Origin of the sequence: Delftia sp. PE138, from assembly GCF_018320755.1 — a bacterium.
GTDB classification, from domain to species: domain Bacteria; phylum Pseudomonadota; class Gammaproteobacteria; order Burkholderiales; family Burkholderiaceae_C; genus Comamonas; species Comamonas tsuruhatensis.
The window spans coordinates 1-46,337 of the sequence record NZ_JABEPN010000016.1; the positions used below are offsets into that span (position 1 = coordinate 1).

The window sequence follows — 46,337 nt, forward strand, 5'->3', positions numbered from 1 at the left end:
ACCAGCAGCGTTCCAGTCGCGCAGGCGGCGCCAGCAAGTCATGCCGCTGCCGTACCCAAGGGATTGGGGAAGGTCTTCCCACGGAATGCCTGTTTGCAACACAAACAGGATGCCGTTGAGGGCGGCTTCATCGCTGACTGCGAGCTTGCGCGCACCGCCTTTGGAGGAAGGTACGAAGGCTGGGATGAGAGGTTGTAGCTGTCGCCACAGTTCTTTGCTTACGGGTCGTCGTGCCATGAGGGCAGCGAGCATAACGCTCTGCGGGGGGCTTCTGACCAAGTGGTGTTAGCCGCTCTAAGCGTTTGCGTGCTGTAGGCATCGAGAAGGGAGCATTGGCCACTGATGCAGCCTCATGAGAGTTCCTGGTGCGTTGAATCCGAAGCGACGGATGACTTCGACTGTGCAGACCTATGAGTAGTCCATAAGTTGCCCGGTTGATTTCACTCAATGAGCGTTCTGGCACGATAGCTAGATCGCAGTAGCAGCCGCTGATCAAGTCCGTTGTCAGGGGTGGATTCAACCGGTCAACGCAATACACTCATCAAACATCTCTGCAGGTGTTCTAAACGCCAGCGTCTTCCTGCGACGTTGGGTCAACTGCCTTTCAATCGCATCCAGTTCTTCCTGCGATTAGCCCGACAGGCCCAGGCCTTTGTGAAGATACTGCCTGAGTAAGCCGTTCATGTTCTCGTTGGTGCCCCGTCGCCATGGATGGTGGTGGTCGCAGAAGTAGATCTGGATGTCGGTTGCCAACGTGAAGCGCTTGTGACCAGCCATTTCCGTACCGCGATCCCTAGCAGGGGGACGGTGGAGCTCATGCCATGTGCTGTGCCAGGTGGCCAAGGTGATGCAGACCACACTGCGCCGTGGGTCGTATCGATGGGGAGGAGTTTGTGGCCGTTTTCCTGCATGCCGATGCCATCGGCGTGATGGCGCTGGCAGAGAGCTTTTGTGCGCCGCGATTGAAGCCGGCCCATGACGCCCGCCTTGTGCCGGTAGCGATAGCGGCGGAAAAATCTTTGACATAATCGCCGCCGCTTTGTATCTAAAAGTTTAGCAAAAGGAAAATATGCTCAAGCCGGTATGGTTGTCAGTTGCATTGCTGTCGGCGGTATGTATGGTGTCAGCTTGCGGTGGCGGAGGTGGCTCGGGAGACAGCCAGCCAGGCGGCAATCCGGGCACGGGGCTACCGGGAACCGGAACTCCGGGGACCGGGAATCCAGGGACGGGCAATCCGGGCACGGGTAACCCTGGAACAGGCGGCGGTACGGATGGCGGGGTCGGCAATTCCTGGCTGACTTTCAGCCCGGCATCGATTTCCCATACGGTGAGCGAGCGCAGTTTTTCCGAGGCCATTTCCGTGGTGGCCACGTCCAGCAAGACCATTGCCGAACCGGTCAATGTGGCTATCGTGGATACCGAGGGCGTGGTCGATCCGCAGATGACCGAGGTGATCCAGCTGGAAGCCACCCGCTATGAGGCGAGGTTGTCGGTATTGCCGACACTCAAGCCGGGCAAGTATCGCGGTGCGTTCACGGTCAAGCTCTGCCTGGACGATCCCCAGACCTGCCAGAGGCCCTATCCTGGTTCGCCGTGGCTGGTGCCGTACGAGATCGAAGTCACACCCTGGCAGAAGCCGCGCGCCGAGCACAAGCTGCTGGTCTCGGAGGTGGGTGTGGCACTGAGCGCCATGCCAGGCTTTTCGCGCCTGAGCCATTCGCTGCGCGTGTCCGACAATCTGGGTCAGGCGAGCCGCTGGCAGGCTCGTTCCGACCAGGCCTGGCTGAGCGTGACCGCGTCCGGCTCGGCCGGGCAAGAGCTGCAGATCCAGGCCGACCCTGCGGCGCTGGTCACGAATGCCATCAGCTATGCCACGGTCACCGTCAGCTCCACCGATGCGGGCGTGGCCGCCGCCCAGCCCGTGGTCGTGGCCCTGTGGAAGGGGGGGGAGGCATCGCGCCTGCTGGCCAGCGGCCATGGTGTGACCACGCCTTATCTGCAGTTGCTGGCCGACCCGATCCGGCCCCATGTCTATGCCCACAACGGCTATGGCACGGTGGACGTGTTCAACGTGTACACGGGCGCGCGCGTGGGGGCGCTGTCCGCGCCGGGCGCCAGGCTGAGCAAAATGCTGGCCTCTCCCGACGGTGCCTACCTGTATGTCTGGGACTTGCCGGGCCGGCAAATCCTTGTGTTCGATGTGCGCGCCGGCCAACTGACCGCGACTTGGCCGCTGACGCCGCTCAAAGCGGGCGAGTTCCTGGAGCAAGAGATCGATCTGGCCTATGCACGCCCGAATGGTACGGGCCTGGTGGTGTCGACCACGGGGCAGATTTTTCGGGCCTCGGATGGCAAGCAACTGGCTGGCGCGGTCGCCGAGCCTGGACGCTGGTGGCCATACTTCAGCGCCCAGCTGCAATCCAGCTATCTCGCGGTTTCGCCCGACGGCATGCGCGTTTTCTCCACGGATTCGCGCAGAAAATCGCCCAATACGCCGTTTTACTGGGATATGGACTACAGCGAGGAAAATGGCGGCAGCTTGTCGCTGTCCCGGCCGTTTACCGCGCCCTTGTCGCAGCAGCGCCTGGATCAGGCGGTGGGCCTTGTGGTGTCGCGTGATGGCAAGCAGGTGCTCATGCCAGAGTCCAACGGCATTTCCGCCTGGAGCACGCAAGATCTGTCACGGTTGGGAGCATTGCCACGACGCCAGGGGACAGGCGCGACCCTGGTCCTGGCCGCGGACGGCCGCATGGTCATCGACAGTGGCGACAACGGTCAATTCGACCTACTTGCGGCCGACGGCCAGTTGATTAGAAGCATGGCGCCCTTCTTGCCCGTGGCGGGCAGCAAGCCGGACGAGTCGACCATCATCCGCTCCTGGTCGCCCCGGCTGGCGGTGTCCTCGGACGGCGCTGTCGTGATCCAACGGGCCTACCATCAGGTGGGCCGGGAAACCACCTTCCTGCTGACCTTCATGCCCATCGCTCCCTGAGGCACAACGGTCCAGCCGGACTGCAACGGCCCCCGCTCTGCCCCGGCTGCAAGCCCAGGCCAAGAGCGCGGGCCTGCCTTTGAATTGCAGCATCAGCCATGGATGGCTTTGATGTGAACCAGCAATGCACCGTCACTGAGGTGGTGTCTTTGCTCGCTGCTGGCTGCTCGCACAAAGTGCTCGTGACCCGCTGATGCTTACATCCAGCAGCCGGCAATGCACCGAGATGGGTCACACCCTTCGATGCCCGCAAAGTCAGGTGCTGCCAGCGGGACGCTCATACGGGTGGTCAGCGCATCGACGCGAGCAAGCCGAACTGCTTGTGATTGGGATACAGCACATCGAACTTGGCCTGCGACTCATCCGACAGATTCACCATGATGACGCCGATGGCGAGCGTGCCCAGCACGGCGCCAGCACGTAGCCAATGCAGCCAGCGCATGGCTGCGGAGTACCGGTTCGGAGCGGTTGTCTTGGTGTTTATGAGATTGCGGGGGAGGGGCGAGTTGGAAGGAAGCGCTTGGCATACACCGATGCCCGCAGCCCGCCGACTTTCACGAGCCGATGATGACGGCGGCGCTACCGTGGGCGCAGGGACCCAGCGCAGGTCGCACAGTTTAGGCCCCCGGTGCGTGCGCACATGAAACCGTGTCATCGTGGCCAAGGCCATTGGCAATTCGTTCGCCGAGCCGCAGGGAGATACCTTTTCGGCTGGCTGGAACCTCAACCCTGACTGCGGACGGAAGAGCTATGCCTGTAGAGCCGCTGCCACGCTGTCCGGCCACCTCTTCACCGAACAGGCGGCGCTGCGCAGTGCGTTCGGGCAGGTCGAGCTGCACCGCGTCGTCCCGAGCGCTGGAGTCCGAGAAAGACACGAAACGGTCGTGACCTGGCGGCTCCACTGTTCTGGTCACGTCAGGCCGTGACTTCCGCGAGCAAGGTTTCGGCAGCAAGCTTGCCGAGCGCATTGCCAGCCAGCGGGCTGTCGCCCGTGATGAGTTGCCGGTCCCGGTGCACGGCGCCCGAGATGCCATCGTTCACGATCTCGATTCCCAAGGCCTTGAGCCTTTCGCCGAACTTCCAGGTCAGGTGACCCGGCATGTAGCCGATGTCGGGAGTCTGCGCGTCGAGCGCGTCGGGGAAGGCACATATCTTGTAGCCCCGGTAGATGTCGCTATCGCCAATCGCGAGGAATGCGGCAGGGCCGTGGCACAGGGAGATGACGAACCGGTTGTTGGCGGCCGCCCATTCCAGCACCGCCCCCACGTCACGGCTGTCGGGCAGGCCGATCAGTGCGCCATGCCCGCCAGGCACGAAGATGGCTGCATATTGCTCCAGGCCCTGCGCAAGCACAGACGACTGGCGCAGCGGCTGCTTGAACTGCGGGTGGTACTTGTCGAAGAAGCCCTTGACCGTCTCGTCTTCGGATGGCATGGCCCAGAACTCGAACTTGACGGGGTTTCCCGAAACCGTTGCCACGTCGAAGGCGAAGCCTGCCTTGTCGAGGTGGTACATGGGCAGCAAGGTTTCGACGGGATGGTTGCCGGTGGAAAAGAAGTTGCCGTTGTCGGTCAGCAGGTAGCGCTCGTCCGCGCCGATCATCAGGATCTTCTTGCTCCCTTGATAGGTTGTCGCGTAATGGGCATCCCGCAGGTCGGACTTGGGCGACGTGAACTGACTGAGCGAGTAGCGGGATGGAAAGAACGCATTGAACTCGGCCGGGTCAGGTTGAGGTTGCTTGTCCTGGGTAGCTTGTTCAGCCATGGGGTACCTCTCGGGTAGGTTGCGGAAGGTCCAACGATGCTGCGGCAAAAATCCTGTGGCAGTGAGGCATTTCCGTCAATGCAGTGCAGACAAAGTTGACGATCCGCTTGCATCTGTTCGATGTCCCCGACAGAGTCCATGTCGTTCATCGTCGCAAGACTCGGAGCCAAGCCTTTCTGACCGGCATGGCCTGTGCGGCCGATGCGGTGAACGTGCACTTCAGGGCTTCGGATTGCTCGATGCAATTTGCTCCGTAGCCAGTTGCTTTTGCTGCATGAATGGCGCTTGCAGGCAATGGCAGGTTCGGGCTCGTTGCGCATCAGTTCACAGAGCACAACCAGCCTGAATCTGGCGGCCAGCAGTCGGCTGGCGACCCGTTGCTGTCGCTCAGTTTCAGTTTGCGGGAGTCGGCTTTCGAGCCATCGTCGCTGATTGCGGACAGATTCCGTTGCCAACTGAGAAGCCAGAAGCGCTCGCCTTAAACCCCATCATTCGGCGCGGCGAGATGCCAGGTTGGCATGAATCCACGACGACACGTCCGTTACCGGAATGGAGCGGCGTTGGTTGAACGTGCCGCTCTTGGCCCACGACATGCCGCGCCCCTGGGCAAAGGCTGCACGGTACTTGCTCATCATGTTTTGCGGGTCGCGCGCCAGCTCATCCAGCAGGTACTGCTCGGTCCATACCGACCGGGTGAAAGAGCGGCCAAGGCCCGCCTCCAGCTTGTCCGCCACCTCGCCGTAAGTCACGGTGTCGCCTGCCAGATACACAATCTCGTTGCGGATGCGCGGTTGGGCGAACACCACTTCGGCCGTCAGCGCGCCGATGTCGTCGGGAGTGGTCAACGTCACTGCAGTATCAAGGCTTCCCAGGGCGTGGACCGCATGGTTGTGCAGGTCGACGACGCCGAACTCGGGCTCGAACAGGTAGCTCATGAACATGCCGGTGGAGATGATGACCCACTCCGTCTGATTCTGGCTGCGCAGCAGCTCACGTACGTCGAGCTGTGCGTCGAAGATGTCCTGCGGGCCGCCCCGGCCGATCACGTCGAAGTCGACCCCGAACTGCCAGGGGAAGTACCGGGGAATGCCTGACTGCAGCGCGGCCCGCGCCAGCTTCATCGGTGTGTTGATGCCGGCTGCATAGCCTGCGCACCCGATCACGGTGTCATAGCGCGCGAAAACCACGGCAAGCTCATCGATGGAGCTTTTCACCAGGTCGCCCAGGACGATCTCGATGCCGAGGCTACGAATCTCCGCGATATCCCGCTGCTTGGCAGGCTCGGAGGATTCCACGGCGCTGGCGCGCAGCAGCACGCTGATCTTGGTACCGGCCGCGCTCTTGGCACGACGTGCGAGGTTGCGAAGCACCGGCAGGCCGAGTTCGCCGGCACCGAGGACGAGGATGCTTCGAGACGTCGCGCTAGGGTCTAATTGGTTCATCGTGTGGACAGGAGATTGAGAGAGTTCTGGCAGTCTAGCCACGCACCGAAGATGATGTAAGAAGGCACACGCGTGATACCGAGAGCAAACCACAGTGAACCGAGACGAAATTCTTCAATACGCGCAGAACGTTTGCGATGGCCTGCGAGACGATGACGATGGGGTGCGACGCGAGGTGCTTGCGCATGCCGGAAACCGCTGGTCGCTTGGCATTCTTCATACGCTGGGGGTGTATGGCAGGCTGCGCCACGCGGAGATTGGCAGGCGTATGCACGGCGTCACCCAGCGCATGCTGACGCTGACACTGCGGCAGTTGGAGCGTGATGGCTTAGTGCTGCGCCATGACTTCGAAGAGGTGCCGCCCAGGGTGGAATACGAGCTGTCGGAAAACGGCATGGAGTTGCTCCTGCGCTTGGTGCCGCTGTGGACGTGGATCGTCGAGAATGCAGACCACTTTCGGGAAGCTAGGCAAACGTTTGACACTCTTCACTGCGATGCCGACTCATAGGCTGCTGCGGTGTTGACTAATAAAGCGGTCAGCCAAGCAGTCATTGCCAACAGCAGCTTCTGGCCGTTTGCCATCGTCTGAAAAGAGCAGCCTGCCTTGACGACATCAATACGCAGGCAGCGATCCCTTGTCGCTTAATCCTGCCAACATGCCGTCATAGGGGCTGCCGTTTGTTCGCCCTGCCGCCCAGCCACCAACCCCAATACAGCTTTTTTCTCCTGCGCCCGACCGCCGCGAGCAAGCGTGCTCCACGCCAGGATCACTTCAGCAAGATCATCGTCCTCGCAGTAAAGGTAGGCAGTCGGCACTCCGAGGATTTGCGCAATCCGGTGAGACTTTTCCACGGGTGGCCGCCATCGTCGTGTCCAAGCCGAAGACAACCATCCCAGCTTGCCTTCCGTTCTACGAATTCCGTAGAGACGCCCCTCGCCGATTCAACGAGCATCGCAGGATGCCTCATCATCCCGATCCTTCAACGGCTGCTTCTGCCGCGCCTCGGCTCGACGACCTCGCCATCGACGCCGTTCTGCACATGGGCGCCGCGCTGGATGTGCTGGACCTGCACGCTCGCCACAAGGTCACGGCCATCAATTGCGTGTGCCGCGATCTGCTGCGCATCTACTACGTGAAGGCCGATCAGGCGCAGTCGCTGGAGCCGCAGGACAAGGAATTGCTGGGCCTGCTGCACGACACGGCGGTGAACCTGGGCTATGCCATCGAGGTGGTGGACCATCTGAATGGCGACGAGGCCGACGACCCCATCCTCTATGCCGTGAGCTATCTGCTCAAGGCGGCCAAGCGGTTTGCGGATGAGGGCGTGGCGGCGGGATTGGCGTGCGGGGCTTGCGTTTGAAATAAGTGGTTGCTAAAGTGTCGCCATGCCCGAGAACGACATTTTCAAGGCCCTGGCCGACCCTACGCGCCGCTCCATCTTCGAGAAGCTGGCCGCTGGCAGCATGCATGCCAGCGCGCTGCGCGAGGGGATGGATATCAGCCAGTCGGCCATGTCCCAGCATCTGGCCGTGCTGCGCAATGCGGGGCTGGTGAGCGAGCAGCGGCAGGGGCGCTTCATGCATTACGAGGTCGATCCCGAAGGGCTGGCGCAGATTGCGGGCTGGCTGGCGAAGTACCGCGCCTACTGGCCGCAGCGCGTGGGTGCACTCAAGGGCCTGCTCAAGGACATGGACCAATGAACAAGATGAGCGATATGGACACCGACGATGCGGCCCGCGAGCTGGTGCAGGAGTACGCGCTGGACGCTCCGCCCGAGAAGGTCTGGCGCGCCCTGAGCATTCCCGAGCTGCGCGCGCACTGGCTGCCGGGCACCGAGCATGCCGAGCCTTTGCGGCAGGTGCCGCAGCAGGAACTGCGCCTGCGGCTGCGCGAGGCGGAGCCTCCCTTTCTTGAAAGCACGGTGGACCTGCAGATCAGCCCCGGCGCCGATGGCGGCACGCTGCTGCGCATCGTCCATGTGCTGACCGATGCGCGAGTACAGCCGGCCAGGGAGGCGGCCAACGACGGCGGCTTCCTGATGTACGCGACCTGAAACCCTGCCCGGGCAACGGGGCATGCGGCGCAGGGCCGCAGCCCTTTCTTTTTCACCACCACACACAGGAGTTCGCCCATGCGCGAATCGATGATGCTCGTCCCCATGGTTGTCGAACAGTCGGCGCGCGGAGAGCGGTCCTTCGACATCTACTCGCGCCTGCTGCGCGACCGCGTGATCTTTCTCAACGGCGAGGTCAACGACGCGGTCTCTGCCCTGGTCTGCGCGCAACTGCTGTTCCTGGAGGCGGAGAACCCGGACAAGCCCATTCACCTCTACATCAACTCGCCGGGCGGGGTGATCACCAGCGGGCTGGCCATGTACGACACCATGCAGTTCATCAAGTCACCCGTGCACACGCTGTGCATGGGCACGGCGCGCTCCATGGGCTCCTTCCTGCTCATGGCCGGCGAGCCCGGCCACCGCATGGCCCTGCCCAACGCCAGCCTGCACGTGCACCAGCCGCTGGGCGGCGTGCAGGGCCAGGCCTCCGACATCCGCATCCATGCCGAGGAAATGCTGCGCACCAAGGACCGCGTGACACGCCTGTACGCCCAGCACTGCGGCCGCAGCTACGAAGAGGTGGAACGCGACCTGGACCGCGACCGCTTCATGACCGCAGAAGAAGCCCGCGAATGGGGCCTGATAGACAAGGTCCTGGACCGGCGCACGGCAACCCCCTGAGCCGCCGCGCCAGCGAGCGGCTGCCTTTCTCCCCACTCCCGTATGTCCGCGCCTGCGGCGTGGCGGTTGCGGGGTTGCAAGCCTGCCGAAGGACAGGCTTGCTTCGTCATCTGACTCGCCGTGATGTTTGAACGTAGCGCGCAGCGCGAAGTGAGTTTCACGGCGAACCCCGCAACCGCCACGACGCAGGTTGCCCCGTAGCGAAGCGAAGGGGTCGCAGACATTCGGGTCGTCTTTCTTTGGCCTACCTTTCTTTGACGAATCAAAGAAAGGTAGGTCGGCCGCCGGGCCGAGACCCGGCCTCGAACGAAAACCACCCGGCAGGGGCAAAGACGGACCCTGGCCCACGCCAGAAGGCTAACCCCGCCCCCTCATCACCCCCGCCAACAACGGCATCCCCGTCCTCCGAGTGAACTCCTCATAACTGATGGGCGCACTCATCCGCGTATCCGGGCTATTGGCCTGCCAGTGCGCCCAGGCACGCCCCGTGCTCGCGTCGTAGACCAGCTTGAAGATATGGCTGGGCACATGGACCTTGCCCGGCCCGATGGTCAGGGGCTGGCCGTCGAACACCGGGCCGGTGAAGACGTAGACATCGCCCTTGGCGCGCTGGGCATAGCGGCGCGTGTCCTGCTCGACCTTGCTCCAGACGCCGCCGTTGTGGGTCTGGTCCTGGGGAACCATGTTGGCCAGGCTGAAGCTCTGGGCCATGGCCTCGGGCGAGTACATGTCGCCGGCCGGCGCCATGTGGCCGCGCGAGTAGCCGGAGCGGCGGTAGTCGTCCAGTTCGGCACGCTCGGCGCGGGGCAGGCGGGCATCGGCATAGAACTTGTCGCTGCGCTTGAGGCCCTGGCCCTGCTCCAGCAACTGGCGGTTCAGGCGCTCCACCACGAAGACGGGCGTCTTGGTCTGTCCGCTGTGCAGCACGGCGAAGGCGCTGAAGCACAGCTCGCGCTGAAGGGGCTGGACCTGCAGGGCAGGGGGCTCGCCACCGGGGAAGAAATCGCGGCAGTGCGAAAAGCCCGTGGCCAGGCTGCCGGCAGGCGGGCTGCCACCACCGGAGGCCGTGCCCGAACCTGTCTCCGGCTGCTTGCGCAGGTGCTCCAGCCCGGGGATGGGCAGGGTGGACAGCAGGGGCGGCTCGGGCAGCTTGGGATGCCAGTTCGGGTCCAGGCTGCAGCTGGCGATCTGGAAGGTGCCCGCTGCCGCGACCACGGCGGCGATCACGGAGCGCCACAGTCCGCTGCGGCCGCTGCGGCCGGAGGCTTTCTTCTTGGAGGCGGGGGAGGAACTGCGCTTGCGCGCGGAAGGCTTCTTGTTCTTGACTGTCATTCGGGGGCGGCAGGCGCTGGCCGCAGGGAGGCAAGTCCGCAATGGCGCGGGTTCTGGTTCGGGTCCTAGGAATTCTCCTATGTTTCCAGGCCCCCAAATGTGTCCAGGTGCTCCGAAAGCGAGCCGTGCGCTGCCGGTCCTCAGGCCTTGGGCTGGAGACGGGCCGTCCGGTGTTCGGACGGCGCGCCGAACCAGCACAGCGCCAGCGCCAGCACCGCGATGCCGCCCAGCGAAAGAAAGGCCGCATCAAAGCCGAAGCGCTGCGCGATCCAGCCCGCCAGTGCCGGGCTGGCGGCCGCGCCCAGGCCCTGCAGCGTCATCACGGCGCCCAGGCCCGCGTTGACGTGGCCGGTGCCGCGCAGCGTCTGCGCGACCAGGCCCGGCAGGGCAACGCCCAGCAGCCCGGCGCCCACGCCGTCCAGCACCTGCACGGGGATCAGCGCCCAGTCGGAGCCCCAGGTGGCGGCGACCAGGCCGCGCAGCGGCAGCGACAGCAGGGCCGCCTTGACCAGCAGCCAGTAGCCGCTGCGCTGGGCGTGGCGCCCGGCGAGCAGGGCCATGGGGATCATGACCAGTTGCGCCACGATGATGGTCAGCGCCGTGAAGCCGCTGGGGTTGGCATGGCCGCGCGCCACGGCGGCCTGGCCCAGCAGCGGCAGCATGGCGGCATTGCCCAGGTGGAACAGCAGCATGGCCACGGCCAGCACCCGCAGCGCCGGCGTGCCCGTGAGCACGTGTATCAGGCCGGGTGCGCAAGGCCCGGCCTGCTCTGGGGGCGGCGTGTCTTGCGGGGTTTCATCCAGCCGCATCAGCGCCAGGCAGGCCAGCGAGGCGCAGCCCATCAGGGCCATGAGCACGAAGACGGAAGGCAGTCCCCAGCGCAGGCCCATGGCCCCCGCCAGTGCGGCCGTGGCCACGTTGCCGGCGTGGTTCCAGGCTTCGTTGATGCCCAGTTGCCGGGGCAGGTCCGTATGGCCGGTGATCTGCAGCGTGATGCCCAGCAGGCAGGGGGCGATCAAGGCCGCGACCACGCCGGTGATGACCTGCGATGCCGCCGTCACGGCCAGCGACGGTGCGATCCAGATGGCCAGGTTGCCCGCCAGCAGCAGGGCGATGGCCGCTGCCAGCAGCCTGCGCTTGCGGCGCGAGGCATCGACCAGCGCGCCCAGCGGCGTGGTGGCCAGCATGCCCGTGATGCCGCCCAGGGCCATGACGTAGCCGATGTCGTCCAGCCGCCAGCCCTGGGCGAGCAGGAAGACGCCCAGGAAGGGGCCCAGGCCGCGTCGCGCACATCGGCCAGGAAGAAGTGGAGCCCCGGCAGCCAGCGCCGCGCATGGTGGTGCGTGCGGTGCATGGCGGCTTCCTTCAGCGCAAAGGGCCCTTGAACACGAAGAAGGCGCCCAGGCAGATGAAGCCGAAGCCTACCAGGTGGTTGAGGGTGAGCTTCTCGCCCAGGTAGAGCACGGAGAAGACGGCGAACACCACCAGCGTGATCACCTCCTGGATGGTCTTGAGCTCGGCCGCGCTGTAGACCTCATGGCCGAGCCGGTTGGCAGGCACGGCGAAGCAGTACTCGGCCAGCGCGATCAGCCAGCTCACCAGGATGACGAGGTACAGCGGCCGGTTCTCGAACTTCAGGTGCCCGTACCAGGCGAAGGTCATGAAGACGTTGGAGATCAGCAGCAGCAGGACGGGGGCGATCTTGGGGGACATGGCGGGCTCGGTGAAAGCGGGAGAGCAGGGCAGCAGGGAAGCAGGAAACCAGGAAGGGGCAGGAACCCGCCCGGCCCCGGTGGCCGGGCGGTGGCGTCAGCGCGCGCGGTCGTACAGCGGCTGCAGGTCCGACAGGCTCGCACCCATGCTGATGGCCTCCAGCGAGGTGCCGTGCGCGTTGCGCGTGCCCAGGCCCGAGGCGGCAAGAAGCTGGCCCTGCTGCAACGGCTGCTGCAGCGCATGGGGGGCAAAGCGCACGATGGCGCCGTCGGACAGGATGACGCCGTTGGCATCGCCGCGCGGGCCGGTGAGAACGGCCTCGATGCGGCCCTGGGCCTGCTGCGTCTGCAGTCCGGCCATGCGCAGGTGCGGGGGCATGGGGCGGGCGCGGCCGGGCTCCGGTGGCTGGTCATACACGGTCTGGCCGGTGGCGGTGTTCACGATGGCGTCGGCCTTGACCGCACCACCGGCTTCGCTGCGGCCGATGATGCGCACCGTGTCGCCCACCTTCACGGCGGTCGTCAGCGCATCGGCCATGTGGGGTGGGAACCGGACCACCGTGCCATCGGTCAGGCGCAACCCGTCCACTTCCCCGTAAGGGTTGGTGAGCAGCCGGGCGACTGGGCTCTCGAGCACGGCCTGCGCGTGCGGCATGGCCGCGTGGGGCGCGCCAGGGCCGTGGGCAGGCAGGGGCGGGGCGGCATGCGCGTTCAGTGCGCTGGCACCCAGCCACAGGGCGGCGGAAGAAAGGGTGAGACGGGTCATGATGGCTCCTGGGTTGGCGATGGACATGCACAGTCCAATGCAAGCGCCATGCCATCCGGAAACCTCATGAAATCAAGGGCTTGCGGTCGCTGATGCGGGCCATGTGTCCGAGATGGCGACAGGGGGTGTCACCCATTCGGACACCGCAGGCGGCGCCTGTGCCCGCTGCTGCCTCAACCCAGGCCGAACTCCGCCAGCTTGCGGTACAGCTGCTGGCGCGACAGTCCCAGGCGGCGTGCGGCCTCGGCACGGTTGCCCGTGGCGGCGGCCAGTGCACGCGTGACCATTTCACGTTCCAGCTGGGCGACGGCGGGGGCCAGCGGCCCGTTCCAGTCGATGGCGGGGCCGTTCGCCGCCGCAGGCTGCAGGCCGATGTGCTCGGGCCCGATGACCGGCCCGGGGCACAGCAGGGCCGCGCGCTCCATGGCGTTGCGCAGCTCGCGCACGTTGCCGGGCCAGTCGTGCGCCAGCAGCAGGCGCGCGGCGTCGGCCCCCAGGCGCTTGGGCGAGGCGCCGCCGCCTTGGCGCAGGAAATGCTCGGCCAGCAGCAGCACGTCGCCCAGGCGCTCGCGCAGCGGCGGCAGGTGCACGGGCACGACCTGGAGCCGGTACCAGAGATCCTCGCGAAAGCGCCCCTGCCTGACGGCGTCCGGCAGGTCGCGGTGCGTGGCCGCGATGATGCGCACGTTCACGGGCAGCGCCCGGCTGGCGCCCACGGGCGTGATCTCGCGCTCCTGCAGCGCCCGGAGGATCTTGGCCTGCGTGGGCAGCGGCATGTCGCCCACTTCATCGAGGAACAGCGTGCCGCCCTGCGCCTCGCGAAAGCGCCCGGCGCGGTCGCTGGCGGCGCCCGTGAAGGCGCCCTTCACATGGCCGAAGAGTTCGCTTTCCATCAGGTCTGCCGGAATGGCGGCGCAGTTGACGGCCACGAAGGGGCGTTCCGCCCGGGCGCTGTTGCGGTGCAGGGCGCGTGCCACCAGTTCCTTGCCCGTGCCGGTCTCGCCCAGCACCAGCACGGTGGCGTCGCTGTCCGCCGCCAGGCCGATGCGCTTGAAGACCTGCCGCATGGCCTCGCTGCCGCTGACCAGTTCACCATCGTCATGCATCTGCGGCTGGCCGGCTTGGCCGTCCCCGCAGTCCTGGGCCGGCCCTGCGCCTTGCAGCGCGCGGTCCAGGGCCTCAACCAGGGCGGTGCGGGCGATGGGTTTGGTCAGGTGGTCGAAGGCGCCCAGGCGCATGGCCTCGATGGTGTTGCCGCCGCTGGCGTAGGCCGTGAGCATGATGCAGGGCGCCCGCGAGAGGCCGCGGGCCTTGCGCAGGAAGGCCAGGCCGTCCTCGCCCGGCATGCGCAGGTCCACGATGGCCGCATCCACGGACCCGGCCTGCAGGATCTGCAGCCCCGCCGCCACGGTCGGGGCCTGGCTGACCCCATGGCCCAGGTCGCCCAGCATCTCGGCCAGGCTTTCACGGAAGGCCGTGTCGTCGTCCACGATCAGGATGCGGGCCATGGAAATTCCATTTCTATGCGGGTGCCTTGTGCAGTCTTGCCTTGTGCAGTCTTGGCCAGGGCGATCCGGCCGCCGTGGGCCTGGACGATTTCGCGCACCAGCGCCAATCCCAGCCCGGTGCCGCCGGGGCGTGCGGTGGTGAAGGGCTCGAACAGCGTGTCGCGCAGTTCGGCCGCGATGCCGGTGCCGTCATCGGCAATCCACAGCCGCAGGCAGCCTTTGGCGTCCCGGTCCGCGCCCAGTTCCACGCGGCCGCCGTCCGCCGTGTGCGCCAGGGCGTTGAGCAGCAGATTGTCCAGCGCGCGGGCCATCTGTGCGGGGTCCAGCAGCGGGCGGCGCCCTTCCCGCAGGTCCCGGGCAAGGCCGGCGGACACCGCCGTTGCCAGCTGCACGCCGCTGGCCTGGGCCATTTCTGCATGGGCCTGGAGCCTTTCGTCCAGCAGCTGCTGCAGGTCCACGGGCTCCGGGTGCACGCGGAAGGGCTGGGTCAAGGCCAGCAGGCTCGATACCAGGTCTTCCAGGCGCGCGGTCTGTGCCAGCACGGCCTCCAGGGCGCCCTGGCTGCGGGCCTGCCGCAGTGGCTCGGGCGCGGCCAGGGCGTTCTCGGCCTTCATGCGCATGGTGCCCAGCGGGTTGCGGATCTCGTGCGCCAGGCCGGCCGAAAGCCGGCCCAGGGTGGCCAGCCGTTCGGCGCCGAGCAGTTGCTGCTCCATCTGTGCCGACTGCCGCTGCCAGCGCCGCAGCATTCTGCCCAGCCACAGGCCCGAGACCAGGACCATGCCCAGCAGCAGGCTGACGGCAAGGATGAGGGGGTTGACCACGTCGGCGCTGATCAGGGGGACGCGCATCAGCGTCCAGGCCACCAGGGCGGGCGCATCGGCCTGGGCCGGGCAGGCGGCAAAGACCACCGCCTCGCGCAGGCCGGGGCGCAGGTCGGTCACCAGCCCGGCGCTGTCCCTTGCGCGCTGGGCGGTGGAGGCGATGCGCTCCATCTCCGCACTGGGCGCATCGCGCTTGATGCCCGAGCCGTCATAGGTGGGAAAGGCATAGGCCACCACGCCGGGGCCCTCGCGCCAGAAGCCGCCTTCCATGCCGGGGCGGTCGCGCAGCGCCAGGTCCAGCACGGCCTGCGCGGCGGACCGGGCCTGTGCGCTGGGCGTGTCCGCCATCAGCCCCGCCAGTCCCATGCGCGCGGCCCCGGCCTGCAGCGCGCTGCAGCTGACGCCTGCGGCGTCGCGGGCGCGGGCAATCTGCGGTTCGGTGCCCTGCCGGGTCAACAGCAACAGCAGCCATGCCAGCACCAGGGCGACGGCCGAGATGGTGAGCCAGAGGATCACCAGATCCCGTTGGATGGACTTTTGCGGGGACAGGGCCGGCTCCTGAAGTGATGCGCTGGAACATACACCGAAAGGGGGGCCGCGCCTGGCAACCAGGGCAGCTTCGTCCTGCGCAGCCGCCGTGAAAGTAACGCCGTGGCGTGCCGGCGTTACGTGACATCGCCCGTAACGCTGCGGGGTGACACGGTGGCGGCTGCGCCTGAGTTACCAAATAAATCAATAGGTTACAGATGGATTTGCGTTGGATGAAGACGTCCAGGCCCATGGCACGCTTGTTGCAACAGGATGCAAAAAGCTTGTCGCAGTGTCTGGAAAACCGTGTGCTGCGCCGGCCGCCCCATTGATCGCTGTCTTTCGGAGGAGAAACCATGGCCGCTGTCTCGTTGTCGTTTGCAGGCATGCCCCTGCCGCGACTGCGCGCCTACCCGGAAAGGGCGCGCAGCAAGCCGTTGAACGTACCCGCGTCGTTTGCGTCTGCCGCCGTGCCGCGCACCGCTGCGCGCGAGGCGGGCGACGGAAGCCCCCATGCGCAGGTGGCGCAGGCGGCGCCGGTGGCGCTGCTCACGCGGGTGAGCGAGGGCGTGCGCATCGTGCGGCGCAGCGATGTGATCGTGGCGCAGGCCGGCGCCTTGCTGCAGCAGGGCGACCGGGTCATCGTGCCGCAGCAGGGCAGCGCGCAGGCGGTGTTCCAGGAGCAGGACGGGCAGGCGCTGCTGGGCAGCTTTGCCGGCGGAACGGATGCCACGCTGGCGTATTTCAGCCGCAAGGCGGATGCCTGCTCGGTGGTCTTTGACCTGGTGGCCGGCCATGTGGACCTGGCGCTGTCGGCCGTGGATGCCGGCATGCTCGGCGGCGGGCCGGCCGGCCGGGGGCGCAGGGCGATCGGATTTCACTGCTATTCACAACCCATTGCAGGCCGTTGAACGAAGGCGCTCACCATGCACGACATCATCGAACCCTCGCACAGCGACATGCCTCTGGATCTGGCCATCTGGCTGCCGCCCCTGCAGGCCTGGCGCAGCGTCTATGGCAACGGTTTCTGCGACGAGGCCATGCAGGCCTGCATGGACCGGCTCAAGGGCCTGGGCATCGATGCCCAATCGCTGGAGCGCGCGGGCGATACGCTGCTGGTTCGCGGGTTCGACCCCCGCACGCTGGCCGACACGGTGCTGCCCGGCCATCATGCCCGGCATGGCTGGATGCATGCGCTGGAGTCCGCCCTGGTGAGCGAGCCCGTGGTGCACGGCTCGCGCCAGGCCTATCTGCGGGCCGAGGTGCAGGCTCTGGGCTGCGTCTCCTTCGCGGGGCTGCATGAGATACGCGGCAAGGGCCACGCCACGGCGGGCGGCCAGGACATGGCGGTGCGCAGAATGCCCGCCAGGCTCATCAAGGGCTACCAGGCCGACATGCAGCTGGCGGGCCGTCTGCTGGACGATCTGCGGCTGGGCCATCTGGCGCTGGCATTCCAGCCCGTGACGCTGCTGGAGCCCGGGGGCATGGCAGGGGGAGGCAGTGGGACCGGCACGGGCCGCACGCTCTACCACGAGTGCCTGCTGCGCCGCAGCGTGTTCTCTGCCTACGACAACTATGCCGTGCCCCATGCCATCGAGGCGCTGGAGCGGCTGGGCCTGGCCGCGCGGCTGGACCGCAGCGTGCTGTGGTCGGTGATAGGGGCGCTGGAGATGAAGACCGGCCACAGCCTGGGCTGCAATCTGTCGGCCGCCTCGTTCTGCGACGAGGCCTGGTGGGAAGGCGTGTTCGACTATCTGGAGGAGCGGCCCGAGATCGCCCAGCGCCTGGTGCTGGAGATCACCGAGACCGGTGTCTTCCCCTGCGAGAAGGCCGCGCTGGGCCTGGTGCGGCACCTGCAGATCCTGGGCGTGCGCGTGGCGCTGGACGATATCGTTCCCCGGCGCGGCGGCCTGGACATCCTGGGCAAGCTGCGCGCCAACATCGTCAAGATCGACAAGTCCGTGCTGGACCAGAGCCTGCAGGCCCGGCCGTCGGCCCGGATGCTGCAGGGCCTGATCAGCCTGTGCGCCGACCGCGGCGCCTGCGTGATCGTGGAAGGCGTGGAGTCCGCCCAGGGCATGGAGGCCGTGGCGCTTGCGGGGGCGCATGGCGTGCAGGGGTTTTTCATAGCCCGGCCATCGCTGCATGGGCTGCTCGACCAGGTGGTGTGCGTTGCCGATGTGCTGGAGGTGCTGCAGGCGTCCGAGGCGCAGGAGGGCGACGCGCTGGACATGGCACTGAGCATGGCCCTGAGCTGGAGTGGCATGGACCGTGTGACGGCTCTTTCGGCTGCCGACGGCGGGACTGGCGGGGCCGTCGGCACTGTCGGGGCTGTCGGGGCCCCTGCATCGGCGCTGTCCGCCGCCTAGGCGCGCAAGGGCCCGCACCTGAACGCAGGCCGAGCCCGGCCCGCGCTGCACCTTACTCCAGCATCAGCGGGCTCGCCCTGCGCCGCGCCATGGCCAGGCGGAACAGGTCCATGAAGCGCGGTGCCACGTTGGAGATGTGAAAGCGCTTGCCCGTCTCGCGCGCGGCCCGGCTGTAGCGCTGGCGCCGGGCCGGGTCGTCGCGCAGCTGGCGGATGGCGCCGATCCAGGCGTCGTCGCTGTCGGGCAGCAGCAGGCCGTTGACGTCGTTTTGCACCAGCTCCGGCACAAAGCCCCAGTTCGATCCGATCACGCAGCCGCCGCGCGCCAGGATCTCCATCAATCCCCAGTTGGCCACGCCGTAGCGCAGCGGGTAGAGGAACAGGTCCACCGAGGCCAGGGTGCGCGCGAACTCGTCGTACGGCAGCTTGCCCGGGAACTCCACCACCTGTGCGGCCGGGTGGATCTGCAGCAGATGGTCGCGGAAACTGGCCACCTTGCCCTGGTAGCGGCGCTCCACCCATTGCTGTTCGTAACCATAGGTCACGGCCGTGGGGTCGCCCAGGGCGATGAAGCGCATCTGCTGGCCATCGCCCTCGCGCACCAGGCGGTCGACCAGGCGCATGAAGGTCTCGAAGCCCTTGGAGCTGGACAGGTCGCGCGATGAGAAGGCCACGGTGAAGCGCGCGTCCTGGCGCGGCACCGGCTCGGCCTGCTCGTCAGGGGCCTGGATGTCGAAGCCCTCGAACTGCACGGCCACGCGCTCCTGCAGCAGCGGCGGGAACAGCGAGCGCGCATGGGCGCTGGGCGCGATGGTCAGGTCGCTGCACAGCACCTGGTGGTAGTGCAGCATTTCCATGTTGCGGTCGGCCAGGCGCTGGGACAGGTCGGGCGGGTAGTCGGGCTCGTTGCCGTGCACGCGGTAGCTGGGGAATTCGATGTAGCTGACGATGGCGGCATCGATCTCGCCGTACAGCAGGTTGGGCGCGGCCCACAGCGAGTGGGCGACCACCACGTCGATGCGCTTGCCCTTTTCCTTCTCGAAGGCCTGCAGGCCCTGCAGCAGGCCGCGGCCTATGCGCGCCGAGCGCTCCACCTTGCTGGAGTAGTAGTAGCTTTGCGGGCCGACGATGTCGCCATCGGGCCGGAACGACAGCAGGTGGTCGCACTGGCTGGCGTAGTTCTCGGCATGGCCAGGCATGGTCATGAACCAGCTGTCGGCCGCGCCGCTGGCGCGAAGGTGGCTGCACAGCAGGCTGTACTGGCTGGGGTAGACGGCGCTGACGAAGATGATGACCGGCTTGTCCTGCATGTTCGTGGAAGTCTCCATGGCGTGGGGGGATGGGATGTGTCGGAGGGCGTGCTCAGCCCGGCACGGGCACTTCGGGCTCGCCGTCGCTGATCTGGTACTTGCGCATCTTTTCCCAGAGCACCTTGCGGCTGATGCCCAGGTGCTGGGCCGTGTTCTGGCGCTTCCAGTCATTGGTGTTGAGCGCCGCGATGATGCGGTTGCGCTCGTCCATGTCCCAGTTGCTGCGGTCGGCCAGCAGGGGCTCGGCGGCGCCGGCGTCCGGCGGGAAGGTGGTGGCCGACAGGGCCTGGGCGTGCTGCAGGATGCGCTGCGTGGCGCCGTCGGCGTTCCAGTCGCGCGTCTGGCGGGCGGCCACGCCGATGCGCTCGGCCAGGTTGCGCAGCTCGCGCACATTGCCGGGGAAGTACATCTGGGCCACGGCGTCGAGGATGAAGAAGGGCGGCTCGCCCAGCTCCTTCATCGTGGCCTCGCCCACCACCTTGTGCAGGATGGCGTGGAAGATGGCCAGCTTGTCGGCCTCGCCGCGCTCCTCCAGGCTGGGGATCTGCAGCTCGATCACGGCCAGGCGGAAGAACAGGTCGGCGCGAAAGCGTCCCTCGCGCACCAGCCCGCGCAGCGGCTTGTTGGTGGCCGCCACCAGCCGGAAATCCAGCCGCACGGCGGCGGCCGACCCCAGCCGCGTGATGGCGCGCTCTTCCAGCACGCGCAGCAGCTTGACCTGCTGGTACAGCGGCAGGTCCGCGATCTCGTCCAGGAACAGCGTGCCGCCGTTGGCCTGCTCCAGATAGCCCTTGTGGGCATTGACCGCGCCCGTGAACGAGCCCTTGGCGTGGCCGAAGAACAGGGACTCGAACAGCCCGTCCGGGATGGCGCCGCAGTTGACCACCACGAAGGGGCCCTGGCCGTAGCGGTTGTTGCGCTCGTGCAGCCGCTCGGCAATGCGCTCCTTGCCCACGCCGGTCTCGCCGATGATGAGCACGCTGTGCTCGCAGTCGGCAAAGGTGTCCACGTCGCGCAGCAGGCGCTGCATGCAGTCGGCCACGGCGATGATGTCCTCCGAGCGCTGCACCTGGCGCTGGTTGCTCTGCATGCGCCGCAGTATGCGCACCAGCATGGCCCGCAGCTCGGCCCCCGTGAAGTCGAAGGGCAGCACATGCGAGTACTCCATGGCATAGGTGCCGGCGTTGGCGTCGCGCTGCTTGGCGCTGACCCACAGCACGGGCATGCCGAAGGTGCCCTCCACGCCCTGGCGCGTGAAGCGCGCGCCCTCCAGCACCGAGACGCTGACCACGGCGATCGCATTGCCCAGCTCGCTGGTGTCGGCGGGCAGGGTCAGCCCGTCGGCGCGCACCACGTCCACGCCCAGGTTGAGCACGCAGCGCTCCACCCGCTCGGCGATGTCGGCCTGGCCTTCCCAGACATAGATGACGAGCTCGTCCAGATTCACGTTGCATTCCCTCGTTGTCGATTCATGGATTGGATGGCCTGTGCAGTTCAAAAAACCAGTTGCGCCGTGTCGCAGCCGATGGACAGGGCCTTGATGTCGGTGCGGCCCACCTCCAGGCCCAGCGTGTCCTTGAGCACCGTGGTCAGCAGCCCGCCCACGCCGTTGAGGATGGGCTTGAGCACGCCGGTGATCACCGGCTTGAGCAGGGTGCACAGGGCGCCGGTGCAGGTGAGGTTGTTGTCGCGGTTGAGCAGGGACTGGATCTCGGGGCTGTTGGCGTTGATCGCGTACAGGTACTGCGGGTGCGAGGTCAGCAGCTTGGTCACGTTGTGCTTGACGCAGCCGTTCCAGTTGAGCAGCGAGCTGAGCAGGCCCGCGCAGCTCTGGTAGCCGTTGTCGTAGGTGGAGATGCCCAGCACATCCAGCAGGCCGCCGGGCACGCTGGTGTAGGAGTTGAGGGCGGCCGAGAACGTGCCGCTGGGCCAGCTGGAGGAGGGACAGGCGAACAGGAAGCAGGATGTGGCGATGGCGTTGTTGAATGTGAAGTTGGAGGTGAGCAGCTTTGGCATGTAGTCCGGGTCGCCGGGCACACCGCGCCCGTTGAGCAGCAGGTTGGTCACGCTGGTCACGTTGTACAGGCCGTTGACCTTGGCGGCATCCAGGTAGGACTCCAGCAGCCGCGTGGTGATGTCGGTGGGCGTGGTGCCTGGCGGCTGCAGCAGGCCGCTGAGCAGGTTGAGCAGGCCCGTGACGATGTTGTCGACCGTGTCGCCCAGCGCCAGCTGGTTCACCTGCGTGGAGCGGTTGGTCTTGGACCAGTTGGGGTCGGCCGGATCTTCGTAGCCCGGCTCCATGCCCAGGCCCGTGGTGGAGTCGGTGTACTCCAGGGCCGGCACCCACAGCTTGCCGGTCAGCACGGGCAGGTGCAGCAGGGTGATGAGCTGCTCGTCCTGCAGGCCCTTCTCGCAGCTTTGCTTGTTGGCCGGGTCCATCTTGCCCACGCAGGCGTTGAGGATGGAGGACTTGACCGACAGGTCCATGGTCTGCGGGCTGGCGCTGCACTGCAGCGCCGTCAGCGTGCCCGTGGCGTTGGTGATGTCCACGGCAATGGGCAGCTTGACCTGGGTGCCCAGGATGTCCTTGACCAGCCATTTGATCGCGCCGCCCAGCAACTGGTCCGTGTCCACGTTCAGGTTCAGCCGGATCTGCGCGCTGTAGCCCTGCGTGCCGACGGGGCCCACGGCAATGGTGGGCGGCTGCACGATGGTCAGCTGGGCCTTGATGAGGCCGGCCACATCGAGCTGGTTGGCCTGCAGCGCATGGCCGTTGGCACCGATGGCGATGGCGGTCTTGAGCACGTCGCCGATGCCCAGCTGCACGTCCATGGCCGCGTTCAGCGGATCGGTGCGGCCGGCGCCCAGGAAGGCGAACAGGCCCTTCTGGTCATCCAGGCTGCCCAGCGGGATCTTGATGGTGCTCAGGCCCGCGTTGATGATCTGGGTCTTGAGCGCGTTGAGCTGCACGGCCAGCGCGTTGTCGGTGATGGCGCTGATGGAGGCATCGATCACGTTCAGCAGGGTGACGCTGGCGATGTTGGCCAGGCCCTCGGGCGACAGCGCGCGCAGCTGCTCTATGCCCAGGTTCACGCCCAGGGCCTTGAGCAGGCCGGCCGGGCTGATCTTGGCGTCGGCCAGGCCCTTGGAGTCCAGCAGGGTCAGCATGCCCACGTCCAGCCCCACCAGGCCCAGCAGCCCGCCCAGCGGCGTGTCCTTGTTGAAGCGCAGCAGCTGCGAGCCCACCTGGAAGGACGCCACCGAGTCGTTGCGCATGGCAATGGCCTCGGCCACCACGAGGCGGCTCCAGGTGCCGGGAAAGATGGTGGGCGAGGTGCCGCCCACCGTGACGCGCGCCGCGTTGAGCGGGCCGGAGGCGGCGTCGAAGAAGCGGCCGCCGCTGGACTGCCTGGCCGGGTCCGCCGGGTTCCAGTTGCCGCAGCTGACCAGGGTCTGGGCGCTGCTGCGGGTCAGGGGAACCGGCCAGTTGGCCGTGATGCTGTCCTCGCCCGCAGTCACGCAGGCGGCGCGGTTGCTGCGCTCGGCATTGATGGTCTGGGCGGCCTGGGTGGCTGCCAGATCGGCAATGCGCTGCAGGTCGCGCTTGGCGTAGTACATATAGCCCAGGTCCACGATGCCGAGCAGCAGGAACAGCACCGAGCCCAGCAGGGCGAACTGCACGAGCAGGCTGCCGCCTTGCCGGCGCCCTGGCCGGCGCGTGTGGGGGCGTCGTACGGATGCGGGGAGGTGGGTGAGCATGCTCTGGTCCTCCTGTCTTAGCTGCCGGGGGCGAGCCTGATCAGGCTGCGGGCCTCCAGGCGCGTGGGTTCGCCCAGGGTCTGGCTGCCCACCTGCAGGCCCTGGCCCAGCACGGGGGGAAGCATGTACACCACGCTCAGCGTGGCCTGGGAACTGGTCCAGTCGATCTGCACCTGGGTGGGCGCCGTGCCGGGCGGAATGCCGCTGGCCGTCAGGCTCTGGTTCACCACGTCGGTGGTGGCCTGCAGGATGTTGGCGCGCTCGGCCGGCTTGGCCGGATTGAAGCCAGCCATCCCGCCGAAGGCCAGATGCTGGACCATGCGCGCGCCGTCGCCCGTGGCGCGCGCCACCGACTGCTGGGCCTGCAGCACGCGCCAGTACACGAACATGCCCATCAGCAGCATCACCATCACCCCGGCGATCAACGCGAACTCCACCGCCGCCACGCCGCGCTGCCGCCTGCGCAGCCCTGCCGCGAAGGTATCGCCGGTGTCCTGCATGAACTCGGCCGATGCAGCAGGGCGTGCCCCACGCACGGCATGCCCCAACCCAGGGACACCGAGGAAGGGCCTAAGCCGGCCGCGCCGCCCCGCCCCGAGGGTGTCGCCGGTTGCCCGGATGCCCCCCTCCCGCGAAGCGAGAGAGGGGGAAGGCGCGAAGCGACTCAGGGGGAGCTTCATAGCCCCCCCCTGTCCACCATGATGCTGGCGCTGGCGGTCAGCGTCGTCGGCATGACCAGGCCGAAGCCCGGCAGGGCGGGTGCTATCGGGCTGGTTCCATAAGGGATGGTGAAGCCCACGCGCACCATGCAGCGTTCGGCCACCAGCACGCCGCAGGTCAGCGTGGCCGAGCACAGCTCGCTGTTTTGCAGCCTGCAGATGCGCACGTCGATGCTGCCTGCCGTGGGCCTCAGGTCGGCCGGCAGCCAGTCCAGCCGCTGCTGCACCAGGCTGCGGGCTGCGTCCAGGCGGGCGCTGCGGCTGGTCTGGTAGCGCAGCGTGGCCCGCGCGGCGTCCTCGGCGGCGGCCTGCATGGATTCGCGCACCAGGAACGCCAGCCCGTAGCTGATGCAGGCGTACAGCAGGGCGAAGAACACCGGGAAGATGATGGCCCACTCCAGCGCGTACACCCCCCGCTGCCGCAGGCTGGCAGGCCGGTGGGGGTGGTGAGCGCGGAGTGGGCGCCGGATCATGGTCGTTCCTCAAGCTGCTGGCCGGGGCGGGCTCAGTTCTTGCCGCCGGCTTCGACGCCGGTCTTGTACAGGGCGGGGATTTCCGTCTCGAAGCTCTTGAGGTAGCGCGCATAGCTGCGCCGCGCCTGCTCGCCGTCGATGGGGCGGGCACGCTGGCCCGGCTGGCTGTGCTGCATTCCCAGCAGCCGCAGGGTGCCGCCGCCGATGTCGATCTCGCGCCGGGGCACGTACATCACGGTTCCATCGGGGTTGGTGTAGAGCGTGTAGCCGGCCAGGATGGAGTCGGTGGAGGGCTCGGCGAACACATGGGGCCGTGCATCCACCTGCTCGGGCGGGCTCTGCACTTCGCCAAAGGCCTGGGCGTGTGCCGGGGCCGTATGGGTCAGGGCCAGTGTCAGGGCCAGTGTCAGGGCCAGGCCGGCAGCCGGCAGCCAGGGCGCCAGCGCTGCGGCGGCTGCGCGGCGGGGCAAATGCATGCGGTGTGTGTCTGGCATGTCGTGGTCCTCAAAGTGGCGAGGCCGGTGCTGCGCCAGCGGCGCCGGACGGCTCGGACAGAAGAATGCGCCGGGTGATGCCGGCCGGCAGGGCGCTCGCGTCGGTGGCGGGCCTGGGCACGGGCTCCACGCCCCGCGCCTGCCGGGTCCCGGGCGCGGGCGCTGCGGACAGTTGGCCGCCGCGCAGGCGCACCGCCTCGTTCACGCTGGCCAGCTGGGACTGCAGGGTCTGCAGCGAGGTCTGGTCGATCATGGGCAGGGCGCCCTTGGCCTGGGGCTGCGCCAGCTGGCGCAGCAGCTGGGAGGCCTGGGTCTCGTTGCCGCTGGCCAGCCAGAACAGCGCCATGTTCAGCTGCACCCGCGCGTTGGCCGGGGCCAGCTGCGAGGCCTGCATGATGGGCATCTGCGCGGCGGCCAGTTGGCCGTCGAGCATGTGGGCGTAGGCCAGGTCGCTGAGCACGTTGGCGTCTATGGGATTGAGCTGGCGCGCCTTCTCCAGCTGTTCCACGGCCTGGCCATACTCGCCCTGGCTTGCGTGCAGCAGGCCCAGGCCGCGCCGCGCGCGTGCCGTGGTGGCGCCCTGCAGCAGCGCCTGGTAGGCCTGCCGGGCCTGCTCGGCCTGGCCGGTGTTGCGCAGCGCGTCGGCCCGCATCAGGCGCGATTCCGGTTGCGTGCCGTATTGCTGCTCGAAGGCCTCGGTATGCGCCAGCGATGCATACCACTGGCCGGCCTGCTGCATCTGCGTGATCAGGTCCAGATAGGTCTGGGCGTTGTCGACCTGGGTGGCCTGCTGGGCGTTTTGCAGCTGCTGCTGTGCCTGGGCTGCGGTCTCCTGCTGCGAAGAGGTGGCGCCGTAGCCTTGCGGCCCTTTGCCGGCGCAGCCGGCCAGGGCCAGGGCCATGGCCAGGGGGGCCAGGGCTGTCCGCGCTGTCAGTGCTGTCAGCGCTGGCGTCCGCCCGGCGGGGGTGCCTTTGTGGTGTTTCATGCCTAGCGTCCTCCCATGGTGGTCAATGCCCTGATCACGGCCAGGAAACCGGGGCCCGCCGTGATGACCAGCAGGGCGGGCAAAAGCGTGAGGACCATGACGCCCGTCATCTTGACGGTGATGGAACCTATCTTTTCCTTGAAGCTGGCCTGGCGCTTTTCGCGCAGCCGGATGCTGAATTCCTTGAGCGGCTCCTGCACGGCGCCGCCATGCTTGTCCACCTGCACCAGCAGGTTGACGATGGCGCTCATGTCGTCGTCCGCGCTCATGTTGACCATGCGCTGGAAGGACTGCTCGCGCGTGCGGCCGGTGTTGTAGAGCTGGTTGGCCAGGGCCAGCTCGCCGCTGATGACGCGCAGCACGCCCTTGAACTCCGAGGCCAGGATCTGCAGGCTCTGGTCCACGCTCAGGCCCACGCCCTGCAGCAGTCTCAGCAGGTCCACGAACAGCGGCAGTTCCTCGACCACCTGCTCGCGCCGGCCCTTGGCCCGCGAGCGCAGAAACCACTTGGGAAGCATGAGCCCCAGGCTCACTCCCACAAAGCCGTAGACCAGCGCAGCGTTCTCGCCGGGGCGCAGCACACCCAGCGCCAGCAGGGGCAGGACCACGCACAGCACCATGCGGCTGGCCACATAGGCCATGCTGCCGTTGCGCGTGCCCACGCCAGCCTGGTCCAGCAGCTTGCGGTCCTCATCGGCCAGCAGGGCCTTGGCCACGCCCCATTGCAGCCAGGCCGGTGGCGGCAGGTTGGCCGCCACCGCCTGCGGGGAATCGGACGAACGCACGTTGATGGACAGCGGGTTGAGCAGTTGCGCGTCGTTGGCCTGCATGGCGCTCTTCGTGGCCGCCTTCGTGGTCGATGCCGAGTCGCGCGCCTGCAGGATCCTGGCGACCTGGCTGGAGGCGCGTGCCGAGCGCCACAGCCTCCACACCAGGGTGGACGCCCACAGCACCAATCCCAGGGCGCCCAGGCCGATGCTGGCGATCCACAGTTGCTGCGTGTTCATGCGTGGCTCCTTGCGCAGACGGGTGGGCGGGCGTGTGCTTGTGCCTGTGCTGTCATGGGTTCACCTCAGCTTGGCCAGCCGGTACAGGAGAAAGGCGCCCAGGGCTTCCAGGGCGGCGGCGACCAGGACCATGGTCTGGCCGCTGTCGTCGTTCCACATGCGCATGAAATAGCCCCGGTTGATCACCATGATCAGCGTCCCCACCACCAGGGGCAGCAGGGCCAGCACCCAGGCCGACATGCGGATCTCGGAGGACAGCGCATGCAGTTCGCGCTCGGCGGACTGGCGGTCGCGGATGTAGGCCGACACGCGCTCGAGCACCAGGTCGGCGCGGCCGCCATAGCGCACGCTCATGCGGAACACGGCGGCCAGCAGGCCGAATTCGGGCAGGCGCCAGTTGCGCTCGAGCTGGCCCATGGCCTGCCCCAGATCGGGCGAGGCACTGAGCATGGCCGCCGCCTGCTGCAGGGCATCGCCCAGCGGATCGGGGACGTTGTTCAGCGCCATCTGGAAGGCCGCATGGGGCGAGTTGCCGATGGAGATCAGGCGGACCATGTTGTCCAGGAAGCCGGGCAGCTGCTGCAGCAGCCTTTCGCGGCGCTTGGCCTGCCGCCGCCAGATGCCCAGGCCCAGAAGCACGGCATAGAGCACAGCCACCACCAGCCCTGCCGCCGCTCCTGCCTGGCTGGCAGCCAGCAGGGCCAGGACCAGGCCGGTGATGGCGAACAGGGCCAGGGTGTTGGATGAGATGCCCCAGGACTGGATGCCCAGGCGCTGGTTCAGCCATTGCACCGCGGCGGGCGCCGGCGCAGGCTGCGGCGCGGCGGGCTTGTAGACAGGCTCGGCCATGGCAAGCGCGGGCGCAATCGCCTCCCTGTGGCCTTCGACGCTGCGCTGCAGGTGCAGCTTGATCGACTGCTCATGCTCCTTGCGGCGCCCGCGCATGATCACCCACAGCGCCAGTGCCAGCAGCAGGCAGGCCAGCGCGCCAAGGATGAGGATCACGGGTGCCAGGCCTGTCATCGCACGCCTCCGCTGCCGGCCTGCTGCTGCGAGCGCCACCAGCTCAGCAGCTTGGGCGAGTGGGGCGAGATGCCCAGCGAGACCCAGTGGTCGATCTCCTGCCCGTCAGGGCCCACCTGGGGCTCGTAGCGGTACAGCTCCTGCATGGAGATCATGTTGTCCGTCATGCCCGTGACCTCGGTCAGCGACAGCAGGCGCCGGCGGCCGTTGGACAGGCGTCCGATCTGCACGATGAAGTCCACGGCATTGGCGATCTGGCGGCGCAGGCTGACCTCGCTGCCCTGGAAGCCCGCAAAGCCTGCCAGCATCTCGGCCCGGTACAGGCATTCGCGCGGCGAGCTGGCGTGGATGGTGCCCATGGAGCCGTCATGGCCGGTGTTCATGGCCTGCAGCAGCTCCAGCACTTCGCCGCCGCGCACTTCGCCGACGATGATGCGGTCGGGCCGCATGCGCAGGCTGTTGCGCAGCAGGTCGCGGATGCTGACGTGGCCCGAGCCGTCGAAGCCGCCGGGGCGGCTTTCCAGCCGCACCACATGGTTGTGGTTGAGGGCCAGTTCGGCCGTGTCCTCGATGGAGACGATGCGCTCGCTGGAGGGGATGAAGCTGGCCAGCGCGTTGAGCAGCGAGGTCTTGCCCGAGCTGGTGCCGCCGCTGACCAGGATGTTGCAGCGCGCCTGCACGGCCATCTCCAGGATGCGGCAGATGTCGTGGTTGAAGGTGCCCAGCTGCACCAGCTCGGAAGGCGTCAGCGGGTCCTTGCGGAACTTGCGGATGGAGACCGAGGGGCCGTCGATGGACAGCGGCTCGATGATGACGTTGATGCGCCCGCCATCGGGCAGGCGGGCATCGACCATGGGGCTGGATTCATCGAGACGCCGGCCCAGCGGCGCCAGGATGCGGCGCACGATGCGCAGCACATGCTCGTCGTCCTTGAAGTGCAGGGTCTCGCGCTGCAGCACGCCGCCGCGCGAGACGTAGATGTTGCCATGGCCGTTGATGAGGATGTCCTCGACCCGGGGGTCCTCCAGCAGCGGCTGCAGCGGTCCCAGTCCCGTGAGTTCGCGCGTGAGGGCGCGCGCCACCTGCAGCGCCTCCTGCTCGTTGACGGGCACGGAGTGCAGGCGGATGAAGCTGTCCAGCTCCATCAGCACGAACTGCGCGATGGCAGCCTGCGACCAGCGGCCGAACTCGGCGCCCAGCTCCTCGATGCGGCTGAGCAAATGCTCGTGCGTGCGGTTCTTCAGGTCGAGGAACAGCGCGCTTTGCTCGAACTCGCTGGCCTGTGCGTCCGCCAGATGGGAATAAGCCGTGGTCGTCATGGTGCGTTCAGCTTCTTGTTCGGTGGAAGAAACGGTTCAGTCCGCGGGCGGGCGCGGCCTGATCGCCCGCATGGGCCTGGTGGTGGGTGGTGATCAGCAAGGTGGCGAGCTTGTCCACGGCCTGCACATAGGGCTCCCGCTGCAGGCGGCTGGGCAGCAGCTGGCCCTGGTTGACGGCCTGGGCCAGCTCCCGGCGGCGCTCGGGGATGGTGGCCAGCAGCGGCAGCTGCAGCTGCCTGGCGATCTGCTGGGCCTCCAGTTCGAGCTGGCTGTCGTGCCGGCTGACGATGAGGTGCATGCGTTCGCGCTCGATCTTTTGCTCGTCCAGCTGCCGCAGCAGTTCGGTGGTGGAGACCACGCTGGCCACGCTCTGGTCGCAGACCACCCAGACCTGGCTGGCGCGCAGCGCCACGCGCATGGCCAGGTGGGTGGGGACGACGGCGCCCAGGTCGGCAATCACGTGGCGGAAGTACTGGCGCAGGCGCAGCAGCAGGGCATCGACGTCGGCATACGAGACATCGCGCAGGCGGCTGGACTGGCGCGGCAGCGTGAGCATGCGCAGGCCGCTTTCGTGGCGTGACAGGCCGGTGGAGGCCAGGCGCCGGTCGAAGCGGCGCAGGTTGTTGACGGCCTCGATGAAGTCGAAGTCGCTTTGCGTTCCCATGTACAGGGAGCAGTCGCCGCTGGGATTGCCCAGGTCGATGAGCAGGCCGTCCAGCGTTTCGTTGCTGATTTCGCTGGCGCTGATTTCCTTGCCCTCGATCCGGCCGTGCAGGCGCTTTTGCAGATACCAGGCCAGGTGCGAGACCAGCAGGCTGCTGCCCAGGCCCGCGCGTGCGGACAGGATGGCCGTCAGCGGCGCGCTGGGCGCGCTGGACTGCGGTGCCGGCATGCGCTTGATCAGCTCGCGCACGGTCTGCAGCGCGGTCTGCACGGGCGCGTCCACGTCCAGGAAATCCTGCACGCCGGCACGCAGGGCGGCCAGCATGCACTGCGGGTACTTGGTGCGGCCCACGGCCACGCAGGGCAGGTGGGGGTGGGAGATGTGCAGTTGGGAGGCCAGATGGGCGGCCTCGTCGGTGGACAGCGGGTCGAAATGCACAAAGATGGCATGCGGCATGAAGCGCTGTACCTGCTCCGTGATGTTGTCCTGGAAGCGCGCCACGTGCAGCCGTGTGCCGTCCAGCATGCGCTGCATCCAGGACTGGGCCAGCGCGCTTTCGGGCGTGCCGGCATGGATGAACAGCAGCTCCATCTCCAGCACATCGTCGAGCGGCTGTGGCGGCTGGCGCAGCGCGGCAGTCGATGCAGCGGCGGACGCCGCTGCGGCATGGGGCGGCGCCATCCTGTCCGGTGGCGCCTTGTCCAGCAGCGCCTTGTCCAGCAGCGCTTTTTCCTGGGCCATCGCGTCGGTGGCGGGCTGCAGCTTGCCGGCCAGCGAGGTCGAGGAACGCAGACCCAGCAATGTCTCCAGCGAGGTGGGTGAGCCGATGGCCGGCGAGCCTGTGGCGTCCACAGGCGAATCGGTTGCGGTGGGCTTGCTTGTCATGTCGTCAGTACGAGAAACCGGGTACGGCGGTGTCTTGGTTCATTCCGCCGGCGAGGTAGGGCAGCCAGACCTTGCCGGCGTTGCGCTGCTCGGAGCGCGCGCCCGGCAGCAGGGCTTCGAGGTTGGTGCTGGCGGGCAGCGGGTGGACCAGGCGCGGGGTGACGATGATCACCAGCTCGGTCTCTTCCTGCGTGTAGTTGAGGTTCTTGAAGAACGTGCCCAGGATGGGCAGGTCGCCCAGCACGGGCACCTTGCTGACGTTGGAGGTGGTGGCGCGGCTGACCAGCCCGCCGATGACGAAGCTCTCGCCATCGGCCAGCTCCACCGAGGTGTCCGCGCGGCGCGTGCGGATGGCGGGCACGGTGACGCCGCTGATGGTCACGCCGCTGTTGAAGTCCAGGTCGCTGGCCTCGGGCGAGACCTTCAGGGCGATGCGCTCGTCCGACAGGATGGTGGGCGTCAGCTGCAGCTTGATGCCGAATTCCTTGTACTGGATGGCAATGTTGCCGTCGCGCGCAGGCACGGGAATCGGCAGCTCGCCGCCGGCCAGGAAGCTGGCGTTCTGGCCGGTCTGTGCCAGCAGGGTCGGCCGGGCCAGCACGCGGGCCATGCCGTTGCCCTCGAGGATGCTCAGCTGCGTGACGATGCCGGCGCCACTGAAGGCCTTGCCGAAGGTCATCACCAGGCTCATGGCGCTGGCAATGGCCGAGGAGGTGTTGTTGGACACGCTGCCCGATCCCGTGTTGCCCGAGCCCGTACCGCCCGACCCGGTATTGCCCGTTCCCGTGCCCGTGCCGTTGGTATTGGTGCTGATGCTGCCGACCACGCCGGGGCTGAAGCTGCCGAAGCTGAAGCCCTGGTTGTTGCGCCCGCCGCTGTAGATATTGACGCCTACGCGCTTCATGGCGGATTTCTTGAACTCCACCACCTGCACGTCCACCTGCACGGTGTTGCTCCTGACATCGATCTGCGCGTTGTCCACCAGCGGCGTCTGGGCGGGCGCGCCCAGGCGCAGTTCGGCCACGGCCTGGGCATGCTCGGGGACCGAGGCCAGCCGCTTTTCCAGCAGCAGGTGCTGGCCTCTGACCTGAACCTCCCAGCGCTGGGGAACGCCGCCCTTGCGGGGCCACACCACCAAGCTGGTGCTGCCCTGGGCCTTGGGCGTGAGCAGCAGCTCGGTTCCGCCGGAGCCGGAGCCGGAGCCGGCACTGGCGCCGGAGCCCGGCGTGGCGCGCAGCAGTTTCACATCCAGCACATTGGGGTCGCCCACGGCGATGCGGACCGGGGCGTCGGCCAGCGCCATCAGGTGCTGGCGCCCGGCCACCAGCTGCAGGGATTCGCCAGGAAGCATGTCGCCGGCACCAGGGTTGGCCATGCCCTGGCCGGCAGCGGTGTCCGCTGGGGCAGACACCGCTGGCGTCAAGGCCAGCAAGGCCAGCAAGGCCATGCTGCCGCACAGCGTCCAGACCGCCCTCTGCAGCGGCGTGGCCCCGGCCGTCGAGATGTTCTTGCACTTCATGGCATCTCCCTCTTGTTGTGTGTTGTCAGTAGTTCACCATCTGCACGGCCGCTCCGTTGTGCAGCTCCACCGTGCGTTCGCGCGGGGCCCGCTGCGGCTGCGGCCGCACGGCGGGCGCGAGGGCCGTCATGGGCTGCGCGGCCGGCTTGCGGATGTTCCTGGCGTCGGCGCCGGTGGCCAGGTCCTGCATGCGCAGGCCGGCGAAGGCGCGGTCTGCACCCTCCAGCGTCTGGTCCTTCCTGAGGCGGCCGGCCACCGGCTGCAGCGCGCCGGGCAGGGCGGCGAAGAGCTTGGGATCGGGCACGGACAGGTCGTCGGGGTTGCGCAGGGCCAGGGTGAGCTGGCCGAATTTCTCGGCCAGCGTGAGGCGCTCCACATCGTCCAGCGGCACGGCCAGCACGGCCGATTGCACGTTCTCCGGGCGCTGGCCTGCCTGATCGCCGGCGCTGGCGCGGCGCAGCGGCGAGCCTGACGACTCCTTGTCCTGCTGTGCCTGGCGCTGGGCCGCCGACAGGGGCGGGCGCTCGACGCTGCCGGCGCCATAGGCCAGCACGCGGCTGCGCGCCAGCAGCAGCCGGGTCTGCGCGTCCACGGGCGCCTGGTCGGACTTGCCGTCCAGCGTGAAGTAGACATCCACAAAATCACCGGGGCGCACATGGTGGCCTGCGGCCATCTGCTCCCGGATGGCAATCGCAACGGCCCGCTGGCCCGGCTCCAGTTGCAGCGCCAGGCCGCTGAGCAGTTGCTGCTCGAACAGCGGGGTGCCCGGTGTGAGCGGCATCAGCGTGGTGCGGCCCAGCACGTCGTCGGTTGCGGCAAAGCTGCCCGGCACGGGGGCAGGCAGCTGGGCCAGCTTCACATCGTCGCTGCCGATGCGCTGGCCTGCGGCAATGGCCTGGGCCACGACCACGACGGCGTGCAGCTGGGCCGGTTCGGGGGCCGGCTGCGACGAGGCCGCGGGGGCGGGGGCAGCCACGGGGCGTGCGGGCTGGCTGCCCAGCATCCAGGCAAGGCCCGCAAGCACGATGGCAAGCCCAACCAGCAGTCCGGCAAGAATCTTGGTGAGGTTCATGGCTGGGACTCCTGGTGCAAGTGCGTTGCGACGGTGTTCAGGGCCGGGGGCTGCCCTGGCGCTTTCCTGCCATGGCGGAGAAGCTCCTCCAGGGCAGGAAAGCGTCCAGGCAGCGCACGGCCATGGCGTGTGGCGGAGCCGGTCCATGGACGGCGTGGAGGCAGGCAGGTGACAGGCATGGGCATCTCCGGTTCAGACAAGTGGCTGGCTGTGGCGCCAGGCCAGGGCGATGGCCGCAATGGCCATGTAGCCGGCATAGGGGATGGAGCGCTGGGGCTGGCGCGGTCCATCGGTGGCGCCTGCGGGCCGGGGCGTCGCGCCAAGGGGCGCCAGGCGGGCAGTCCAGGACAGGGCCGCGCTGGACAGGGGCAGCCGTGCCTGCAGCCACAGCCCGGTGGGGCTGTCCCGAAGGTGGCGCAGCGACAGAACCAGTACACCGTGCAGGCCGGCCAGCAGGCTGCCGCCGGTCCAGATCAGCAGCAGGTCGAAGCCCCACCCGAACCACAGTCCCGCGACCGCGCCGAACTTGACGTCGCCCGCTCCCATCCAGCGCAGTGCATAGAAAGGAAGCAGTACGGCAAACCCCGCCAGCATGCCGGCCAGCGCGTTCCAGGCCGAGACCTGGAACGGCTGGGCCCCACTGGCCAGTGCGCCAGCGCCTGTGGCCAGGCCGAGCAGCACCATCCAGTTGCGCACGCGGCGGATGCGCAGATCCATGGCCGCAATCGTTGCGAGCCATGTGATGCAGACGCATAGCCATAGCGAGGTCGGCTCCATCTTCAGGGCGCAAGACCTGTGAGCTTGGTGGCCAACCGGTTGAACAGTCCGTTCAGATCGGTGCCCAGCGCGGTGGCGCCCACGACGATGCCCACGGCAATCAGCCCGGCAATCAGTCCGTACTCGATGGCGGTGGCGCCTTCCTCGTCTTTCCAGAAGTTCTTGATCGTTTCGGTCATGTCATGGTCCTTTCGGTTTGCAAGTTGCCTCGGGGCCGGTGGCCGGCATGGCGATCGCGCATCGGGCCGCCCCCTTGCGGGCCCACTCGGATCGCGCCGGAGCCGGCGCTCAGGGCGTGAAGCCGGTGAGCTTGGTGGCGATCCGTGTGAACAGGCCGTTCAGATTGGTGCCCAGCGCAGTGGCGCCCACCACGATCCCCACGGCGATGAGGCCGGCGATCAAGCCGTACTCGATGGCGGTGGCGCCTTCCTCGTCTTTCCAGAAGTTCTTGATGATGTCGGTCATGGCATCGTCCTTTCGGTTGCAAAAGCCCATCGTTGTCGATGGCAGCGGCTGGCGATGGGCCCAAGCCGGCCGCTGCACGGGAACCCCTGCTTCCCACTTCACCACTGCTGTCGCGCGGCGGTGGTTTGAAAAGCGTCTGAAATGGGGCGCAACTGCTGCTCAAGGCGCAGCTGGATTCGTTGGGGCATGGCGCTGGCGGACAGGGTGGCCACGGCAGCGTCCATGAGGTCGGGGCGGGTGCGCGAGGGGGCCTGGCCGGGAGCCATGCCGGGCACCGTGCCGGGCGAGGGGTCCGGCGTGCCGCCACCTGCTGGAATGGGTTTTTGCGTGCTGAACAGCGCGTTCAGCCATTGGTCGGGCGGGTCCTGCGGCAGCAGGCGGCCGGTGGTGCGCGCCAGGCGCAGTTCGTTGATGCGCTGGTCGTAGATGGCGTCGGCCTCGTCCAGCAGCAGGCGCTGCATGTCCAGCTGGGCGTCCAGCACCTGGGCCAGGCTGCCGCGGCCGACTTCGAGCAGGCGCCGGCGGCCCTCGAAGGCGGCGCGCGCCTCGCGCACGGCGTCGGCCAGCTGGCTTTCGCGCTGGCGGCCGGACTGGGTGCGGCCCCAGGCGGCGGAGGCGGTCTCGCGCACCTGGCGGCGCACGGTTTCCTGTTGCGCTTCCTGGGCCTGCAGTTCGTTGATGGCCTTGAGGATGCGGTCGCGCAGCTCGAAGCCGTTGCCGAAGTTCCAGCTCAGCTCCACGCCGTAGCGCGTGCCCTCGGCATAGAGCACGCCGCTGGGGTCGCGCGTGTGGGCCACCACGGCGGCCAGGGTGGGAAAGCGCTGGGATTTGCTGCGGTCGACTTCGGCGCGGGCCTTCTCGATCTGCTGCTGCATTTCCTGCAGCTCGGGGCTGACGGCTTCGGACGCCTGCAGGGCCGAGTCTTCGCTGGCCGGCATCCATTGCTCGGGCACATTGAGCTGGGGCAGCCAGCCGGCCTGGGGCGTGAAGCCGAAGTAGCGCGTGAAGCGGGCCAGCGCATCCATGCGCTGCGACTCCAGCGCATGCTGCTGGGCCAGGGCGCCGGCCTGGCGCGAGGCGGCCTGGCGCAGGTCGTTGCGGCCCACGGCGCCCAGTTCGGCGCGGCGCTCCTCGATGCGCGCGAGCTGGCCGATGATGCGTGCCGACTCGGCCGCCACGCGCGCCTTGTCCTCGAAGCGGTGCAGCTCCAGCAGGGCGGTCAGTGCCTCCAGCAGCACGTTCTGGCGCGTGCCGTAGAGCACGCTGCCCTGGGCCGCCTCCTGCGATTCGGCCGAGCGGATGCCCGCGCCGATGGCTCCGCCATCGAGCAGGGCCATGCGCACTTCGGCATTGACGGCGGTGTACGACTCGCGGCCCCGGCGGAGCTTGGCATCGCCCGTGTTGGTGCCCACCTTGAAGGTGGGCCAGCGCGCGCCGCGCGCGGTGTTCACGTCATGCCCGGCCGATTCCAGCGCGGCGCGCGCCTTGCGCACGTCGGGGTATTCGTCGAGCAGGGCGTAGAGGGCATCGAGCAGGCGGCGCTGCCCGCTGTCGCTGGCCAGGGTGCCGGGCGTGAGCTGCTGGGCCAGGCGCAGGACCACGGCGTCGGGTACCGGGACGGATGCGGGTTCGGGTGAAGGTGCGTGAGCGTGAGCGTGAGCGGAGTCCGCCGTGCCCGCCGCAGCCGTGGTGGCCAGGTCCGGTTCCTCGGCCGCCATGGGCGCGGCCTCAGCCTGCAGCGCCTGCAGGGCCGATACGCAGCAGGCAGCGGCCAGCAGCTGGCGCAGCCGGGCGTGCCAGCCTGTGGTGGGAGTGGACGGGCGGCCTTGCATCAGGGCTCCCGGAAGGCTTCGCTCTGGATGCGCAGCACGGGCCGCAGCAAGTACCAGATAAAGGGTTCGTGGCCCAGCAACAGGTCGAGCTCGGCCTGCATGCCGGTGGTGATGCGGTTGTCGGTGCGGCCCACCCAGGGCTGCTCCAGGCTGGCCTGGATGCGGAAGTACGAGGGCGAGTCGGCCAGGTTGGGGTCGCGGTCGGCATCGGCGGCCACCAGGGTGACCTGGCCGGGCACCGAGCCGTAGCGCAGGAAATCGTAGGCCGAGATCTTCACCCGGGTGGGCTGGCCGGTGCGCACGTAGCCACGGTCGGCGGGGCTCAGGCGTGCTTCGACGATGACCTCGTCCTTGTCGGGCACGACTTCGAGGATGGGCTCGCCGGGCTTGACCACCCAGCCTGCACCCGAGCTGCGCAGTCCCTTGACGAAGCCGCTGGTGGGCGCCAGCACGGCGGTGCGCGTGCGCTGGGTCCGGGCGCGCACCAGGTCTTCGTTGAGGCTGGCCAGCTCGCGTTCGGTCTGGGCCAGTTCGTCGGAGGCGCGGCGGCGGAAGGCGCCCTGGGTCTCCTGCAGCTTGGCCTGGGCCTGCTCGATCTTGGCGCGGTTGCTGAACAGCGTCTGGCGCGATGCCGCCAGCTCGGCGCGGACCTGCTCCAGCGCCCGCTGCTTGTCCAGCACTTCCAGCTGGCCGATCAACTGTTCGGCGGCGAGCTGCCCGGCAATGGAGGCTTCCTGCTGGTGCAGGCGCAGATTGGTCTCCAGCCCCTCGATGCGGGCCTGGACCTGGGCGACGTCGCCGCGTGCCTGCTGCAGCTGGGCCTGGGCCGCGGCAATGCTGCCCTGGTGTTCCAGCGCGCGGGCCGAGAAGGCGCCCAGCTCGGCCTGGACCACCTGCGGGTCCAGGTCGGCCGGGAAACTGGTGCGCTGCAGCGGCCTGCCCTGGCTTTCCGCGCCCAGCCGTACCTTGACCGCCTGGGCCGTGGCCATGCGCGCCGTGAGCTGTTCGAGGTTGAGGCTGTTGCCGCCCAGGTCGATCTCCAGCAGGGGCTGGCCCTGGGTCACGGCCTGGCCTTCGCGCACATGGACGGCGGTGACGATGCCGCCTTCCAGATGCTGCACGGTCTGCACGCGGTCGGAGGGGATGACCTGGCCGCTGGCCACCACCACGTTCTCCACGGGATAGAACAGGCCGGTGATCACCAGCGCGGTGACCGGGATGGCGAGCAGCCACTTGCCGCGCGCCAGGCCTGCCCAGCGCGATACGGGGGGCGTTGCGGGTGGCGTTGCGCCAGATGCATCCGCGCCGGCCCCGGCCGGCCCGGCCTCGAGCGGGCGGGATGGCTGGTGCGACTGGCGCAGCACCAGGGGCAGATCGTCGTAGCGGCCGGCTCTCATGAGGCAAGCTCCGGCGCCACGGCGGGCTGGTCGGGGTGCGGGGCCTTGTCGGCGGGTGCGGGGGCCGCTGCGGGCACGGCGGCCTCGCGTGCCGTGCCGAACAGCTGGGGCAGCAGTTGCTGGGGCGAGCCATGCTCGATGCCGCCATCGCCGCGCACATGGTAGAGGTGCTGGGCCATGGAGGCCACGCGCAGCGAGTGCGTGACGACGATGACCGTGTGCTTGAGCGCAATCTGCCGCAGTGTCTGCAGCAGGGCGGTTTCGCTCTCGAAATCCAGGTCGTTGCTGGGCTCGTCCAGGATCAGCACGGAGGGGTTGCGCAGGAACAGCTGGGCCAGGGCCAGCTTGCGCAGCTCGCCCGCCGACAGGCCCGCGCCGCCTTCGCCCAGCACCGTCTGGTAGCCCTGGGGCAGGCGGCTGATGAAGCCATGCGCGCCCGAGATCTGGCAGGCGGTGACGATCTTGTGGTCGTCGGCATCGGGATTGACCATGCGCAGCCCGTCCACGATGGGGCCGCTGAACCAGTACACCTGCTGGGCCAGGCAGCCTATCCAGCGGCCCAGCTCGGCGCGCGGGAACTGGGCCATGTCGTATTCATCGATGAAGATGCGGCCCTGCGTGGGCTGGTAGAGCCCTGCCAGCAGCTTGGCCAGGGTGGACTTGCCGGCGCCGTTGCGCCCCACGATGGCGTGCAGCCCGCCGGGGCCGATCTCCAGCGACGCCTGCTCCAGCGCCACATGGCCGCCCGGGTAGTGGAAGCTGGCCTGGTCCAGGCGCAGCCGGCCCTGGGGACGCGGCAGGTCCACGGTCTCGGCCGTGATTTCGACGGGCTCCTCCAGCACGGACTGCAGGCGGCGTGCGGCCTCGTTGGCCTGGGCCAGCGAGCGCCAGTTGCTGGCCAGCTGCGAGATGGGGCCCAGCGCCTTGCCCGACAGCAGGTTCACGGCCATCAGGCTGCCGATGCTCATCCACTGCGCATTGATGGCAATGGCACCCACGGTGATCACCGCGATGGAGAACAGCGTCAGCAGCACGGTGCTGGCTTCGCGCGCGTTTTCCATCTCGCCGTTCTTGCCGAAGCTCTCGGCCAGCCAGCGGTCATAGCCGTTTTGCCAGTTCTGGCGCGCGGCGGCGTCGTAGCCCAGCACCTTCAGCGTGGCGCGGGCGTTGCAGACTTCGGCCGTGCCCCGGTCCAGCATGCGGGCCTGGGCGATTTCCTCCACGCGGCCGCTGCGCACCTCGTCGGCCCACCACCATGCCAGCACGCCCATGATGAGCATGGCCACCAGGATCACCGGCAGCACGGGCCAGGCAATGATGCCGATGACCACCAGGGCCAGCAGGGCCATGGGCAGGTCCAGCAGCGAGGTCGCCAGGCCCCCGGACATGCCCGAGCGCATGGCGCTCACGTCGCGGAACAGCTGCAGCCACTGGCTGGAAGAGCGCTGCTCCAGCGCGGCCAGCGGGTGGCGCAGCATGGAATGCATCAGCGCCTGGGAGACATCGCGGTCGATCATGGCGCCGGCTTCGCGCAGGGCGCGGGCGCGCCGGCGGCGCAGCCACCATTCCAGGCCCAGGAAGCACAGCACGCCGGCCACCATGGCCGTGAGCGTGGCCGTGCCGCCGCGTGCAATGACGCGGTTGTAGACCTGCAGCAGGAAGATGGATGGCAACAGGCCCAGCACACTGATGGGCAGGGACAGCCACGCGGCACGGCGCAGCTGGTGAGCGGCCCGGTCGAAGGACTCGGCGATGGCAGTTGCAAAAGCCCCCACCGTCTCCGTTCCCGACGGCATCGCCGTGGCCTTGGCCAACTGGCGGGGAAGAAGGTATCGGATCATGTTCTGATGGGCTTAGTAAACGTCTTTACAAAATGTAAAGGCGCTCGTTTCCCAAATACTGTAGCGAGTTATATACAGTCCTCTATAAGTTTTATTCAATCAATAATGCATGTTCATTTGATTTTGATGTGGATCAAAGCGGATGGCGGGGCTGGATGCTATTAGGTGGGCCCCGTGTCCACTGAAACTGTCTCGTATGGCATCTGCGGCCAGGGCCAGATTGGTAGTGGCGCGGCCTGCCAACAAAACCGTGTCGCCTTTATGGGTTGTGCGAAGAAGTGAACAGATCAATTGATTGAGATCGTCATACCAATTGACGTGCAGAAGATCTGCCAGGGCCGCCGCCAGCTGCCGCAGCGGCTCGCCGTACAGCAGCACGCGCCGGGCCTGGGCCGCGCGCACCAGCGGCTCCAGCGCCAGCTGTGCAGTGTCCATGCTGACCTGGCCCGGCTGTATGCCGGCCAGCACGATCAGCCTGCGGCTGACATGGGGGGCGTGCTCCTGCAGCTGGGAAAAAGCAGCATGCATGGACAGTAAGTGGTTGCTCAGGCTGTGGTCCAGCAGGCAGATCCCACTGGGCAGCAGCTGCGGCTGGCCGGCGCCGATCAGCGGCCGCCAGTGCGCGAGCGAGGCCTGGACCTGGGCAGGCGCATAGCCCAGCGCATGCATGGCGGCCAGCGCGGCCTGAGCATTGCGGGCCATGTGGTGGCCATCCGATTGCAGGGAAATCCCGAGGCGCCGGTTGTCTATGCTTATTTGCAGATTTCCATTGTGAAACCCCATTTCACGGACCTGCGCATTGGAATGCGGACCGAAGGTGATGAGACGCATTCCCATGCGTTGGGCATTCTCAATAATGCACGGGTTTTCACCTATGTCTTGTTCGATCACCAATGCACTGCCTTTGTGCATGTGCTGCATGGCTTCCACGACTTCCTGCAGCGCCTCGTATTTGCGGCAGGCGGACAGACCGGCCGGTCCGCACTGCTCGGAATCACCAGTACTGGGGATGTCATTAATTGAAAGATTAGTAATAACCAGAATGTCCGGATCAATCAGCGGCAGATCTCCACGCAGTGCCTGCAATGGCAGCTCCAGCAGGGCGCAGGGCGCTGCCTCGCTCCAGTTGATCATCTGCAGCGCCGTGCCCTGGGACAGCAGGGCGTCGCCCCGTGCATCGCCGCCGTCCTGCAGGCATTGGCGCAGCATGCCCAGGGTGGATGTCTTGCCCACGCAGCCGCTGACCGCGATCACGGGCGCCTGGATGCGGCGCCGGGCGGCCTGCGCCAGGCTGCGCAACCCTTCCTGTATGTCGGGCACATGCAGCACGGGCACGCCATGGTGCAGCAGGCCCTGCGGGCTGCTGCTGATCAGGGCCGAGGCCCGCAGCGTGGGCAGCGCGGCGGCCTGCACGCCCAGGGCCATGCCGGCACGCCGCACCAGCACGGCGGCGCCGGGCTGATGGTGCAGGCGGCTGGCGTCCAGCCCCGCGCAGCAGGTGCCGGCACCTCTGCCTTGCGCTGACGGGGCATCCAGCCAGCGTCCGTTCATCAGCTCGGCCAGTGCAGGGCCTTCCCAGGACATGGACGGGTACAGGGTCCCGGCCGCGGGCGAGAAAGCCGGCCGGCCCGCGGCCTCGCCGTCGCGCGCCCCCGGCAAGCAGGCCCTGGCAGGGCTGCCGTCCGCATCCGGGCCATTGCCGGCCTGCGCAGGCACGGCCTCGCCTTCGCCTTCGCCTTCGGTTTCGTGCTCCGGTTCGGTTTCGGCCACTGCGTGGCTGGCAGCCGAGCGCAGTGCCTGGGCCAGCGCGTCCAGCAGCTCCAGGCCGGCCAGGCTGGATGCCAGCAGCCAGGCGATTTCGCGCGGGGACTGCAGCACCTGGCGCAGGCTGGCGTCGGCAAAGGCGGCATGGCGGCGCCGGGCGGGCGGCAGGTACAGCGCCTGTTCCGGCCAGATGGCGCGCTGGGCCAGGGCCTGCAGATGGCGCTGCAGGCCGATTTGCCACTGGCGCAGCAGGTCCGTGGGCTGTGGCTCCAGGCCAGCGTCGAGCTGCAGGCTTTCGACCAGTGCAATGCCTATCCAGCGAGCGCAGGGGTCGTCGGCCTGCCCGCCAGGGCGGTCATCGGGGCTGCCGGGCATGCGCAGCAGCGGCGGCAGCGCGGCCTGCAGGAAGGCGGCGGGCAGGACGGCCGTCTCGGGCAGGGCGCTGCGCGCCGCACGCAGCGTGGGGCTGTCGCTGGTGGGCGGGCGGGAGCTGGCATAGGCATGCATGGCCAGTTCGGCCCAGCTCAGCAGGGGCTGGCCGCTGCGGGATGCATCGGCGTGGGCAGCAGCCTCGGCCTTGGTGGCGCTGGCCGACGCGGCCGCGGTGGACAGCAGGCTTTCCGCCAGCGGGTCCATCAGCGCCGGAATGCGGGCGCGGGCCTGGCTGTCGGCCCCCGGCCCCAGCACAAAACTGTTGCGCAGGTGGCGGGCCAGCACCAGCATGGCCAGCGCGCCGGACAGGCAGTCGCCGGGCAGCGGCTGCAGCCGCTGCTCCACGTGGCCCATGGCCAGCGCAATGGCCTGCGCCAGTGCGGCGCTGCCCGCATGGCGCTGGGCCTGCAGCAGGGCGTAGGTCACGCCCAGGTGGTCGCACACGTCTTCGCAACCGGGCCAGCTCCCTTCCTTGCCCTGTTGCGCCAGCAGCTGCTGGACCGCGGCGTGCACGGGCACGAGGTGTGGCCACAGGCGCTGCTGCGGCGGGTCGGTTCGCGGCACGGCCAAGGCGGGATGCTCACCGCTGATGTACATGCCGCGCAGGTGCAGCAGCAGGCAGGGGGGATGCAGGGGGCGTGGGAGGGGGGGCTCATCGTCGGGTGCGCCGGCAGCCCCACCCTGGGGCGGATCGGGCAGCAAGGGGTGCAGCAACTGCGCGCGCTCCAGGCTGGCATCGGCCAGGGCAAGGGAGCGCAGGGGCATCTCGGTCCAGGCACGGCAATCGGGCAGGGGACTGTCCGCCTCCAGGGGTGTGATGTCCTGGACCCAGTCGATGCGCAGATCGACCTCATCGCGCTTGCGGGCCCAGGCCCACTGGCGCACGCGGGTCGCCCCCTCGCGCCAGGCGGCCTCCAGCGTGGTGGCGCGTACATGGAAGACGGAGGCGGCCTTGTTCTCGGCCGCCACCGTGAAGAAAAGAATGCAGCCGGGGTAGGGCTCGGGCAGCAACACCATGTGCCGTGCCAGGTACTCCAGGCCATTTGCCAATTGCTGCGACAACATGCTCTCGGCCTCGGTCAAGGTCAGTGGGAGGCTGCGCTTCCCGTGGGGACGGGACGCCGGGCTGCGGTGCGCTGACCGCGTACGGATCTGTTCTTTCATGGCGGCCCGGCGGCAGGCGAGTGCGGAGCGCGGCGGCTCAGCGGTAGTCGAATTCCACGCGCCGGTTGCGCTGGTGGGCGTCTTCGCTCGTGCCTTCGTCGGCCAGCCGCTCCTTGCCGTAGCTGACGGACTCCACGCGGGCCGGATTCACGCCCAGCAGCTGCAGGCTGTTGCGCACCGCGTCGGCACGTTTTTGGCCGAGCGCCAGGTTGTATTCGATGCCGCCGCGCCTGTCCGTATGGCCGCGCAGCATCACCGAGCGGCCGGGATTGCTGCGCAGCCACTGCGCATGGCTTTCCACGATGGCCCGGTCGCTGCTGCGGATGGTGTAGGCGTCAAAGTCGAAGTAGACGATGTGGGCGACATTGGCGGGACCGCGCTGGTCGGCCTGGCTCGTGGCCACCACGGGTGCGACGCCGGAGCTGGCCGGCGCAGGCGCCGGGGCCTTGCCGAAGGCGTAGTGGTGTTCGGAACGCTGCGTGCTGGTGGTGGCGGTGGAACCGCAGGCGGCCAGGCCTGCGGCCAGCAGCACGATGGTGCACAGCCTGAGAGTGTGTGACATGGAAAATCTCCTGGGACGTGCGCCGCCACCGCGAGGCGGCGGCGCAGGGAAGGAATGCGGCGCCCGCAGGCGCCGCTGCAGCTCACAGCAGGGCGTTGTGGTGCAACTGCTGCGTCAACACGCTGGCTGCTGCATCGGCCGTGCTGCTGGCATGGCTGCTGATGGAGGTGGCAATCGGATCCAGCTCGGCCGCAGAGGCCGTTGCCGCTTGAGAAGTGCCGCCCAGAAGGCCTCCGAGCAGTCCGCCACCGGACGATCCCCCCAGCAGCCCGCCCAGCAGGCCGCCGCCACTGCTGCCGCCACCCAGCAGTCCGCTGACGATGCCGTTGTCGCCGACGACCGTGTTGACCACACCGCTGACGATGCCGTTGTCGCCGGCCACGGTGTCGAGCACGCCGCTGACGATGCCGTTGTCGCCGGCCACCGTGTCCAGCACGCCGCTGACGACGCCGTTGTCACCGGCCACGGTCTCCAGCAGGCCGCCGACCAGGCCGGTGTCGCCCGTGAGGCCACCCAGCAGGCCACCGTCGCCGCCGAGCAGGCCGCCAACGATGCCGTTGTCGCCGGCCACGGTCTCCAGCAGGCCGCCGACCAGGCCGGTGTCGCCCGTGAGGCCGCCCAGCAGGCCACCGTCGCCGCCGAGCAGGCCGCCAACGACGCCGTTGTCACAGGCCACGGTCTCCAGCAGGCCGCCGACCAGGCCGGTGCCGCCCGTGAGGCCACCCAGCAGGCCACCGTCGCCGCCGAGCAGGCCGCCAACGATGCCGTTGTCGCCGGCCACGGTCTCCAGCAGGCCGCCGACCAGGCCGGTGTCGCCCGTGAGGCCGCTCAGCAGGCCACCGTCGCCGCCGACCACGCCGCCAACCACGCCGCCCAGTAGGCCGTCGCCTCCCGTCAGACCGGCCAGCACGCCGTTGACGGTGCCGATCACCGGCTGCAGTGCCTGGCCCGGGACCTGCGTGAGGCCGTTGGCCAGGTCCGTCACCACACCCAGCGGACCGCCGTTGACCTGGGTCACGCCTTCCACCAGACCCGTGACCACGGACAGGGCGCCGGTGCCGGGGTCGATCAGCGCATCCAGTACCTGGCCCACAGGCGCTCCGGCCGTGCCGCCGAGCAGGTCGCCAACGGTGTTCTGCACCGTGGTGACAAGGCCGTCGCCGCTGCCTGTGCCGCCGCCCGGAACCAGGCCGCCCAGCAGGCCGCCGACCAGGCCGTCTTCGCCAAGCACGCCACCCAGCAGGCCGCCGTCACCGCCGAGCAGGCCGCCGACCAGGCCGTCGTCGCCAAGGACGCCACCCAGCAGGCCACTGTCACCGCCCAGCAGGCCGCTGACCAGCTCGCCGATGCCGCCTTCACCCAGGCCGCTGCCCAGGCCGGCAATCAGGCCGTTGAGGGTTCCGATCACGGGCTGCAGTGCCTGGCCATCGACCTGGGTCAGGCCATTGACCAGTTCGGTCAGCACGCCCAGGGGGCCGCCGTCCACGCTGGTCAGGCCTTCCAGCAGGCCGGTGACGACCGAGGCCGTTCCATCGGTGGGATTGGCCAGCGCGTCCAGCAGTTGGCCCACAGGGGCTGCGACGGTGCCGCCGAGCAGGCCGTCCACCACGTCCTGGACCGTGGTGACCAGGCCGTCACCGCTGCCGCCTCCCGTGCCGCCCGGGATCAGGCCGCCCAGCAGGCCGTCGACCAGTTCACCGATGCCGCCTTCACCCAGGCCGCTGCCCAGGCCGGCAATCAGGCCGTTGAGGGTGCCGATCACCGGCTGCAGGGCCTGGCCGTCCACCTGGGTCAGGCCGTTGACCAGTTCGGTCAGCACGCCCAGGGGGCCGCCTTCCACGCTGGTCAGGCCTTCCAGCAGGCCGGTGACGACCGAGGCCGTTCCATCGGTGGGATTGGCCAGCGCGTCCAGCAGTTGGCCCACAGGGGCTGCGACGGTGCCGCCGAGCAGGCCGTCCACCACGTCCTGGACCGTGGTGACCAGGCCTTCTCCCGTGCCGCCACCCGTGCCGCCGCCGGGCACCAATCCACCCAGCAGGCTGCCGACCAGTCCGCCGAGCCCATCTTCGCCCAGGCCGTTGCCCAGGCCGGCAATCAGCTCGTTGAGCGTGCCGATCACCGGGGCCAGGCCTTCGCCGTCCACCTGGGTGAGGCCGTTGACCAGTTCGGTCAGCACACCCAGGGGGCCGCCCTCGACATTGGTCAGGTTCTCCAGCGCGCCGGTCACGGTGGACAGCAGTCCGTCCGTGGGGTTGGCCAGGGCATCCAGCAACTGGCCCACAGGCGCTGCCACCGTGCCGCCCAGCAGGCCGTCCACGACGTCCTGCACGGACGTGACCACCCCGCTGTCAGGCGTGCCGGGCGGGTTGCCCGTTCCGCCGCCCACCAGGCCGCCCAGCAGGCCACCCACGCCGGCGAGCAGGCCGCCCAGCGCACCGTCTTCGTCGAGCAGGCCGCCGAGCACGTTGTCCACTACCGTGCCGATGGAGCCGCCGGAGCCCGCTTCATCCAGGCCCTTGAGCAGCTCATTGAGCGTGCTGATCAGGGGCTCCAGGCCCTGGTTCTGGATGTTGACCAGGCCGTCCACCAGCTCGGTGAGCACGCCCAGCGGCCCGCCATTGGTGCTGGTCAGGCTCTCCAGCAGGCCTGTCACCCCGGACAGCGTGCCGCTGCCGGGATTGACCAGCGTATCGATCAGGTTGCCCACCGGGCCGGCGACCGTGCCACCGGACAGCGCACCCACCACGTCCTGCACGGAGGTGATCAGGCCGTGGCCGTCCGTGGGATCCGTCGGATTGGTGGGGTCCGTGGGATTGGTCGGATTGGTCGGGTTCGTCGGGTCCGTGGGATTGGTGGGGTTGGTCGGGTTGGTGGGATCCGTGGGGTTGGTCGGATTGGTGGGG

General features: G+C 68.2%; 39 protein-coding genes and 3 pseudogenes. 9 read left to right on the forward strand and 33 right to left on the reverse strand.

What is annotated here, in order from left to right; all coding sequences use genetic code 11:
• Both HFGMBDPB_RS28830 and HFGMBDPB_RS29865 read right to left on the reverse strand, forming a co-directional pair.
• Window positions 1-237, reverse strand: a 237-nt coding sequence (locus HFGMBDPB_RS28830) for a transposase (RefSeq protein WP_249343495.1), incomplete at its 3' end; no start/stop codon positions are given.
• 279 nt (window positions 238-516) lie between these two features.
• Window positions 517-816, reverse strand: a pseudogene (locus HFGMBDPB_RS29865) (IS30 family transposase); the annotation flags it as partial.
• Window positions 817-866: 50 nt separating this feature from the next.
• On the opposite strand from HFGMBDPB_RS29865, the gene HFGMBDPB_RS28835 reads away from it, so the two are divergent.
• Together HFGMBDPB_RS28835 and HFGMBDPB_RS28840 are read left to right on the forward strand one after the other, a co-directional pair.
• Window positions 867-1,028: a hypothetical protein gene (locus HFGMBDPB_RS28835; RefSeq protein WP_212646756.1), complete on the forward strand. Its 162-nt coding sequence runs from the start codon at window positions 867-869 to the stop codon at window positions 1,026-1,028.
• A gap of 41 nt (window positions 1,029-1,069) precedes the next feature.
• Window positions 1,070-2,992, forward strand: coding sequence for a hypothetical protein (locus HFGMBDPB_RS28840; RefSeq protein WP_212646757.1), 1,923 nt, complete (start codon window positions 1,070-1,072; stop codon window positions 2,990-2,992).
• A 289-nt stretch (window positions 2,993-3,281) separates the two neighbouring features.
• Here HFGMBDPB_RS28840 and HFGMBDPB_RS28845 read toward each other — a convergent pair whose 3' ends face one another.
• The 3 genes from HFGMBDPB_RS28845 to HFGMBDPB_RS28855 form a co-directional block, all read right to left on the reverse strand.
• Window positions 3,282-3,434: a hypothetical protein gene (locus HFGMBDPB_RS28845; protein ID WP_212646758.1), complete on the reverse strand. Its 153-nt coding sequence runs from the start codon at window positions 3,432-3,434 to the stop codon at window positions 3,282-3,284.
• A 473-nt stretch (window positions 3,435-3,907) separates the two neighbouring features.
• Window positions 3,908-4,756: a glyoxalase III HchA gene (gene hchA, locus HFGMBDPB_RS28850; protein ID WP_212646759.1), complete on the reverse strand. Its 849-nt coding sequence runs from the start codon at window positions 4,754-4,756 to the stop codon at window positions 3,908-3,910.
• Window positions 4,757-5,244: 488 nt separating this feature from the next.
• Window positions 5,245-6,198, reverse strand: a complete 954-nt coding sequence (locus tag HFGMBDPB_RS28855) for an aromatic alcohol reductase (protein WP_212646760.1) — start codon at window positions 6,196-6,198, stop codon at window positions 5,245-5,247.
• A gap of 94 nt (window positions 6,199-6,292) precedes the next feature.
• Here HFGMBDPB_RS28855 and HFGMBDPB_RS28860 point away from each other — a divergent pair, with 94 nt between their 5' ends.
• From HFGMBDPB_RS28860 to HFGMBDPB_RS28880, 5 genes are all read left to right on the forward strand, one after another.
• On the forward strand, window positions 6,293-6,706 hold the full coding sequence (locus HFGMBDPB_RS28860; protein ID WP_349305399.1) for a winged helix-turn-helix transcriptional regulator: 414 nt from the start codon (window positions 6,293-6,295) through the stop codon (window positions 6,704-6,706).
• 451 nt (window positions 6,707-7,157) lie between these two features.
• Window positions 7,158-7,559, forward strand: coding sequence for a hypothetical protein (locus tag HFGMBDPB_RS28865; protein ID WP_203399853.1), 402 nt, complete (start codon window positions 7,158-7,160; stop codon window positions 7,557-7,559).
• 25 nt (window positions 7,560-7,584) lie between these two features.
• On the forward strand, window positions 7,585-7,899 hold the full coding sequence (locus HFGMBDPB_RS28870) for an ArsR/SmtB family transcription factor (protein ID WP_212646761.1): 315 nt from the start codon (window positions 7,585-7,587) through the stop codon (window positions 7,897-7,899).
• On the forward strand, window positions 7,896-8,252 hold the full coding sequence (locus tag HFGMBDPB_RS28875; protein ID WP_046240534.1) for an SRPBCC family protein: 357 nt from the start codon (window positions 7,896-7,898) through the stop codon (window positions 8,250-8,252). Before HFGMBDPB_RS28870 ends, HFGMBDPB_RS28875 begins: the two co-directional genes overlap by 4 nt.
• 78 nt (window positions 8,253-8,330) lie before the next feature.
• On the forward strand, window positions 8,331-8,936 hold the full coding sequence (locus tag HFGMBDPB_RS28880; RefSeq protein WP_012203975.1) for an ATP-dependent Clp protease proteolytic subunit: 606 nt from the start codon (window positions 8,331-8,333) through the stop codon (window positions 8,934-8,936).
• A 357-nt stretch (window positions 8,937-9,293) separates the two neighbouring features.
• Here HFGMBDPB_RS28880 and HFGMBDPB_RS28885 read toward each other — a convergent pair whose 3' ends face one another.
• The 6 genes and pseudogenes from HFGMBDPB_RS28885 to HFGMBDPB_RS28910 form a co-directional block, all read right to left on the reverse strand.
• Complete coding sequence (locus HFGMBDPB_RS28885; protein WP_074921685.1) at window positions 9,294-10,268, reverse strand: DNA/RNA non-specific endonuclease; 975 nt, start codon at window positions 10,266-10,268, stop codon at window positions 9,294-9,296.
• A 140-nt stretch (window positions 10,269-10,408) separates the two neighbouring features.
• Window positions 10,409-11,622: pseudogene (locus HFGMBDPB_RS28890) on the reverse strand (MFS transporter).
• A gap of 11 nt (window positions 11,623-11,633) precedes the next feature.
• Complete coding sequence (locus HFGMBDPB_RS28895) at window positions 11,634-11,981, reverse strand: DMT family protein (protein ID WP_012203978.1); 348 nt, start codon at window positions 11,979-11,981, stop codon at window positions 11,634-11,636.
• Window positions 11,982-12,077: 96 nt separating this feature from the next.
• The gene (locus HFGMBDPB_RS28900; RefSeq protein WP_016450337.1) at window positions 12,078-12,746 is read right to left on the reverse strand and encodes a hypothetical protein; all 669 of its coding nucleotides are present in this window, start codon (window positions 12,744-12,746) and stop codon (window positions 12,078-12,080) included.
• A gap of 173 nt (window positions 12,747-12,919) precedes the next feature.
• Window positions 12,920-14,254 carry a sigma-54-dependent transcriptional regulator gene (locus tag HFGMBDPB_RS28905; protein ID WP_212646762.1) on the reverse strand — a complete coding sequence of 445 codons (1,335 nt, stop codon included), beginning with the start codon at window positions 14,252-14,254 and terminating at the stop codon, window positions 12,920-12,922.
• The gene (locus HFGMBDPB_RS28910; protein ID WP_349305400.1) at window positions 14,239-15,591 is read right to left on the reverse strand and encodes a sensor histidine kinase; all 1,353 of its coding nucleotides are present in this window, start codon (window positions 15,589-15,591) and stop codon (window positions 14,239-14,241) included. The genes HFGMBDPB_RS28905 and HFGMBDPB_RS28910 overlap by 16 nt, the downstream gene beginning before the upstream one ends.
• A gap of 368 nt (window positions 15,592-15,959) precedes the next feature.
• On the opposite strand from HFGMBDPB_RS28910, the gene HFGMBDPB_RS28915 reads away from it, so the two are divergent.
• Entirely contained in the window at window positions 15,960-16,514 is a 555-nt protein-coding gene (locus tag HFGMBDPB_RS28915) for a hypothetical protein (protein WP_043792335.1), read from the forward strand.
• 15 nt (window positions 16,515-16,529) lie between these two features.
• Window positions 16,530-17,972: an EAL domain-containing protein gene (locus HFGMBDPB_RS28920; protein ID WP_046240309.1), complete on the forward strand. Its 1,443-nt coding sequence runs from the start codon at window positions 16,530-16,532 to the stop codon at window positions 17,970-17,972.
• Between the two features lie 52 nt (window positions 17,973-18,024).
• Here HFGMBDPB_RS28920 and HFGMBDPB_RS28925 read toward each other — a convergent pair whose 3' ends face one another.
• From HFGMBDPB_RS28925 to HFGMBDPB_RS29030, 22 genes and pseudogenes are all read right to left on the reverse strand, one after another.
• Entirely contained in the window at window positions 18,025-19,299 is a 1,275-nt protein-coding gene (locus HFGMBDPB_RS28925) for a glycosyltransferase (RefSeq protein ID WP_016450342.1), read from the reverse strand.
• Between the two features lie 34 nt (window positions 19,300-19,333).
• The gene (locus tag HFGMBDPB_RS28930) at window positions 19,334-20,728 is read right to left on the reverse strand and encodes a sigma 54-interacting transcriptional regulator (RefSeq protein WP_016450343.1); all 1,395 of its coding nucleotides are present in this window, start codon (window positions 20,726-20,728) and stop codon (window positions 19,334-19,336) included.
• A gap of 47 nt (window positions 20,729-20,775) precedes the next feature.
• Window positions 20,776-23,040, reverse strand: coding sequence for a TadG family pilus assembly protein (locus HFGMBDPB_RS28935; protein ID WP_212646763.1), 2,265 nt, complete (start codon window positions 23,038-23,040; stop codon window positions 20,776-20,778).
• Between the two features lie 17 nt (window positions 23,041-23,057).
• A complete protein-coding gene (locus tag HFGMBDPB_RS28940) occupies window positions 23,058-23,576 on the reverse strand; it encodes a TadE/TadG family type IV pilus assembly protein (RefSeq protein ID WP_236884689.1) in 519 nt (172 codons plus the stop codon).
• A 140-nt stretch (window positions 23,577-23,716) separates the two neighbouring features.
• Window positions 23,717-24,232 (reverse strand): TadE/TadG family type IV pilus assembly protein, encoded by a 516-nt coding sequence (locus tag HFGMBDPB_RS28945; protein ID WP_026062699.1) that lies wholly within the window; start codon window positions 24,230-24,232, stop codon window positions 23,717-23,719.
• Window positions 24,233-24,264: 32 nt separating this feature from the next.
• On the reverse strand, window positions 24,265-24,726 hold the full coding sequence (locus HFGMBDPB_RS28950) for a DUF3613 domain-containing protein (RefSeq protein WP_047472093.1): 462 nt from the start codon (window positions 24,724-24,726) through the stop codon (window positions 24,265-24,267).
• A 10-nt stretch (window positions 24,727-24,736) separates the two neighbouring features.
• Window positions 24,737-25,711 carry a tetratricopeptide repeat protein gene (locus HFGMBDPB_RS28955; RefSeq protein ID WP_212646764.1) on the reverse strand — a complete coding sequence of 325 codons (975 nt, stop codon included), beginning with the start codon at window positions 25,709-25,711 and terminating at the stop codon, window positions 24,737-24,739.
• A 2-nt stretch (window positions 25,712-25,713) separates the two neighbouring features.
• On the reverse strand, window positions 25,714-26,718 hold the full coding sequence (locus tag HFGMBDPB_RS28960; protein ID WP_016450672.1) for a type II secretion system F family protein: 1,005 nt from the start codon (window positions 26,716-26,718) through the stop codon (window positions 25,714-25,716).
• A 60-nt stretch (window positions 26,719-26,778) separates the two neighbouring features.
• Window positions 26,779-27,741 (reverse strand): type II secretion system F family protein, encoded by a 963-nt coding sequence (locus HFGMBDPB_RS28965; protein ID WP_016450673.1) that lies wholly within the window; start codon window positions 27,739-27,741, stop codon window positions 26,779-26,781.
• On the reverse strand, window positions 27,738-29,060 hold the full coding sequence (locus tag HFGMBDPB_RS28970; RefSeq protein ID WP_016454536.1) for a TadA family conjugal transfer-associated ATPase: 1,323 nt from the start codon (window positions 29,058-29,060) through the stop codon (window positions 27,738-27,740). Before HFGMBDPB_RS28970 ends, HFGMBDPB_RS28965 begins: the two co-directional genes overlap by 4 nt.
• Before the next feature lie 7 nt (window positions 29,061-29,067).
• Window positions 29,068-30,609 (reverse strand): P-loop NTPase family protein, encoded by a 1,542-nt coding sequence (locus HFGMBDPB_RS28975; protein WP_016450675.1) that lies wholly within the window; start codon window positions 30,607-30,609, stop codon window positions 29,068-29,070.
• A 4-nt stretch (window positions 30,610-30,613) separates the two neighbouring features.
• On the reverse strand, window positions 30,614-32,128 hold the full coding sequence (locus HFGMBDPB_RS28980; RefSeq protein WP_212646765.1) for a type II and III secretion system protein family protein: 1,515 nt from the start codon (window positions 32,126-32,128) through the stop codon (window positions 30,614-30,616).
• Window positions 32,129-32,153: 25 nt separating this feature from the next.
• The gene (cpaB, locus tag HFGMBDPB_RS28985) at window positions 32,154-33,200 is read right to left on the reverse strand and encodes a Flp pilus assembly protein CpaB (protein ID WP_212646766.1); all 1,047 of its coding nucleotides are present in this window, start codon (window positions 33,198-33,200) and stop codon (window positions 32,154-32,156) included.
• 192 nt (window positions 33,201-33,392) lie between these two features.
• Window positions 33,393-33,977, reverse strand: coding sequence for an A24 family peptidase (locus tag HFGMBDPB_RS28990; RefSeq protein WP_080649882.1), 585 nt, complete (start codon window positions 33,975-33,977; stop codon window positions 33,393-33,395).
• Window positions 33,978-33,979: 2 nt separating this feature from the next.
• Window positions 33,980-34,156 (reverse strand): Flp family type IVb pilin, encoded by a 177-nt coding sequence (locus tag HFGMBDPB_RS28995; RefSeq protein WP_016454539.1) that lies wholly within the window; start codon window positions 34,154-34,156, stop codon window positions 33,980-33,982.
• 109 nt (window positions 34,157-34,265) lie between these two features.
• Window positions 34,266-34,442, reverse strand: a complete 177-nt coding sequence (locus tag HFGMBDPB_RS29000) for a Flp family type IVb pilin (RefSeq protein WP_016450680.1) — start codon at window positions 34,440-34,442, stop codon at window positions 34,266-34,268.
• 98 nt (window positions 34,443-34,540) lie between these two features.
• Entirely contained in the window at window positions 34,541-36,274 is a 1,734-nt protein-coding gene (locus tag HFGMBDPB_RS29005; protein ID WP_212646767.1) for a TolC family protein, read from the reverse strand.
• Window positions 36,274-37,671: an HlyD family type I secretion periplasmic adaptor subunit gene (locus HFGMBDPB_RS29010; protein WP_016450682.1), complete on the reverse strand. Its 1,398-nt coding sequence runs from the start codon at window positions 37,669-37,671 to the stop codon at window positions 36,274-36,276. Before HFGMBDPB_RS29010 ends, HFGMBDPB_RS29005 begins: the two co-directional genes overlap by 1 nt.
• Window positions 37,668-39,512, reverse strand: coding sequence for a peptidase domain-containing ABC transporter (locus HFGMBDPB_RS29015; protein WP_016450683.1), 1,845 nt, complete (start codon window positions 39,510-39,512; stop codon window positions 37,668-37,670). The genes HFGMBDPB_RS29010 and HFGMBDPB_RS29015 overlap by 4 nt, the downstream gene beginning before the upstream one ends.
• 99 nt (window positions 39,513-39,611) lie before the next feature.
• Complete coding sequence (locus HFGMBDPB_RS29020) at window positions 39,612-42,773, reverse strand: UDP-N-acetylmuramoyl-tripeptide--D-alanyl-D-alanine ligase (protein WP_212646768.1); 3,162 nt, start codon at window positions 42,771-42,773, stop codon at window positions 39,612-39,614.
• Window positions 42,774-42,909: 136 nt separating this feature from the next.
• The gene (locus HFGMBDPB_RS29025) at window positions 42,910-43,434 is read right to left on the reverse strand and encodes an OmpA family protein (RefSeq protein ID WP_016450685.1); all 525 of its coding nucleotides are present in this window, start codon (window positions 43,432-43,434) and stop codon (window positions 42,910-42,912) included.
• Window positions 43,435-43,516: 82 nt separating this feature from the next.
• Window positions 43,517-46,337 (reverse strand): annotated as a pseudogene (locus HFGMBDPB_RS29030) (hypothetical protein); the annotation flags it as partial.

Coding starts and splice junctions, on each gene's coding strand:
- HFGMBDPB_RS28840 (WP_212646757.1), top strand. CDS start 1,070: ATGCTCAAGCCGGTATGGTTGTCAGTTGCATTGCTGTCGGCGGTATGT.
- HFGMBDPB_RS28845 (WP_212646758.1), bottom strand. CDS start 3,434: ATGCGCTGGCTGCATTGGCTACGTGCTGGCGCCGTGCTGGGCACGCTC.
- hchA (WP_212646759.1), bottom strand. CDS start 4,756: ATGGCTGAACAAGCTACCCAGGACAAGCAACCTCAACCTGACCCGGCC.
- HFGMBDPB_RS28855 (WP_212646760.1), bottom strand. CDS start 6,198: ATGAACCAATTAGACCCTAGCGCGACGTCTCGAAGCATCCTCGTCCTC.
- HFGMBDPB_RS28865 (WP_203399853.1), top strand. CDS start 7,158: ATGCCTCATCATCCCGATCCTTCAACGGCTGCTTCTGCCGCGCCTCGG.
- HFGMBDPB_RS28870 (WP_212646761.1), top strand. CDS start 7,585: ATGCCCGAGAACGACATTTTCAAGGCCCTGGCCGACCCTACGCGCCGC.
- HFGMBDPB_RS28875 (WP_046240534.1), top strand. CDS start 7,896: ATGAACAAGATGAGCGATATGGACACCGACGATGCGGCCCGCGAGCTG.
- HFGMBDPB_RS28880 (WP_012203975.1), top strand. CDS start 8,331: ATGCGCGAATCGATGATGCTCGTCCCCATGGTTGTCGAACAGTCGGCG.
- HFGMBDPB_RS28885 (WP_074921685.1), bottom strand. CDS start 10,268: ATGACAGTCAAGAACAAGAAGCCTTCCGCGCGCAAGCGCAGTTCCTCC.
- HFGMBDPB_RS28895 (WP_012203978.1), bottom strand. CDS start 11,981: ATGTCCCCCAAGATCGCCCCCGTCCTGCTGCTGCTGATCTCCAACGTC.
- HFGMBDPB_RS28900 (WP_016450337.1), bottom strand. CDS start 12,746: ATGACCCGTCTCACCCTTTCTTCCGCCGCCCTGTGGCTGGGTGCCAGC.
- HFGMBDPB_RS28905 (WP_212646762.1), bottom strand. CDS start 14,254: ATGGCCCGCATCCTGATCGTGGACGACGACACGGCCTTCCGTGAAAGC.
- HFGMBDPB_RS28915 (WP_043792335.1), top strand. CDS start 15,960: ATGGCCGCTGTCTCGTTGTCGTTTGCAGGCATGCCCCTGCCGCGACTG.
- HFGMBDPB_RS28920 (WP_046240309.1), top strand. CDS start 16,530: ATGCACGACATCATCGAACCCTCGCACAGCGACATGCCTCTGGATCTG.
- HFGMBDPB_RS28925 (WP_016450342.1), bottom strand. CDS start 19,299: ATGGAGACTTCCACGAACATGCAGGACAAGCCGGTCATCATCTTCGTC.
- HFGMBDPB_RS28935 (WP_212646763.1), bottom strand. CDS start 23,040: ATGCTCACCCACCTCCCCGCATCCGTACGACGCCCCCACACGCGCCGG.
- HFGMBDPB_RS28945 (WP_026062699.1), bottom strand. CDS start 24,232: ATGATCCGGCGCCCACTCCGCGCTCACCACCCCCACCGGCCTGCCAGC.
- HFGMBDPB_RS28950 (WP_047472093.1), bottom strand. CDS start 24,726: ATGCCAGACACACACCGCATGCATTTGCCCCGCCGCGCAGCCGCCGCA.
- HFGMBDPB_RS28955 (WP_212646764.1), bottom strand. CDS start 25,711: ATGAAACACCACAAAGGCACCCCCGCCGGGCGGACGCCAGCGCTGACA.
- HFGMBDPB_RS28960 (WP_016450672.1), bottom strand. CDS start 26,718: ATGAACACGCAGCAACTGTGGATCGCCAGCATCGGCCTGGGCGCCCTG.
- HFGMBDPB_RS28965 (WP_016450673.1), bottom strand. CDS start 27,741: ATGACAGGCCTGGCACCCGTGATCCTCATCCTTGGCGCGCTGGCCTGC.
- HFGMBDPB_RS28970 (WP_016454536.1), bottom strand. CDS start 29,060: ATGACGACCACGGCTTATTCCCATCTGGCGGACGCACAGGCCAGCGAG.
- HFGMBDPB_RS28975 (WP_016450675.1), bottom strand. CDS start 30,609: ATGACAAGCAAGCCCACCGCAACCGATTCGCCTGTGGACGCCACAGGC.
- HFGMBDPB_RS28980 (WP_212646765.1), bottom strand. CDS start 32,128: ATGAAGTGCAAGAACATCTCGACGGCCGGGGCCACGCCGCTGCAGAGG.
- cpaB (WP_212646766.1), bottom strand. CDS start 33,200: ATGAACCTCACCAAGATTCTTGCCGGACTGCTGGTTGGGCTTGCCATC.
- HFGMBDPB_RS28990 (WP_080649882.1), bottom strand. CDS start 33,977: ATGGAGCCGACCTCGCTATGGCTATGCGTCTGCATCACATGGCTCGCA.
- HFGMBDPB_RS28995 (WP_016454539.1), bottom strand. CDS start 34,156: ATGACCGAAACGATCAAGAACTTCTGGAAAGACGAGGAAGGCGCCACC.
- HFGMBDPB_RS29000 (WP_016450680.1), bottom strand. CDS start 34,442: ATGACCGACATCATCAAGAACTTCTGGAAAGACGAGGAAGGCGCCACC.
- HFGMBDPB_RS29005 (WP_212646767.1), bottom strand. CDS start 36,274: ATGCAAGGCCGCCCGTCCACTCCCACCACAGGCTGGCACGCCCGGCTG.
- HFGMBDPB_RS29010 (WP_016450682.1), bottom strand. CDS start 37,671: ATGAGAGCCGGCCGCTACGACGATCTGCCCCTGGTGCTGCGCCAGTCG.
- HFGMBDPB_RS29015 (WP_016450683.1), bottom strand. CDS start 39,512: ATGATCCGATACCTTCTTCCCCGCCAGTTGGCCAAGGCCACGGCGATG.
- HFGMBDPB_RS29020 (WP_212646768.1), bottom strand. CDS start 42,773: ATGTTGTCGCAGCAATTGGCAAATGGCCTGGAGTACCTGGCACGGCAC.
- HFGMBDPB_RS29025 (WP_016450685.1), bottom strand. CDS start 43,434: ATGTCACACACTCTCAGGCTGTGCACCATCGTGCTGCTGGCCGCAGGC.